The sequence below is a fragment of the Sorangiineae bacterium MSr11367 genome (genome assembly GCA_037157805.1).
Classification (GTDB): domain Bacteria; phylum Myxococcota_A; class Polyangia; order Polyangiales; family Polyangiaceae; genus Pendulispora; species Pendulispora rubella.
Genome location: CP089983.1, coordinates 5,822,778 through 5,880,448, shown reverse-complemented (window position 1 = coordinate 5,880,448; position 57,671 = coordinate 5,822,778). Strand labels below are relative to the sequence as shown.

48 protein-coding genes and 1 tRNA gene (1 of these 49 only partly in view) are annotated in these 57,671 nt (G+C 66.1%); 25 read left to right on the top strand and 24 right to left on the bottom strand.

Translation table 11 applies throughout. From position 1 onward, the window contains the following. Positions 1–1,497: the end of a chromosome partition protein MukB gene (gene mukB / locus LVJ94_22380; protein ID WXB09962.1), read on the top strand. 2,967 nt of this gene lie to the left of the window's left edge; only the last 1,497 of its 4,464 coding nucleotides appear in the window; the start codon falls outside the window, past its left edge; the stop codon is at positions 1,495–1,497. Here mukB and dmeF read toward each other — a convergent pair. Further along, positions 1,488–2,402, bottom strand: coding sequence for a CDF family Co(II)/Ni(II) efflux transporter DmeF (gene dmeF / locus LVJ94_22375; protein ID WXB09961.1), 915 nt, complete (start codon positions 2,400–2,402; stop codon positions 1,488–1,490). The two genes, mukB and dmeF, sit on opposite strands and share 10 nt — an antisense overlap. 20 nt (positions 2,403–2,422) lie before the next feature. Between dmeF and LVJ94_22370 the strand changes: the two genes are divergently transcribed. Then, a complete protein-coding gene (locus LVJ94_22370) occupies positions 2,423–2,695 on the top strand; it encodes a metal/formaldehyde-sensitive transcriptional repressor (protein ID WXB09960.1) in 273 nt (90 codons plus the stop codon). Positions 2,696–2,702: 7 nt separating this feature from the next. Beyond that, the gene (locus LVJ94_22365) at positions 2,703–3,869 is read left to right on the top strand and encodes a helix-turn-helix domain-containing protein (protein WXB09959.1); all 1,167 of its coding nucleotides are present in this window, start codon (positions 2,703–2,705) and stop codon (positions 3,867–3,869) included. Here LVJ94_22365 and LVJ94_22360 read toward each other — a convergent pair. Beyond that, positions 3,853–4,509 (bottom strand): NAD(P)-binding domain-containing protein, encoded by a 657-nt coding sequence (locus LVJ94_22360; GenBank protein ID WXB09958.1) that lies wholly within the window; start codon positions 4,507–4,509, stop codon positions 3,853–3,855. The genes LVJ94_22365 and LVJ94_22360 overlap by 17 nt on opposite strands. 181 nt (positions 4,510–4,690) lie before the next feature. On the opposite strand from LVJ94_22360, the gene LVJ94_22355 reads away from it, so the two are divergent. Beyond that, positions 4,691–4,763 (top strand) — tRNA-Lys (locus tag LVJ94_22355). Positions 4,764–4,809: 46 nt separating this feature from the next. Beyond that, positions 4,810–5,361, top strand: coding sequence for a DinB family protein (locus tag LVJ94_22350; protein WXB09957.1), 552 nt, complete (start codon positions 4,810–4,812; stop codon positions 5,359–5,361). Here LVJ94_22350 and LVJ94_22345 read toward each other — a convergent pair whose 3' ends face one another. Next, positions 5,362–7,395 carry an NADPH-dependent 2,4-dienoyl-CoA reductase gene (locus LVJ94_22345; protein ID WXB10742.1) on the bottom strand — a complete coding sequence of 678 codons (2,034 nt, stop codon included), beginning with the start codon at positions 7,393–7,395 and terminating at the stop codon, positions 5,362–5,364. Positions 7,396–7,450: 55 nt separating this feature from the next. Further along, on the bottom strand, positions 7,451–8,431 hold the full coding sequence (locus LVJ94_22340) for a D-glycerate dehydrogenase (protein WXB09956.1): 981 nt from the start codon (positions 8,429–8,431) through the stop codon (positions 7,451–7,453). A gap of 47 nt (positions 8,432–8,478) precedes the next feature. On the opposite strand from LVJ94_22340, the gene LVJ94_22335 reads away from it, so the two are divergent. Next, positions 8,479–9,843 (top strand): serine/threonine protein kinase, encoded by a 1,365-nt coding sequence (locus LVJ94_22335; protein ID WXB09955.1) that lies wholly within the window; start codon positions 8,479–8,481, stop codon positions 9,841–9,843. Between the two features lie 16 nt (positions 9,844–9,859). Here the strand turns inward: LVJ94_22335 and LVJ94_22330 are convergent, their stop codons facing one another. The 6 genes from LVJ94_22330 to LVJ94_22305 form a co-directional block, all read right to left on the bottom strand. Further along, on the bottom strand, positions 9,860–10,888 hold the full coding sequence (locus LVJ94_22330; protein WXB09954.1) for a tetratricopeptide repeat protein: 1,029 nt from the start codon (positions 10,886–10,888) through the stop codon (positions 9,860–9,862). 22 nt (positions 10,889–10,910) lie between these two features. Then, entirely contained in the window at positions 10,911–12,014 is a 1,104-nt protein-coding gene (locus LVJ94_22325) for a hypothetical protein (protein WXB09953.1), read from the bottom strand. 215 nt (positions 12,015–12,229) lie between these two features. After that, on the bottom strand, positions 12,230–14,641 hold the full coding sequence (locus LVJ94_22320) for a CehA/McbA family metallohydrolase (GenBank protein ID WXB09952.1): 2,412 nt from the start codon (positions 14,639–14,641) through the stop codon (positions 12,230–12,232). Between the two features lie 151 nt (positions 14,642–14,792). Next, the gene (locus LVJ94_22315; protein WXB09951.1) at positions 14,793–16,409 is read right to left on the bottom strand and encodes a hypothetical protein; all 1,617 of its coding nucleotides are present in this window, start codon (positions 16,407–16,409) and stop codon (positions 14,793–14,795) included. 888 nt (positions 16,410–17,297) lie between these two features. After that, positions 17,298–18,797, bottom strand: a complete 1,500-nt coding sequence (locus tag LVJ94_22310; GenBank protein WXB09950.1) for a hypothetical protein — start codon at positions 18,795–18,797, stop codon at positions 17,298–17,300. Between the two features lie 327 nt (positions 18,798–19,124). Beyond that, on the bottom strand, positions 19,125–20,510 hold the full coding sequence (locus LVJ94_22305; GenBank protein ID WXB09949.1) for an aldehyde dehydrogenase family protein: 1,386 nt from the start codon (positions 20,508–20,510) through the stop codon (positions 19,125–19,127). 64 nt (positions 20,511–20,574) lie between these two features. On the opposite strand from LVJ94_22305, the gene LVJ94_22300 reads away from it, so the two are divergent. Beyond that, positions 20,575–21,081, top strand: coding sequence for a cupin domain-containing protein (locus LVJ94_22300; GenBank protein WXB09948.1), 507 nt, complete (start codon positions 20,575–20,577; stop codon positions 21,079–21,081). Then, the gene (locus tag LVJ94_22295) at positions 21,078–23,078 is read left to right on the top strand and encodes a DUF362 domain-containing protein (protein WXB09947.1); all 2,001 of its coding nucleotides are present in this window, start codon (positions 21,078–21,080) and stop codon (positions 23,076–23,078) included. Before LVJ94_22300 ends, LVJ94_22295 begins: the two co-directional genes overlap by 4 nt. Here LVJ94_22295 and LVJ94_22290 read toward each other — a convergent pair whose 3' ends face one another. Further along, positions 23,079–23,714, bottom strand: coding sequence for a hypothetical protein (locus LVJ94_22290; GenBank protein ID WXB09946.1), 636 nt, complete (start codon positions 23,712–23,714; stop codon positions 23,079–23,081). It abuts the gene before it with no gap. 101 nt (positions 23,715–23,815) lie between these two features. Here LVJ94_22290 and LVJ94_22285 point away from each other — a divergent pair, with 101 nt between their 5' ends. Beyond that, complete coding sequence (locus tag LVJ94_22285; GenBank protein ID WXB09945.1) at positions 23,816–24,244, top strand: hypothetical protein; 429 nt, start codon at positions 23,816–23,818, stop codon at positions 24,242–24,244. A gap of 248 nt (positions 24,245–24,492) precedes the next feature. Here the strand turns inward: LVJ94_22285 and LVJ94_22280 are convergent, their stop codons facing one another. After that, positions 24,493–25,287 carry an enoyl-CoA hydratase/isomerase family protein gene (locus LVJ94_22280; GenBank protein WXB09944.1) on the bottom strand — a complete coding sequence of 265 codons (795 nt, stop codon included), beginning with the start codon at positions 25,285–25,287 and terminating at the stop codon, positions 24,493–24,495. 412 nt (positions 25,288–25,699) lie between these two features. Between LVJ94_22280 and LVJ94_22275 the strand changes: the two genes are divergently transcribed. The 7 genes from LVJ94_22275 (at position 25,700) to LVJ94_22245 (ending at position 33,293) form a co-directional block, all read left to right on the top strand. Continuing rightward, positions 25,700–26,020 (top strand): phosphopantetheine-binding protein, encoded by a 321-nt coding sequence (locus LVJ94_22275; protein ID WXB09943.1) that lies wholly within the window; start codon positions 25,700–25,702, stop codon positions 26,018–26,020. A 10-nt stretch (positions 26,021–26,030) separates the two neighbouring features. Then, on the top strand, positions 26,031–28,259 hold the full coding sequence (locus tag LVJ94_22270; GenBank protein WXB09942.1) for a beta-ketoacyl-[acyl-carrier-protein] synthase family protein: 2,229 nt from the start codon (positions 26,031–26,033) through the stop codon (positions 28,257–28,259). Continuing rightward, entirely contained in the window at positions 28,256–29,020 is a 765-nt protein-coding gene (locus tag LVJ94_22265; GenBank protein WXB09941.1) for a hypothetical protein, read from the top strand. Before LVJ94_22270 ends, LVJ94_22265 begins: the two co-directional genes overlap by 4 nt. Positions 29,021–29,031: 11 nt before the next feature. Continuing rightward, complete coding sequence (locus tag LVJ94_22260) at positions 29,032–30,954, top strand: 3-oxoacyl-ACP synthase (protein ID WXB09940.1); 1,923 nt, start codon at positions 29,032–29,034, stop codon at positions 30,952–30,954. Positions 30,955–31,021: 67 nt separating this feature from the next. Continuing rightward, positions 31,022–31,531 carry a hypothetical protein gene (locus tag LVJ94_22255; GenBank protein WXB09939.1) on the top strand — a complete coding sequence of 170 codons (510 nt, stop codon included), beginning with the start codon at positions 31,022–31,024 and terminating at the stop codon, positions 31,529–31,531. Further along, positions 31,528–32,736, top strand: a complete 1,209-nt coding sequence (locus LVJ94_22250) for a metallophosphoesterase (protein ID WXB09938.1) — start codon at positions 31,528–31,530, stop codon at positions 32,734–32,736. The genes LVJ94_22255 and LVJ94_22250 overlap by 4 nt, the downstream gene beginning before the upstream one ends. A gap of 95 nt (positions 32,737–32,831) precedes the next feature. Continuing rightward, positions 32,832–33,293 carry a hypothetical protein gene (locus tag LVJ94_22245; protein WXB09937.1) on the top strand — a complete coding sequence of 154 codons (462 nt, stop codon included), beginning with the start codon at positions 32,832–32,834 and terminating at the stop codon, positions 33,291–33,293. A gap of 6 nt (positions 33,294–33,299) precedes the next feature. On the opposite strand, the gene LVJ94_22240 is transcribed toward LVJ94_22245, so the two are convergent. Then, positions 33,300–33,731 carry a hypothetical protein gene (locus LVJ94_22240; GenBank protein WXB09936.1) on the bottom strand — a complete coding sequence of 144 codons (432 nt, stop codon included), beginning with the start codon at positions 33,729–33,731 and terminating at the stop codon, positions 33,300–33,302. A 257-nt stretch (positions 33,732–33,988) separates the two neighbouring features. Between LVJ94_22240 and LVJ94_22235 the strand changes: the two genes are divergently transcribed. The 3 genes from LVJ94_22235 to LVJ94_22225 all read left to right on the top strand — a co-directional run bounded on the left by LVJ94_22235 (position 33,989) and on the right by LVJ94_22225 (position 35,522). Continuing rightward, a complete protein-coding gene (locus LVJ94_22235) occupies positions 33,989–34,450 on the top strand; it encodes a hypothetical protein (GenBank protein WXB09935.1) in 462 nt (153 codons plus the stop codon). A 96-nt stretch (positions 34,451–34,546) separates the two neighbouring features. Continuing rightward, the gene (locus tag LVJ94_22230) at positions 34,547–35,029 is read left to right on the top strand and encodes a carboxymuconolactone decarboxylase family protein (protein WXB09934.1); all 483 of its coding nucleotides are present in this window, start codon (positions 34,547–34,549) and stop codon (positions 35,027–35,029) included. Between the two features lie 7 nt (positions 35,030–35,036). Next, on the top strand, positions 35,037–35,522 hold the full coding sequence (locus LVJ94_22225; GenBank protein ID WXB09933.1) for an Rrf2 family transcriptional regulator: 486 nt from the start codon (positions 35,037–35,039) through the stop codon (positions 35,520–35,522). 165 nt (positions 35,523–35,687) lie between these two features. Here the strand turns inward: LVJ94_22225 and LVJ94_22220 are convergent, their stop codons facing one another. From LVJ94_22220 to LVJ94_22190, 7 genes are all read right to left on the bottom strand, one after another. Further along, positions 35,688–37,070 carry an amidohydrolase gene (locus tag LVJ94_22220; GenBank protein ID WXB09932.1) on the bottom strand — a complete coding sequence of 461 codons (1,383 nt, stop codon included), beginning with the start codon at positions 37,068–37,070 and terminating at the stop codon, positions 35,688–35,690. 30 nt (positions 37,071–37,100) lie between these two features. Next, positions 37,101–38,483 (bottom strand): purine permease, encoded by a 1,383-nt coding sequence (locus LVJ94_22215; protein WXB09931.1) that lies wholly within the window; start codon positions 38,481–38,483, stop codon positions 37,101–37,103. Positions 38,484–38,512: 29 nt separating this feature from the next. Next, positions 38,513–40,792: a xanthine dehydrogenase family protein molybdopterin-binding subunit gene (locus tag LVJ94_22210; protein ID WXB09930.1), complete on the bottom strand. Its 2,280-nt coding sequence runs from the start codon at positions 40,790–40,792 to the stop codon at positions 38,513–38,515. Between the two features lie 15 nt (positions 40,793–40,807). Continuing rightward, positions 40,808–43,093, bottom strand: coding sequence for a molybdopterin-dependent oxidoreductase (locus LVJ94_22205; GenBank protein ID WXB09929.1), 2,286 nt, complete (start codon positions 43,091–43,093; stop codon positions 40,808–40,810). Continuing rightward, a complete protein-coding gene (locus tag LVJ94_22200; protein WXB09928.1) occupies positions 43,093–43,551 on the bottom strand; it encodes a (2Fe-2S)-binding protein in 459 nt (152 codons plus the stop codon). Before LVJ94_22200 ends, LVJ94_22205 begins: the two co-directional genes overlap by 1 nt. After that, positions 43,548–44,216 (bottom strand): Isoquinoline 1-oxidoreductase subunit, encoded by a 669-nt coding sequence (locus LVJ94_22195; protein ID WXB09927.1) that lies wholly within the window; start codon positions 44,214–44,216, stop codon positions 43,548–43,550. Before LVJ94_22195 ends, LVJ94_22200 begins: the two co-directional genes overlap by 4 nt. A gap of 106 nt (positions 44,217–44,322) precedes the next feature. Next, positions 44,323–45,690 carry a hypothetical protein gene (locus LVJ94_22190; protein WXB09926.1) on the bottom strand — a complete coding sequence of 456 codons (1,368 nt, stop codon included), beginning with the start codon at positions 45,688–45,690 and terminating at the stop codon, positions 44,323–44,325. A gap of 112 nt (positions 45,691–45,802) precedes the next feature. Between LVJ94_22190 and argS the strand changes: the two genes are divergently transcribed. The 4 genes from argS to LVJ94_22170 all read left to right on the top strand — a co-directional run bounded on the left by argS (position 45,803) and on the right by LVJ94_22170 (position 50,800). Further along, positions 45,803–47,635, top strand: a complete 1,833-nt coding sequence (gene argS, locus LVJ94_22185) for an arginine--tRNA ligase (GenBank protein WXB09925.1) — start codon at positions 45,803–45,805, stop codon at positions 47,633–47,635. 1 nt (position 47,636) lies between these two features. Then, positions 47,637–48,458, top strand: a complete 822-nt coding sequence (locus tag LVJ94_22180) for an SPOR domain-containing protein (GenBank protein ID WXB09924.1) — start codon at positions 47,637–47,639, stop codon at positions 48,456–48,458. Positions 48,459–49,257: 799 nt separating this feature from the next. Continuing rightward, a complete protein-coding gene (locus LVJ94_22175; GenBank protein WXB09923.1) occupies positions 49,258–50,184 on the top strand; it encodes a class II glutamine amidotransferase in 927 nt (308 codons plus the stop codon). Continuing rightward, positions 50,153–50,800, top strand: coding sequence for a hypothetical protein (locus LVJ94_22170; GenBank protein ID WXB09922.1), 648 nt, complete (start codon positions 50,153–50,155; stop codon positions 50,798–50,800). Before LVJ94_22175 ends, LVJ94_22170 begins: the two co-directional genes overlap by 32 nt. Positions 50,801–50,802: 2 nt before the next feature. Here the strand turns inward: LVJ94_22170 and LVJ94_22165 are convergent, their stop codons facing one another. From LVJ94_22165 to coaE, 3 genes are all read right to left on the bottom strand, one after another. Next, positions 50,803–51,963: a hypothetical protein gene (locus LVJ94_22165; protein WXB09921.1), complete on the bottom strand. Its 1,161-nt coding sequence runs from the start codon at positions 51,961–51,963 to the stop codon at positions 50,803–50,805. 116 nt (positions 51,964–52,079) lie between these two features. Further along, the gene (locus tag LVJ94_22160) at positions 52,080–53,519 is read right to left on the bottom strand and encodes a sigma 54-interacting transcriptional regulator (protein ID WXB09920.1); all 1,440 of its coding nucleotides are present in this window, start codon (positions 53,517–53,519) and stop codon (positions 52,080–52,082) included. A 46-nt stretch (positions 53,520–53,565) separates the two neighbouring features. Further along, complete coding sequence (coaE, locus tag LVJ94_22155) at positions 53,566–54,201, bottom strand: dephospho-CoA kinase (GenBank protein ID WXB09919.1); 636 nt, start codon at positions 54,199–54,201, stop codon at positions 53,566–53,568. A 79-nt stretch (positions 54,202–54,280) separates the two neighbouring features. Here coaE and LVJ94_22150 point away from each other — a divergent pair, with 79 nt between their 5' ends. Both LVJ94_22150 and LVJ94_22145 read left to right on the top strand, forming a co-directional pair. After that, positions 54,281–54,817 (top strand): gluconate 2-dehydrogenase subunit 3 family protein, encoded by a 537-nt coding sequence (locus tag LVJ94_22150; protein WXB09918.1) that lies wholly within the window; start codon positions 54,281–54,283, stop codon positions 54,815–54,817. After that, complete coding sequence (locus tag LVJ94_22145) at positions 54,799–56,349, top strand: GMC family oxidoreductase (protein WXB09917.1); 1,551 nt, start codon at positions 54,799–54,801, stop codon at positions 56,347–56,349. Before LVJ94_22150 ends, LVJ94_22145 begins: the two co-directional genes overlap by 19 nt. 164 nt (positions 56,350–56,513) lie before the next feature. Here the strand turns inward: LVJ94_22145 and LVJ94_22140 are convergent, their stop codons facing one another. Continuing rightward, complete coding sequence (locus LVJ94_22140; protein ID WXB09916.1) at positions 56,514–57,602, bottom strand: hypothetical protein; 1,089 nt, start codon at positions 57,600–57,602, stop codon at positions 56,514–56,516. Positions 57,603–57,671 lie beyond the last annotated feature (69 nt).

Genomic DNA, 57,671 nt, shown 5'->3' with positions numbered 1-57,671 from the left:
GCGCTGGAGGAGCAGCGCAAGAACGCCCGCGCCGCCTTGGAGGCCGAGGAGCAGGCGCTCCGCGCGGCGGAAGCCGCGTGGGAGCGGGCCGCCACCGTGCAGCAGAAGGCCGATGCCGAGCACATGGCCGTTCGTGCGCACCACGAGCGCGCGGCGGTCGAACTCGCCGCGGAAGGCCTGAGCGATCTCTCCGAGGAAGCCGCCGCCGCGACGAACCGGCGCATCGCGGAGATCGAAGCCGAGCGCAAGGTCTTCGAGCACGAGGAACGCCGGCTGGCCACGGATCTGGCCCTGCTCGACGAGCGCCGTCTGCAGGCGCAGCGCGGCGCCACGTCGGCCGCATCGCAGGCCACCGCCGTGGAAAAAGAGGTCCTGCCGGCGCGCGAGCAGTGGACCCTTCTCGAGCGCGCCGCCTCGGAAGCCGGGGTCCTCTCACACGCCGTTTCGTCGCGGGTGGCCGTCTCGTACCGCGGCCGGTCGAGCGCCGACCTCTGGCCCGAGGCGCGCGGCAAGGGCGAGCTCCTGGTCGACCGCCTCCGCGGCTCGCGCGGCAACGCCGAAAGCGCGGCGCAGGTGGGCGAGTTCCTCGATGCCAATGCCTACCTCGACGCCTGGCTCACCGTGCGCGACGTTCTCAAGCGATGCCTCCCGCCCCAAGTAGCCGAGGTGGAGGACCCGCTGGAGGCGCTCCTGCGCTTGCGCGACCACCTTTCTCTTTTGGAAGAGCGCCTCGGTCGCCAAGAGACCGATCTGCGCGGCGCCTCGGAGGACGTGGCCCGCGGCATCGACGTGCGCCTCCGCCGCGCGAAGAGCCAAGTGCGAAGGCTGAATCAAAGTCTCCACGGTATCCGCTTCGGAAACGTCAGCGCCATTCGCGTGGAGATGAAGCGCATCGACAAGATGGAACAGATCCTCCGCGCCCTGCGCGAGGGCGCCGTCCAAGAGCTGCTCTTTCAGACGACCCTGCCCATCGAAGAAGCGCTCAACGAGATCTTCCGGCGCTACGGCGGCGGCGGCCGCACCGGAGGCCAGCGCATCCTCGACTACCGCGAATACCTCGAGCTGAGCGTGGAAATCCAGCGCAACAGCGCCGGAGCGCATGCCGCCTCGGGCAATGGTGAAGGCGCGCCCGGCTGGGAATCCGCCTCGCCCACGCGCCTTTCGACCGGGGAGGCCATCGGGGTTGGCGCCGCGCTCATGATGGTGATCCTCACCGAGTGGGAGCGCGATGCGAACCTGCTCCACCAAAAGCGCGAAACGGGCTCGCTGCGGTTTCTCTTTCTCGACGAGGCCAACCGCCTCTCGCAAGACAACCTCGGCGTCCTCTTCGACCTATGCCAGAACCTGGACCTGCAGCTGCTCATCGCCGCCCCCGAGGTCGCCCGCGCCGAGGGCAACACGACCTACCGCCTCGTGCGCCGCGTCGACGAATCCGGTCGCGAAGAAGTCCTGGTGAGCGGCCGTCGGGTGAAGGCGGCCGAGGCCCCTCAAGCTTGATGCACCTCGATGGTGACGTGGGCGAGCCCTTCGCGCTGCCGCAGCAGCTCGCCGTAGTCGAGCGGTGAACGCTGCTCCTCCGAGATGACCGTGGCCAGGCACGCCTGCGCATGCGGGCCCAGCTCCCACAGGTGAAGATCCACCACGCGCGTTCCCGGCACCTCCTCCAAGTGCTTCCGCACCCGTGCCGCGAGCTCCCGCGAAGGCACCATGTCGAGCAGCTGCTTCGCCGCCCCACGGCAAAGCCCCAGGCTCCACCGTGCAATTACAACGCCGCCCACCACGCCCATCAACGGATCGAGGAACCACCAACCCAGGTACCTGCCGCCCACCAGCGCGAAAATCGCGAGCAGGCTGGTGAACGCATCCGCGAGCACGTGCAGGTAGGCCGCGCGCAAATTGTGATCGCCATGATGGTGATCGTGATCATGGTCGTCATGATGATCGTGATCGTGGCCATGATCCAAAAGCTTGACGCTGGCGAGGTTTACCAGGAGCCCGACGATCGCGACGGGAAGCGCCTCGCCGAAGGCCACGGGCACGGGCGCGCGCAAGCGCACCGCCGACTCGTACATCATCCACAGAGCGACGACCGCCAGGAGAACGGCGCTCGTGTAGCCCGCCAGTGCGTGCACCTTGCCCGTTCCAAAGCTGAACACCGCTTCGCGTGAGCGCGTGCGCGCGAACCAGTAGGCAAACGAGGCCATGCCCAGCGCCCCGGCGTGCGTGGCCATGTGCCATCCATCCGCGGTGAGGGCCAGCGAATGGCTCCAATAGCCGACGAGAAGCTCGCCCACCATCATGAGGCACGTGAGCGCAACGACCCATCGCGTGCGCGTTTCGTGCTCCGAAGCCCGGGCGCCGTGGTCGTGTTCGTGACGGAGCCTATCGACCAAAGATACCATGGGGGGTATAGTATATGGCGATGGCCCACACAGCACGCAACAAAGTGAAGCTCCTGCAGCGCGTACGTCGCATCAAAGGCCAAATCGAGGCCGTCGAACGCGCCTTGGAAGAAGAGCGCGAGTGCGGCGAGGTGATGCAGCTGCTCGCCGCGTGCCGCGGTGCCATCGGGAGCCTCACCGCCGAGGTGCTCGAGGGGCACGTCCGCTCGCACATGGTGGATCCCGACGGCAAGAACGCCAAGTCGCGCGCCGCCCGCGAGCTGATCGACGTGGTGAAGACGTACATGCGATGATGCGTGGGTGACCGACGCACCGAATTCCCCGCGCCGCACGTTGGGTGACCTTTTGCGCAAGGCGCGCGTGCGCGCCGGCGCCACCCCGGAGGCCATCGCCGAGAGGGCAGGGGTCGGAGCCTCGTGGTACGGCTGGGTGGAGGAGGGCCGCAACATCGGCCTCTCCGCCACGGCGCTGCGTTGGATCTGCGACGCCCTCGAGCTCTTGCCGGGCCCGCGGGCGCGCGTTTTCGAGCTGGCGGGCCTGGGCAAAGCGCTCGCCCTCGCCACCGTCCGCGCCGAGCCGGTGCCCGCGAGCCTGCGCCGCTTGCTCGATGGTCTCGCGCTCTACCCGGCGTACGTGACCGGCCGGCGGCTCGACGTTCTCGCCTGGAACGAGGCCTGCGAAGCGCTCTTTCGCTGCTCCACCATCGCGCCGGAGCGGCGAAACTCGTTCGTGTTCCTCTTCACGCAGCCCGACGTGCGCGAGCTCATGGACAACTGGGAGGAGCAGGCCCGTGCGGCCGTGGAGGAACTGCGCGCGGCCATCGAAGCATCGCCGGCCGACCCATGGCTTCTCGAGGTGCCGGAGCTGCTCTTGCCGCGCAGCGCCGAGTTCCAAACTTTCTGGACGCACGAACCTTTGCAGCCGCTCCTGGCCTCGGGCCGAAAGGTCTTCAACAAGGGCGCCCTCGGCAAGCTGGTCTTCCAGGCCGAAAACCTGAGCACGCGCGACGCGCCGGATCTGTGCGTGCGCATCTACGTGCCGGACGAGGCCACGCAGCCGAAGGCGCAGGCGCTCCTCGCGCAGCACCGCCGCGATGCCCTGGCGAAGAAAAAGGCCGGCCAGTACGAGGTCGTGCGCACGCTCAAGGAGCACCTCGACGCCTGCTACGCGCGGGAGGTGCCCCTCGATGAATTGGCGGCGCTGGTCGGGATGAACAAGTTCGCCATGGTACGCGCCTTCACCGGCGAAGTCGGCTTCCCGCCGCATGCCTACCAGGTGCTTCTACGCATCCACCACGCGCGCCTTCTTCTTCGAGCGGGCACCACGGCGGCGGCGACGGCCACCGCGGTGGGTTTCGCCGATCAGAGCCACTTGAATCGCCACTTCAAGCGCATCGAGGGCATGACCCCCGGAGAATACGGTCGCCGAGCGCGCCGCCTTCACGAGGAACTCAGCGCACGACCTTGATGTTGAACGCCGCCGTCCCCAGCGACTTCATGAGCCGCAGCCAGAGCGGCAAGTACGACTCCGTTCCGCGTGCCGCGGTGATATCGCCCAGATCGATGAACTCCTTCCACCCGAAGGTCGCCAAAAGTTCCCGCACCGAGGCCTTGGCCGCGGCATCGTTTCCACAGAGAAACAGCGCATGGTCGCCACCGGCAATCGCGCGCGGATTCACCATGACGTCGACGTTGATCGTGTTGAGCGTCTTGACCACCCGCGTCTCCGGAAACGCACGCTGAATCTGCTCGCCCAACGAGTCTTTGCCCGCGAGCCCGAGAATGGGAAGTCCGTGATCCGGTGCTCCGAGCGGGTTCGCCACGTCGATGAGGATCTTGCCGCGCAGCGCCTCCGGCCCCGCGGCCTGCAGCGCCTCGAGCGACACCGCCCCGCTCGTGCAATTGAGAACCACCTCGCCAAAGCTTGCAGCCTCCGCGAACGTCCCGTGCGATGCACCCTTCGCGTTGCCGCTGGCGTTCTTCACCCACGCCGCTGCCTTCTCGTTCGTCGCCGACCGCGCGCCCATCTTCACGGCGTGCCCGAGCTGGACCAACTTGGTTGCCAGCGCCTCGCCCACCATCCCCGTCCCAATGATCCCGATGTTCATTCTTCGTTCCTCCGTGCTGGACCATGGGGCCGCGGCCGCACCCGCGGCTTGCACCTTCTTGAGCGCGCCTGCCGCTCGGCCCCCGCAAGATCGTTCAAGATCTCATTTGTTCAGGGGCTGAGCGACTTTCGGGTGGTGTTTCCGACCTGATGCGGCTAATAGAGTCCGCCGGTTGCGAAAAGGGCTGATAGCTCAGTCGGTAGAGCTGCGGACTTTTAATCCGTAGGTCGAGGGTTCGAGTCCCTCTCAGCCCACCCTGTTCGTGTGCGACTAGGACTGCTGCAGAAGCAGGTGAAGACCATGAACACGCTGGCTCTGTTTCGTGGCCTTGCGGCCAACAATGCTTGGTCGAATCTCCGCTTGCACAGGGTCTGTGCGCAGCTGTCGCGGGAGGAGTACGAGGCGGCTCGGACGAGTTTCTTTCCGTCCATCCCGGAGACGTTGAACCACATTCTGACGGTGGACTGGTACTACGTCGACGCGTTGGAACGGGGCGGGAAGGGGCGCAGCCTCTTTGCCGACCGGATGCCGTTTCGCGGCTTTCCCGAGGTCGCCGGGCTCGCGGCGGCGCAGCGGGCGTCGGACCTGCGGCTCGTCGCCTTCGTCGACCGGCTCACCGAGGCGGATCTTGCCACGAAAATCGAGCTCGAGCGCGTCGATCACATCCAGCGTGAAACGGTGGCCGACACGTTGCTGCACCTGTCCACGCACCAGATCCATCACCGCGGCCAGGTGCACGCCATGCTCTCGGGAACGTCGGCGAAGCCGCCGCCACTCGATGAGTACTTCATGAGCGAAGAGCTCCCGCTCCGCGAGGCCGAGCTGCGCGAGCTCGGCCTGCCCATCCGTTAGTTACGCCGAAGCCGCCAGCTCCGTCGCCTGCAGAATCGCCCGCTTCGCGTCGAGCTCCGCGGCCACGTCGGCGCCGCCGACCACCCGCACGCGAACCCCGCGCTGTTCCAGTTGCTCCTTCAACGCGCGCAGCGGCTCTTGCCCCGCGCAGATCACCACGTTGTCGACGGCGAGCACCCGAGGCGCGCCACGTACCGTGATGTGCAGCCCCGCATCGTCCACCTTGTCGTAGCTCACGCCGGGGATCATCTCGACGCCCTTGCCCTTCAACGCCGCACGGTGCACCCACCCGCTGGTGCGGCCGAGCCCCTTGCCGAGCGACTCCTTCTTTCGCTGGAGCAAGTACACCTTGCGTGTCGGCGGAGACTCCTGCCGCGCCACACCTTCGACACCGCCCGGCGCGTGCACCTCGGGATCCACGCCCCACTCGGCGAGCCACCGCTTCGCATCCAAGGTCGACGAGTGCGCGTGCGTGGCATGCGTCAAGTATGTCGCCACATCGAAGCCGATGCCGCCCGCACCCACGATGGCCACAGTCTTTCCGACCGGCTTCTCGTGCAGCAAAACATCGACATACGACAGCACCTTGGGATGCTCGATGTTCGGAATGCGCGGCATGCGCGGCGTCACGCCCGTGGCCAGCACCACCTCGTCGAAGCCCAAAAGTTCGTCCGCCGTCGCGCGCGTGCCCAGCTTCACCGTCACGCCGGACAACTCCAGCTGCCGCCGAAAATAGCGCAGCGTCTCGACGAACTCCTCCTTGCCGGGAATCTTCTTCGCCATGTTGAACTGGCCGCCGATGTCCGGCGCCGCCTCGAACAACGTCACCGCATGTCCTCGCCGCGCGGCCTCCACCGAGAAGGCCAGCCCCGCCGGTCCCGCGCCCACCACGGCCAGCCGCCGCGAACGACGCGCGGGCACCGCTGGCAAGAAGGAGCGCTCCGTCTCGCGGCAGGCCCGCGGATTCACCAGGCACGAGGCCGTCTTCATGCTGAAGGTGTGATCGAGGCACGCCTGGTTGCACGCGATGCACGTGTTGATCTCGTCCTCGCGCCCCGACGCCGCCTTGCGCACGAACTCCGGATCGGCGAGCAGCGGTCGCGCCATCGACACCATGTCGCAGGCACCGCGCGCGAGCAGCTCCTCGGCCACCTCGGGCCGATTGATCCGGTTCGTCGCCACCACCGGGATCCGGACCTCCTTGCGCAGCCGCTCGGTCACGAACGTGAAGGCCGCCCGCGGCACCGACGTGACAATCGTCGGCACCCGCGCCTCGTGCCAGCCGATGCCCGTATTGATGATCGTGGCCCCTGCCTTCTCGATGGCCTTCGCTTGGTAGACGACCTCGTCCCACGTGTTGCCGCCGTCGACCAGATCGAGCATCGACAGCCGATAAATCACGATGAAATCCCGCCCCACGGCCTTGCGCACCCGCTCGACGATCTCCACCGGCAACCGCGTGCGGTTCTCCACCGAGCCACCCCACGCGTCCGTGCGCCGGTTGGTGCGCCGGCAGGTGAACTGGTTGATGAAGTAGCCCTCCGAGCCCATGATCTCGACGCCGTCGTAGCCGGCGTCCCGCGCGAGCGCCGCCGCGTTGGCAAAGTCGTCGATCTGGCGGCGGATGCCCCGCTCCGACAGCGCCCGCGGTTTGAACGGGTTGATCGGCGACTTGATCGCGCTCGCCGACACCGACAGCGGGTGGTAGCTGTATCGGCCCGCGTGGAGCAGCTGCAGGCAGATTTTCCCGCCCTCCGCGTGCACGGCCAGGGTGATGGCCCGGTGCGGCGCCACCTCGCCAGGCGATGAGAGCTTGGACGCGAAGGGGTAAAGCCACCCTTCGCGGTTGGGCGAAAAGCCGCCCGTCACCATGATGCCGACCCCACCGCGTGCCCTCGCCGCGAAGTACGCCGCCAACTTATCGAAGCGCGCGCTCCGATCCTCGAAGCCGACGTGCATCGATCCCATGAGCACGCGATTTCGGATGGTGGTGAACCCCAGATCGAGAGGTTCCAGAAGGCGCGGGTACTTCACGGTGTCGGTCATGGCACCCTCCATGGTAGCTGCGGCGGCGGTTATTGTCTTTAAGTCAGTAGCGCACCACATTCGGTGGATTTCCGTCCTGGAAGAACGCCACCAGGTTCTTCGCCGCCGTTTCGGCCATGGCCACGCGGGTGGCGAGGTCTGCGCTGGCGATGTGGGGCGTGAACACCACGTTTTTGCAGGCCAATAATTCTGTGTCGATCGACACAGAAGTGGTGCTCTCGCGGGCGAACACATCCAGCCCGGCCGCCCCCAGCGGTCCCTCGCGCAGGGCCGCGGCCAGCGCCGCCTCGTCGACGCAGGCCCCCCGTGCCGTGTTAATCAGAATGGATCCGGGCCGCATCGTTGAAAGAAGCTTCGCGGACACCAGGTTTTTCGTCTCTTCGGTGAGCGGGCAATGCAGGGAGACGATGTCGGACTGCGCGAACAGCTCCTCCATCGACACGTACGTTGCGCCCAGCGCTTGCTCCAGGTTCGGATTCAAGCGCGACCTCTGCGTGTAGAGTACATGCATCCCGAAGCCGCGCGCGCGCCGGGCCATGGCCTGGCCGATCCGCCCGAACCCCACGATGCCCAACGTCGAGCCATGCACCGGGGCGCCGACCAACGTATCGAAGCGAAACCCCTGAAAACCGCCCGAACGAACCATGCGATCGCCCTCGGCAATGCGGCGCGAGGCGGCAAGCAAAAGCCCGAAGGCCAAATCGGCCGTGGCCTCCGTGAGCACGCCCGGGGTGTTCGTCACCACGACGTTGCGTGCGGCGCAAGCGGCGAGGTCGATATTGTCCGTTCCAACGGCCACATTGGCGACGAGGCGCAGGGCGGGGAGGCGCTCGAGCAGGGCCGCGTCGACCCGATCCGTCAGCAGCGTCATGATGGCCGCGAACGAGGCCCCTTCCGCGAGGAATTCTTCGTCGCGCACACCGACGCCTGTCTTCCCCAAAACGACGATTCCAGCCTCTTGGACCTGCTCGACGGCGCGGCCGGGGAGGGGGCCGCTGATGAAAATGCGCGGGTCGGATCTCATGCGGCCCACAGTACGGTATGATTCACGCTGGGACGAAAGATCCAAGCATGGCCATGCAACTGCCGAATGAAACGTTTCCCGCGGGAACCGTCCTCCTCGGGAAGTACCGAGTCGAGCGGTTGCTCGGTCACGGCGGCATGGGCATGGTGGTCGCAGCGCTCAATCTAGATCTGGGGCAGCACGTTGCGCTGAAGTTCATTCGTGCCGAGCAGGTGCACCGCCCCGCCCTCGTCGAGCGCTTCATGCAGGAGGCGCGCGCGGCGAGCCGATTGCGCAGTGAGCACGTGGCCCGGGTGATCGACGTGGGCAAGCTCGAAACGGGCTCGCCGTACATGGTCATGGAGCTCCTCGAGGGGCGCGACCTGAAGATGGTGCTGGCCGAGGACGGTCCTCTGCCGCCGGCGGTGGCCATCGACTACGTGCTCCAGGCCATCGATGCGGTGGCCGAGGCGCACCAACTCGGCATCGTGCACCGCGATCTCAAGCCGGCGAATCTCTTTTTGGCCAACCGCGCCGACGGCGAGCGTGTGGTCAAGCTGCTCGATTTCGGCATTTCCAAGGCGCAGAACGCGCTCGACGAGTCGGGCGATCGCCTGGCCATGACCGGCACGACGGCGTTCTTGGGCTCACCGGCTTACGCATCGCCGGAGCAATGCCGCTCGCCGAAGGACGTCGACGGGCGCACGGACATTTGGTCGCTCGGGGCCATTCTGTACGAGCTCATGACCGGCCAACGGCCCTTTCAGGCGCAGTCCGAGGCGGAAATGGTTGCCGCGGTGCTGCTGCAGCAGCACGTGCCGCTGCGCGCGTGGATGCCGCACGTGCCGCCGGTGCTCGACGAGGCGATTTCGCGGTGCTTGCGCAAAAATCCGGACGAGCGCTTTGCGACGGTGGCCGAACTCGCGGTGGCCATTGCGCCATTTGGGACGGGGCACGCCAACCGCAGCGTGGAACGTGCCGTGCGCCTCACGGGTTACAAGCTGCCGCCCAATGCGACGTCGTTCACGCAGACGCCGTTGACGGTGGGGATGCAGACCCACTCCGCCGTTTCGGCGGTCACGGCATCGGGCCAAAAGAAGCGTTTTCCATGGCCGGTGGCCGTGGCCATCCTCGTCGGCGTCGTGGTGGCGCTCTCGGTGGTCGGTGCGGTGGTGGCCGTGTTCGCGAAGAAGCACGAGCCGGCACCCGCGACGCATGCAGCGCCCTCGGCGTCGTCGCCCGCGTCGGTCATCACCGTGGAGCCTCCCGCACCACCGCCGCCGCCGGCATCGGCATCGGCGCAGCAAGCCCCGGAGCCTCCGCCCGCCGCGTCGGTGGCGAAGGAGAAGACGGAGAAGCCGGCCACGCCGCGCCCGCGTCCGACGCAGGAGACGAAGGACCTCAAGGAAAGCGTCCTCAAGTCGCGTCAGTAAACGCGACAGACGCGACTCAGAAACGGCCGTGCGCCATCAGGCCGGCGGTGCCGCTGCGCGCATCCCCCATCGGGACGATGCCCACGCCCGCGCCACGCTCCGACGAGGGCGCGGTAAACCAGAGAACCCCCGCGCCAGCCAGCGCCACACCCCCCACGATGAAGGCCGCGGTGGCCACGTTGGCTTGGCTTCGCGCGTCGTTGCCCTTGTCGACGCTGTCGCGCGGGCAGCCATTGGGCTGGCATTGATCCTTTGCGTCGGACCACTTCGAATTCGCGCTGAGCGCAAAGAAGGTGCCCGCACCGAGCCCCACCACGCCCACGCCGGCCGCCACCACGGCGAGCGTCCGTTGTGTCGACCACGTCTTGGCCGGGGGCGGGGGAGATACGGGTTCGTTCGTCGCCGCGGGCGCCGGTCGCTCGGCGTCCTTGGTCGGCGCCGGTGGTGGCGCTGCGGCGGCCGCGGTCGCCCAGAGCGGATCGTTCTTGTCGGGAACCTGCACCTCGGCGCTCGTGGACGGTGCAACCTTCACGCTGGTCGACCACACCGGCCTTCCGCCGATTTCGACATCCACGGTGTGCTCGCCCGCATCGACGGGCACCGCGCTCCCCAGCATGGCCATGTCGAGCACGACCCCGTCGCGCTTGACCACCGCACCGGACGGCAGCCCATTCGACTTGACCGAAAGCTTGGCCAGCTTCGGCAAAAGCGCCTTCGCGTGGTCGCGTGCATACCGTTCGCGCTCGCGTTGGTTCTCGCGTGCCGCCATCTCCGAGGCCTCCACGTAGCGCGCCCACGCACTCGCCGTCTGCCCGTTGGCCTCGTAGCAGTCGGCCAGGTTGAGCGCCGTGCCCGGCCTGGGCTCGAGGCGATGGCTGCTCTGAAACTTCGCGCACGCCTCGGCAAAGCGGCGCTGCTTCATCAGCGCCTGCCCCTCGTCGAACAGCGCCTGCGCCGAAGCCGCATCCCCCGTTTGCGCCCAGGCCATGGAAGCCACCGAGCTGGTGCCCAACGTCACGGCACACACCGCAAGCACCAACCTCATGCGCGTCTGCATGCGCGAATGTTCAACGGTAGACGGCGACATTGTCAATGCGCCAGCCGCTCCCCGCAGCCGTGCCGCTGCCATCGTTTCCCCAGCGCCATCGCAGGGTCACCTTCTTTCCCGCCAATTTTGGCGGAAGATTGGCGACCGTGGTGACGTAGCCCCCGGAGTTTCCGGTCCACGCATTTCGGCCGGCGAGGGGGGGCCGGACGCCGAACCCACTGGTGATCATGCCCGTGTAGCCGGCCGACGAAAAGCTCCCGCCCGCGGCCTCGATGTCCACCCAGGCCCCGTCCTCGACTTGAATCTCCAGTACGGCGCCGTCGTACCCGGCCTCCGCCATGTAGGCGTGACGAAACTTCACCTGCGGGTTTTCACCCACGATCGCAATCGCAGGGCTCACCAGCGCCATGTCGAGCGTGGTCGCCGCTCCGGAGACGCGCGCACAGTTCGGTGCCGAGTCGGCGCCGTCGTTGGACACGTGCCAGAGGGTGCTGCCGGAGGCCGTGATGAGGGCCACCTTCCAGCCCGACGGAAGCACCGGCGAGGCGTCGAATCCCTCGACGAACGAATCGATGCAGCGAATGGGCACGACCACGTCCGCTTCGTCCATCACGCCGCTTCCACCCGTCACGGTGCATTGCTGGTTGCTCGGCTGCGACGCGATCGTCACCGCGTAGCTCTGTCCTTTTCGCAGTGGCGGGAAGGCCTGCACGCCGTCGCGTTGCACCACCAAGGTGTCGACGCCGTTCGACAGGGCCAAAGATCCCATCAAGTCGCGCACCTCGGCATTCACGGTGAAGCCGAGGGTGGTGCACACCACGACGACGTTGGTCACGTCTTGCCCGTCGCCCGTGCCCACGGAGTTGGCCACCACGCAATTTTGGACCGGCGAACGGGGCGGTGATTTCACCGTCACCGCGTAGCTCTGGCCTTTGCGGATCGGAAACTCGAACGATGTGGCACCGGGCTCGGGGTACACCTCGTCACCGGATGCGTTCGTCAGCACCAAACCCGAGCCGGCGAGGCCCGAGATCGTCCCCAGGATCTTCCGGTCCGCATCGAGCCCCGCCTGAGACGACGACGTGTCCCACGACAGCATGCACGCGCTTGTGCATGCAAGCATCAGCGCTCCCCCGCTACGAAAGAAAGCCCTGCACAATGGGAGTACTGCACCCATGTCTACGTTCCCCCTTCGACGCGTACGCGAGCATCCAAACCCTCATGCCTCACGTACCCTTTTCCACCAACCTAGCTCCATGGATGAATCGTTCCAAGCTCGAGATCGCGTGAGCTTCGCGCTTCTGTAGGCAAAGAAGCGTCATTCGGGGTGCGCTGTGCTCAGTGTTTCGAGGGGACGTTCACGCGACCATCGCCGTCGGCATCGACGTAGACGAGCCCAGAAAAACCGATGGCGCGTGCATTGGGGTTCGGCAGCACGTCGCCGAGTGGCGTGCGTGCTTCGGCCCACGCGAGGATCGTTGCATCGGTGTCCACTCCTTTCACGATCGTCTCGCGCTCGAAGCGCAGACCATCGCGCGCAGGGCCCGCGGGGAAGTGCTGCACGGGCTCGTCGTCGCGCCACACCTCGATCGTCTCGACGGGCACCCAGGCCGGTGCAAAGACGCGCACCTTGACGCGAAGCTCGTTCTTCGCGTTCGGCCGAACGACGGAACCGGGCGATTTTCCCTCTACGGTGAGCACCACCAAGGGCCCAGAGCTCACCGTCGTGTCGCCCGTGAGCATCGCATCGATGGTGCGCACCGCGCGATCGGCGGCCGCGCCGGAAGGCGTGTGCACGTACGTTCGCGGGTAGCCCGCCTCTTCGTACAGCAGCCGATGCGAGTCGCTGTTTCCCGTGGCGATGGGCCGCCGGCCGCGCCGCGCGAGTGCGACCAAGTCACGTGCCCCCTCGCGCACGCGATCGGGGCTCTCGATCCAAAAGCCGTTGTACGCTTCCAGCGCGTCGAAGTCGTCGGCGAAGTCCGCATCGGCGCGCCCCGTCGCCGCATCGAGGTGCGCGAGATCGAAGTACCCGATGTTCGGCGGCATGCGCGCATGGTTCACTTGCACCACGCGCGCACCTGCGGCCCGCGCCTTGGCGAAGAGCTCCCTCGGGAGGATCTCGTAATACGGCGGCGTTGCTTCTTCGGGGGCCGCGTCGCCCGCCGCCGGCAATGGAAAAGCGTTGAAATGCCCCCACACCCGCGCGCCCGCCGAGGTGATCTCCGCCCCGGGCACGGTGGCGAGCCGCGAGGTCAGGTTCAATTCGCGCGCCACCGGCTCGTAGTCGGTCACATGGTTGTGATCCGTGGCAACCGCCAGGTCGACGCCTTCGCACGTGAGGCTTGCGAGCCTCGCGTGCAGCGAGACCGACGAATCGTGGCTCGGCTCCGAGTGCAAGTGGAAGTCCGCCGCCGTCCACTCGTGCGTGTCGACCACCGCCGTCAGGCGATCGGCCACGGTTTGCTCACCGCCGGGTGCGACGTCGATCTCTTTGCTCGAGAGCGAATACGTCGGACCGTGCGTCGCCGTCACCTTGTACCTGCCCGGCGCGAGGTGCACCGTCCCCGATCCATCGAGCAAGTACACGGAGCGTCCGCCGGCGTACGCCCGCCCCGTCACCTCGGGCGTGGGATCCGGCGTGCCCTCCAGGCCGCGGAAGATCACGTGAACCGGCACGGGCGCGTCGCGCCCATCGATGAAACGCAACGCCACGCGCCCCGATGGGATGGAGAGCAGCGCGGGCGATGCCGCCTCTGCGATGGGCACGGCGCGAGATGCTGGCACGCCATCGGCGTCCCGCACGGTGAGCGTCTCTCCGAGCCCCTCGGTCAGCTTGAGGGTGCGCGGCCCACCCGCGGGAAGTACACCACTGGCGAGGACCCGATCGGCGTTGTCGCGCACGGCGAGAAATCCCGGGCGCCCATCGGCGAGCCCGATGCGGGCCGTGCGCGTCGCGAAGGGAAGGGTACCCAACGCGTCGAGCGCGTCACCGTGCACCACATGGAGGATCCGTGTCGCCTCCGCACCTTCATGGAGCAAGGTGATGGGCGCTGGCGAGATCGTCCCCGTGGCGCGGACGCGCCGGCTTCGCGCACGCATTCCGGTCGCTTGCAGCGCGACACCGATGCCATACCCCGCGAGCACCACGAAGCGCGTGGTCTCGTCTCCCTGCCACTCGGCGCCCACCCGATCGATCACCGCGTCGGCAGGGCCCGGGTTCAAATCGTCCGCGAGGGTCGCGCCCGCCGGCAATCCCGTGGCGGACGTCGTCACGCGGTAGCCCCCGTCCGCGAGCGCGCAAAGATCCGTCGCGAGATGAACCGCGTCCACGTCGCCCTCGATGTGCACCCCATCGCTGCCCTCGGGGCACTTCCGCGGGCTCACCTCGGTCGCGATCAGCGGGTGCAGCTTCTGCCCGGAATCGACCCATGCGGCGCGCCACCACAAGAGAGGATCCGACGGTCCCGCGCCGGCGAGCCCCACGTCGAGGATCGAACCGCGCAGCGGGCGATGGTTGGGAAGGTCCGCCACCGCGGCCACCGTGATCGACGTGTCGCGGGTGCCGTGAAGAACGAGGTCCCCCCGACGTCCGTACACGCGGGGCGCGGTTCCTGGCCTATCGAGCGGCTCCACCCGCGCCTCGACGTGTTCGAGCGGCGTCGCCTTCGTCCCCCGGCAGCCGCCGCAGCCTGGAAGTCCCGCACCAAGCACGAAAAGCGCAGCCAGCAAGGGAAGGCGCGTGCTCATGGCCCGCGAGGCTACCGCCGAAGCCCTTCACCGTCATGAACTCCGTGCAACTCGAGCGTGACGGATATCCAAATACAAAAAGAGGATAGAACGAATCCCAGCGGGGGGATTCGTTCTTCCTCGATGTTCGATTCGTTCTTCTACGCCGGAACTACTTCCCGCCGTTCAGCGGCAGCACGCCGCGGAGCGTGCCTTGCGTAATCGTGAGAAGATCCGTAATCGCCTTGGCGAGATCCGGGGTCACGCCCGTGATCTTCGTCAGGTCCGGCACCTTCAGGTCGAGCGTCTTCGACAGGTCACCGAACAGCTTGATCACGCCGGAAAGTGCGGCATCGAGGTTGCCCGACACCGATCCGCTGGCGTCGAGGTTCACGTCGGCCACCGCCTTGAGGGCAGCTTCCAGGCTCGCATCGAGTGTTCCGCTCAATTTGCCCTCGACGGTGCCGGTGGCGTCGAAGCTGGCCTTGATGACGCCGTCGATGGTTGCCTTTGCGGTTCCCGCGAGGGTGCCGAGCAGCGAGGTGACGAGACCACCCGTGCCGGACGCCGAGCCCTTGATGCTTCCCGTGATTTCACCCACGAAGTCCGCGCGGGCTTGCGCAATGCCTGCCGCATCGACCGCGCCCGAGATGGATCCCTCGAGCTTCGCCGTGGCCTCGAGCGCTGCGCTCAAGGTGGCGTTGAGCGAACCTTCGGCGCTGCCACTCGCCTTGATGACGGCTTCGATGGCCTTCGCCGTGAGGTTGGCCTCGAGGCTGGCCGCCGCCTTGAGCGAGGCGAAAATCGCCCCTTCGAGCGAGGCTTTGAGCTCCGCCGACGCATTGACCGCCGCGTCCAGCGAAGCCTTGAGGGAGGTCTGCAACGACGCGTGGAACGTCAGGTTCGCCGCGGCGTGCGCTTGCGCAGAGAGTTCCGCCACGGCCGATCCGGAGATCGAGCCCGTTGCCTTGAGGGCAGCGTCCAAGCTCGCGGAGATCTGTGCCGACGCTTTGGCCGCCGCGTCGATCGAGCCTTTGGCCTCCAGAACCGCATTGAGCGCCTGCGCCGCACTGGCCTCCAGCTCGCCCAGCGCATTCACGTCCAGGCTCACGCCCTGGCTCGAGATGGTGAGGGCTTGGGCATGCGACGCCACCACCGCGGCTTTGGCCACCGCGTGAATGATCGCTTTGGCGTCGGCGCCCGCAGAAATCGCCGCCGAGAGCGACGCTGCGAGATCGGCGCTGACGAGCGCGCGCACCTCGGCTGCAAGGCTTGCACTGAGCGAAGCCGAGCCAGAGAGTGCCGCGGAAAGCGAGCCAGAAATATCGATGAGCGTTTGCGCTTCAATCGATGATTCGGTCGATATCGGCGCCGCCAGGACCACTTGTCCTGCAGCTTTTCCTGCTGCTTCGAGAATGGACGACCCTACGATTTTGCCGGATGCGTCGAGTGCTTGCACGATGAGCACTTTCGCATCCAGCGGAAGTTTTGCGGTAAATCCACCACTGGCGTCGAGCGTAGCGGTGACCACACTGGTCAACTCACCCGCGGCACCGAGTTTGGAAATGTTGATGGTTTTGGCTACGTCCAATGTTTTCGATCCGGCCAAACCCAGATCGACGCTTCCCGAACCATCGGCCGTGATGTGGCCATTCACGATCGAGAGAGCGGAATCTCCCGTTTTCGTGTCTTTTCCTGTATCCGAATCGTCCGACCCTGAAGAGCAACCGGCCACGGAAACTCCGAGAACCAATGCCAGCATGCTCCACGCCGAAGAAATCTTCTTCATGAGTTCGCTCCTTAATTGGGCGTTAAGTTGAATCTCAGGGGTTAAAACTGCCTATCACCAGCGATGTCCCGCCGCGCCATTCCAGCGAACTGCTTGCGAATGATCCGGCGATCATGGTCCGCGCCTCGAGCGGCCCATTCGCTGATTCAATTGTCTGCGTAATGCGTAGTTATCCGACTTCGTGAATTCGTCGTGGTGTTGTGAATTGCACGCTGCGTGCCTCGCCGCTCGGGCCAATCCAATCGGTAAACTGGGATTGTCGAGCAGCCGCAACGTGACATTCGGATGATCACGAATGACGGACAATTGCTGTCAGCCGTTACAAAATTATCAATGACCAACATGTCGACCAATGACCGACATGTACTGCTCTCGCTCTGCAGCCGATGGCACGTATGCGCCATTCCGGTGGGCCATCCCGTAGGAAGGTGACTCCACCTCGAGCGGCGCTCGGATGTGCCTTCAGCATGCCGAACGACTGTCCACCCAACCTAGCTCGGTGCGGCAGAAACGCAACCGCAACACGACACTATGAGTGCGAAAATATTTTTACACTTCCTACCGGTGGAAGCCTGATCGCGCTGTCACGCACGGCTCTTCCTCCATCGATAGCAATCTTCATCATCATCGGATCCAAGCTCCCGTCGTCCGTCGGAACGGAGCGAACGTCTTTTGTAACGAACAGCGTGAGCTTGGATGCCGGTTCCAAACGGATCATTCATGCGTGAAACATCCGCCCAAAGGATGCTTGCACGTACATGAACGATGGAAAAACAATCGGCCGGACCTTTCGGGTGAGGCGCCCGAAGATCCGGCCGATTTTACTGAGACAACCGGATTGGCAACTACCTAACTACATATGCTGCTTCAGGGGTGCTGCGAGTCCACTCACTTGGTGCCGCCACCGCCACCGCCGTGACCACCGTCTTTGCACTCGAGGCTGACGTTCGCTTCGACCTTGAGGAGGCCCTTGAGCGCCGCGTCGATTTCGGCCTTCACGTCGACCTGGATGCCCTGATCGAGCTTCAGGCTGATGTCCGCGATGGCGTCGACGACGAGGTCGAGGTCGGCTTTGACGCCGAGGTTCGCGGAGAGGCAGATCTTCAGCTTGGCTTCGAGGTTCGCATTCAGGTGACCGACGATGTCGAGGACCGCCGTGAGGATGTCGCCGAGGATCGGGAGGCCTTTCAGCTCGGCGCGGACGGCCGCGTCGATCTGGGCGCCGAATTGAGCTTGTGCCTCGATGACCGCGTTGATGTCGACGCTGGCTTCGATGCTCGCGTCAACCGCTGCGCAGGCCTGCAGAACCGCCGTGACGAGGTTCCCCTGACCCTTGTCGGTCAGAATCTTGACGAGGGCATCGGCCGCCGCCTTGATCTCGAGGTGGGCATTGGCTTTGACGTCCGCCGTGAGCTTCGCGTCCGCCTTGAGAGACAGGTCGACCTTGGCATCGATCGAAGCCTTGAGGGCCGCGTCGAGGGCCGCATTCAGGACGAGGTTCGCGTGGGCCTTCGCGTCGGCGAGGACCTTCGCGTCGAGATTCAGGTTCGCCTTGAGGGAGGCGTCGAGCTTGGCCGTCGCGTCGAGGCTGGCCTGGAGGTTCGCCTTGACCACTGCGTCAGCCTTGACGCTCGCGTCAGCCTTCACGTTCGCGTCGAGCTGCGCGTTGAGCGATGCGCACGCGTCGATCTGCGCTTTGACCAGCGCGTCGATGTCGAGGTTCGCGTGGGCCTGGAGCTCGGCGGTCAGCGCGGCGTTCGCAATGACGGCAGCCTTCGCGAGGGCGTGGGCAACGATGTCGATGTTCGCGCCGGCGTTGATGGCCGCGGCGAGCTTGGCCGAGAGGTTCGCGTCGATCGCGGCGTGGAGCTGCGCGGCAACCTGCACCGCGAGGTTCGCGTCGATCTTGGCGTGGACGAGGAGGTCGAGGAGAGCCTTCGCCTCGAGCGACGTCTCCGTCGAGATCGGGGCGGCGAAGGAGATGTTGCCCGCCACGTTGGCGTCAGCCTTGAGCTCGAGGATCGAGGAGCCGATCGCGTTGCCGTTGATATCGAGCGCCGTAACGATCACGATCTTCGCATTGAGATCGGCCGGGAGCTTGAGGGTGAATTCACCACCCGCGTCCACCTTCGCCGTCGCAACGACCTTGATGACGCCGTCGACGACTGTCGAGATATTCACGCTTGCTGCTGCGTTGACCGTCGCGGCACCCGCGAGGCCCAACGAAATCTGGCCGTTACCGTTCGCGGTTACATGCCCCTTCACCAGCGCCGAGGTATCTTTTCCGGTGTTGTCGCCGGACGAATCGTCGCTGGAAGAGCAACCCATCGCGAGGGACGAGCCAAGAATCAACGCCACCAACCCCAACTTCGCTGACATCTTCCTCATGGGAGGTCTCCTTGTGTAGTAATGGGCCGCACGACGCGCGGATGTTGGTAAAGAACCTAACATCGTATTATCGCGGTGCGCCTTGTGGTGCTTCAGAATGAAGCGGTGCTTCTAATGAGTCGGCACAATGCCAATTACGCGTCGTGCTGTCTAGCAGGATTCGTCGTCGGCCTTCAAACATGTGAATGGCCACCCAGCGAGACCTTCACAAAGAAAACGACCGAAGCACGGAAGTTCTCTCGAGGCTGAAACATTTCGCTGACCGCGCGCATCGGACGCGCACGCGCGGCACGTGCTTACTTACGTGCCGCGCGGACGAGAAAACCGCTAGAATTTCAGGCGAAAATGAATCGATTTCGGTCGCGTCAGTTGATCGAAACCGAGCGCACTCAAGCTGTGTCCACGTCCCGATTGCTTTACACCGATCCACGGCAGCGCTGGATCGAGCGCGTCGCATCGGTTCATGTAGACCGTCCCGTAATCGAGCTTTCGTGACAAACGTGCGGCGCGTTCGCGGTCGCTCGTCCACACGCTCGCCGTGAGGCCCAATTGCGAATCGTTCATGCGCTCGAGGGCTTCTTCGTCGGAATCCACTGCGCAAATGGGGAGAATCGGACCGAAGGATTCCGCCGTCATCAACTTTGCAGTGCGCGGAACGTCGGTGACCAACGTAGCCTGGAAAAATCGGCCTTTGCCGTTGACGCGGGTGGTGCGTCCACCGCGCACGACCTTCGCGCCCGACGCGCGGGCGTCTTCGACCAGTGCTTCGAGTTCCGCCGCGTGATTGGGCTGCGCAATCGGCCCCAGGGTGGTCTCGGGCGCCATCGGATCGCCGAGCACGTAGGCGCTTACCAGTGCGTCACACGCTTCCACGAATCGGGGATACAGCGAACGATGCACGAAAACGCGCTCGACGGCGCAGCAGCTCTGACCTGCATTGTAGATGGCGCCATCGACCACCGATTCCACCGTCTTTTCAAAATCGCAATCGGCAGCGACGTACGCCGGATCATTGCCCCCCAATTCGAAGCCCACGTGCATGAATTTGCCAGCAGCAGCCTGAGCGATTCGATGCCCGCCGTAAATCGAGCCAGTGAACACGACGTGGTCCACCCTCGGGTCGCCGACGACGCGCTCGCTCGTGGGATGATCGCAATCGAGCGCCTGCACCAGGTAAGGAGGCGCGCCCGCCTCTTCGAACGCGCGCGCAAAATGGCCGCCCGAAAGCGGTGTCCGTGGCGAGTGCTTCACGATGACCGAATTTCCCGCGAGCACGGCGGGCACGACGACGTTGACGGCGGTGAGAAGTGGATAATTCCACGCAGGCAAATCGAGCACGACCCCGAGCGCCTCTTTAACGATGCGTCGCTCGAATCCTTCTTTCGGTGGCAGCACGATGTCGGAAAGCGAGCTCTCCGCAATCGAGAGCATGAAGCGTGCGCGATCCGCCATGCCGCGCAGCTCGCCTTGGGCCTGCGAGAGGGGCTTGCCCATCATGCGCGAGATGTCCTGGGGGATGGTGTCCGCCGCCTTTTCCATGGCGGCAATGGCCTTTTCCGCGAGGTTCTTGCGCTCGGCCAGGGAGGTGTCCCTCCAAGCGCGCGCGGCTCCACGCGCCCGGTCCAGCGTTTCGTTGACGCGCTTTTCATCTGCAAGCGGTACCGTGCAGGCGGATTCGAGGGTGTACGGGTTGTCGACGTCGAGGGTGGTCATGGCGCGCAGCGTACGAGAAAAATTTCCACGCGAGAACGACGACAAACAACGGGAGCGAGAAGCAATGAGACACACGGCGGACTACTGGATTCGGCATTTGCAGCTCGAGCCTCACCCGGAGGGTGGTGCCTTTCGGCAGACCTATCGTGCGGCGCTGACCGTACGAAAGGACGCCCTGCCCCCGGGGTTCGCCGGCGACTGCAGTGCGGCAACACAGATTTATTTTTTAATTCGTAATGGTGAATATTCCGCATTTCACCGAATTCAATCCGACGAAATCTGGCACTTCTATGCGGGCGATACCTTGTTGGTGCACGAGATTGGCGAGGATGGAACGCTGCACACCCACACGCTCGGTGCGGAGCCCGAACGGGGCGAGTCGTTTCAATCCGTGGTTGGCGCCCGGAGTTGGTTTGCCTCCGAATTGAAGGACGGCGGCGAATACGCGCTGGTGGGTTGCACCGTCGCACCCGGCTTCGATTTCGCCGATTTCGAGCTGGCCAAGAAGGACACGCTGGCGCGCGCATTTCCCGCCCACATCGGGCTCATTTCCAGGTTGTCGCACGATTGAGCGCGCATCCTCTTTGCGTGTTCGCGCTGGGGACGGCGCTCGCCTCGAGTGGCTGCGCGCGTTGCGGGGCGAGCGGCTCGAGTGCAACGGCTGAGGCGCACGATGCCGCCGTCGGCGTGGACGCGGCCCCCGATCTGGTGTCGGCGGCGTCCGTGCACGAGCGCGACAGCCTCCCCTTGGGGGACGACGGTGGCGGCGCGAAGGTGGCCGGGGCCGAGACGATCGACGTGGCGCGGTGGCGTGCGCGCAACCGCGAGCGCCTTCACGCGCCGGCGCCGGTCACCGTGCTCGAAGGCGGGAGCCCGCGCGAGCTCGGAGAGCGGATCTGCCAGGCCTCCGTGCCGGTCCGCTCCCCGGATACGCCGGTGCTTCTCAAGCCGAACTTGGGCGGCTTCGATTGGTTCAAGGATCCCAAGAAGAGCGGCGGTGACGACGGCCTGCGCGGGCGCATCACCGATCCGGAGTTCGTGCGCGGGGTCATTCGTTGCCTGCGCGGGCGCGGCCACGTGAACATCACCGTGGCGGAAGGGTGGGGGGCCACCCATGCGGATTGGGAGCGCCTGATCGATGTCTCCGGCTACAAGAAGATGACCGACGAAGAGCACGTGCCGCTCGTGGCCATGGATGACGACGGCGTCTTCGATGTGCAGGGCACGCAGCCGGGAAAGGCCATCGGGCTCTCCGGGATGGAGAAGACCAGCGTCCCGACCTTGATGATTCCGAAGCTCCTCGCCGAGCACCTCGACCACGGGCTTTTCCTGTCGCTCCCCAAGGCGAAGGCGCATCGATTCGCCGTGTTTTCGCTGGGCATCAAAGGCATGCAGGGCACGGTGATGCTTTCCGACAAGGCGCCGGCGTTTCGCCAGAAGTGGCGCATGCACCGCGAGCTCAATCCGTGGCTCGACGCGAAAAAGCGCGGCACGGAGACGCGGGAGGCGTACGTGGCGGCGCTGGAAGCCTTCGCGGAGCGCATCGCCGACGTTCTCGAGGTCGAGGCGCCGGATGCCGTGCTGGCGGAAGGGGCACCGGCGATGGCGGGCGACGGCTTTCAGAAGCTCGTGCCGAGCGCCAAGAACTTCGCCGTCGGGGGCGTGAATCCCATTTTGGTCGATCGCGTGGGCGCGCAGCTGCTCGGCTACTGGGACCGCTCCGATCTGGCCCGGGAGCTCGGTGGGCATCGCACGTCGCCGTTGCTGGAGGCGGCCGCGAAGAAGTTCGGCGTGGACCTCGCATCGCCCGAGGTGAAGGGCGACGGTGCGGCACTCCTCGGGGTGGCCCGGAAGGCGCCGTTCTACGCGATGGCCGGATTCACGCTCGAGGAAGGCGTGGACGACGCCGACACCGCGAAGCCCGATGCGGGGGAAACGAAGCCGGAGGCCCACGCCGTCAGGGGCACACCGACGATCGACGGAAAGCTCGACGACGCCATCTGGAAGCGGGCGCCGGAGATCGCCTTCGACACGGATTACTCGGGCGCGTCGACCGGGGTGACCACGCATGTTCGCTTCGCCTGGTCGAACGAGGCGTTGTATGCCGCCTATCGCCTCGAGTCGCTGGAACCGAACACCGACATGTCGCGCCCCATCGAGGTGGAGCGGGAAGGGCTGCACCAAGAAAACTGCGTGGAGCTTTTTCTGGCACCCGATCCCAAGAACCCACGCCGCTATGCCGAAATCGAATTAGGACCTCATGGCCACTACTTCGATATTCTGATCTGGGCCGAAGGCGAAAGGAGAAAATGGGATACGAAATGGTCGGGCAACCTGCGCATGGGGACGAGTCGAGATCCGGCCACCAAGAGCGCGATCATCGAAGTGGCCATCGCCGCGCCGGAAATCGTGGCCGCGCTTTCGGCGGGCGCACGGCTGCCACTCGGGCTCTTTCGCATGGAGGGCAAAGAAAAGCCGCGCCGCTACTTGGCGTTCAGCCCCGCGCGCACGAAGTCGCCGAATTTCCACGTGCCGGAGGCCTTTGGCACCTTGGTGATCGATCCGTGACTACTTGAAGCCGGTGAAGTGCACGACGTACCACTGGCCTCGCCAGGAGATCATCGAGCTGATGCGGAATGCGTGCTCCTTGCCATCGCGGGAGGCCCAGAAGATCTGGGTGCCATACACGCGGTAGTAGCCGATGCGGTTGTACTCCTCGTCGGGCTCCACCCAGCGCGCCTGACGAGGGACCTCCACCCGCACGAAGCGCGCGTCGGGGCCCAGCTCTTTGGCAAGGGCGTGGATGTCCCGCGTGTAGAGGGCCACGAGGCGCCGCTTCCAGTCGCGTTCGGGCTGGGCGATGGCCTTGACCTGTTGGTAGGCGGGCAAAGGAAAAAAGAAGGGCATGGCCCGATCGGGGTCGTCGTTCACGATCCCGTCGAAGAGCGCGCGCACCCGCGCGTCGAACGCCGCGTCGGTATTGGGGCGGTCGTGCGTCTGCGGAAGGCTTGGATCATCGGACACCGCCGCATCCAGGGCAGAGGATGGAGCCCCTGCATCGCGCGGCGCAGATGCGTCCCTGTCGTTGCGCGGCGGAGGTGTTGCCAGTGCGAGCGGCGCAGCGCTCGAGATGCCTGCCGTTGGCGGATCACCTTGCCGGCATGCAACGAGGAACGCCAAGGTCGCAACGAAAGCAAGCTGCACGGGGGTGCCGACGCAACCGTGAGGGAGCGGACCTTTGTAACGAAGATTGACCGATGGCCGTCGCAACGATTACCTAGTGCCTCACTTTGCGGAGGACTTTCATGAAGGCTTTGGGAACTCTCGGCGCCGTCGCCATGGGCATCGTCATCATCGCTGCGTGCAAGAAGGAAGAGGACTCTCCTCAGCCGGTTGCGCCGCAAGGTCAGTACCAGCAGTACCCGCAGGGTCAATACCCGCAAGGGCAATACCCGCCGGGCCAGCAGCCGCAAGGCCAGTATCCGCAGCAGCAGTACCCGCAGCCGGCCCCCACGGGCGCGAGCCCCACGCCGCCGTCGCAGTCGCAGCCGGGACAGATGGCCGTCCCCGGCGCGCTCGCGTTCCCGTGTCAGAATGACTCGGCCTGCGGCCTCGCACGCTGCAACACGCAGTACCAAAAGTGCGCGTTCCCCTGCCAGCAGAGCGCCGTGGACTGCATCCAGGGCGCGCAGTGCAATCCGCAGACGGGCTTCTGCCTGCCCGGCGGCCAGTAACGTTACTGCGGGAGGCTACGTTCCTGGTTGAAACTCTCGTTGAAGGTCGAACCGCGGCAGCGCGACAAGGCCGCCGCCATGCCCGCTTTTCAGAGGAGAGTCGCCATGACATTTGGCGATCCTCGTATCAGATGGCGGGCGAAGGCGCCGGCCTCGCCGGGATTATTTCGCTGCCGCGGTTGGACTGAAGCGAGGATCTTAATTCGAAACGCAGCTTCCCGCCGCAAGGTCATTTCGTCGTGCAGTAGTCATTTCGCCTTGAAGGAGGGCTTCCGCTTGGCTGTGTACGCGGTGAGCCCTTCTTTGGCGTCGGAGCTCGCGAAAAGCTCGGCCTGAAGCTCGCGTTCGAAGGCGAGGCCCTCGAGCAGGCTCATTTCCAGGCCGCTCTGAACGCTGCGCTTGATGCGCCCCACGGCGAACGCCGCCTTGTGCGGTGGCGTGAATTCGTGGGCGTACTCGTCGACCTTGCGGCGGAAGTCGTCGATCTTGGGGCACTCCCAGTATTTGTTGATGATGCCCAGGCGCACGCCTTCCTCGAAGGGCACGTTCTGGCCCTCGGCCATCATCTCGATGGCCTTGGAGCGGCCAATGAGGCGTGCGAGGCGCTGGGTGCCGCCGGTGCCGGGGAGCACGCCGAGGTTCACTTCGGGAAGGCCCACGAGGAAGGGGCCCGTGCGCGCGACGCGCAGGTCGCAGGCGAGGGCAACTTCGAGCCCTCCGCCGACCGCGTGACCGTTGAGCGCGGCGATGACCAGCTTGGGTGTCTGCTCGAGCCTGCACAACGTCTCGTTGGCGTGCAGGCAGAAATAGTATTTGAAGCTCTCGTCGGATTCGCGAAGCATGTTGATGTTCGCGCCGGCGCAGAAGTACTTCTCGCCGTGGCCGGTGAGCACGATGACGTGCACGTCGTCGTCGAAGCGCGCTTCCAAAATAGCGGCGTCGAGCTCCTTGAACATTTCGAAGGTGTAGGCGTTCACCGGTGGATCGGTGAGCGTCAGGAATGCGACGCCTTTGTCGGTAGCGTAGTGGACGAGTGTGCCCATGCATGGAAGCTAACCCGGTACGCCAGCGCCACGCACGCGAGAAAATGCAACGGGAGCCGCGCCAACGGGACAGGCGGTCACAAAAGATCCGAGAAAGTAGACTCCGCCGAGGGGGGCGGGGTAGCGCACGGGGGGATCACCTCCTATGATCGGAATATGCACCTGGCCAAGCGCGTCGCGTTGGTGCTCGTTCCGTGGGCTCTGGCGGGCGCATTCGTGGTTTTCACGATTGACGGCGTCGCCTTCAAGCGGCCCGGCGGTTCGGGAAATGAGCTAGGGCCCCGTGCGCCATCGGCTCCAGCAGAGCGCGCTCCGGCGCCGAAATCCCAGGAGCGCACGATCGACCCATCCGAGCGGGTTCCGGTTTAGGAGGTCCCCGTTTCGGGGAAGACGCGCTATGCTGCGCGTCTTCATGGCAGAGTCGACTATCCGAGCCCAGATTAAACAGCTTATCGTTCGCGAGCTCAACCTAGAGGGGAAAGATCCCGCAAGCATCCAGGACGAGGCTCCACTCTTCGGTGAAGGCTTGGGGCTGGACTCGCTGGACGCGTTGCAGCTCGCCATGAGCATCGAGGAGACCTTTGGCGTGCGCATCCCGGAAGGGGACGAGGCGCGGCCCATCTTCCGCTCCGTCGCGTCGCTCGCCGAGTACATCCTGCGCAACCAAGGCGCGCAGGACGGGGTCCCGTTGGCTGGCGGCCCCAGCGCCTCTTTCCCATCCAGCGCGACATAGCGAGGATTCCGTGAGCGAGCCGCTTCGGATTTCGGTGACCGGCGTCGGTCTGGTCACCTCCGTGGGCGAGACGCGGGAGGCCACGTGGGCCGCGCTCCGACGGGGCGAGCGCGGAATTTTTCCGATCGACCTCTTCGATACGACGGGCCAGCGCGCCTCGCTGGGTGGTGCTGTTCGCGGCCTGACGTTGGAGACCGCCCCCAAAGAGTACCGAGGCGGCGCCTGGTCGCGCTCCACGCTGCTCGCGCTCCATGCGGCGCGCGAAGCCATGGCGCAGGCGCGACTCGATCCGCGGCGCGTGCGTGTCGGGCTCGTGGTGGGGGCGACGACCGGCGGCATGTTCGAGACGGAAGCGCGCCTTGCCGAGCTTCACGTGCGCCCCGACTCGCAGCAGGCGCAGCTCGAGATGCTCGCGCATCCGCTGACGTCCACGGGCGATTGCCTCGACGAAGCCATCGGGCCCTTCTGGCAGATCCGCACCGTGGCCAGCGCCTGCTCGAGCGGAGCGAATGCGCTGTTGGTCGCGGCCAATTGGCTCTTGTCGGGCCGGGTCGATGCCGTGGTGGCGGGTGGCACCGATGGCCTTTGCCGGCTGACATTGAGCGGCTTCAATGCGCTCGCGGCGATCGATCCGGAGCCGTGCCGCCCGTTCGATCGGCGACGCCGCGGTTTGAACTTGGGCGAAGGCTCGGGCTTTCTCGTGCTCGAGCGCTCCACGCGTGCACTCGCGCGCGGGGCGGAGCCGCTGGCGGAGCTCGCGGGCTGGGCCCTCGGCGCGGAGGCGCACCACATCACGAACCCCGAGCCCACGGGCGTGGCCGCGGGCCGCATCATCCGAGCGGCCATGGACGAAGCGGGGCTCGATGCGAGCCTCGTCGACTACGTGAATGCGCACGGCACCGGCACGCCGCTGAACGATTCGATGGAGACGGCGGCGCTGCGTTTGGCGCTGGGCCACGAGATCGCGCGCATTCCGGTGTCGAGCTCCAAGGGCCAAATTGGCCATACGCTGGCCGCGGCCGGTGCCATCGAAGCGGGCATCGCGGCGCTGACGGTGCACAAGCAATCCCTCGTGCCCACGGCGGGGCTCGAGGAGCCGGATCCGAATTGTTCCTTGGTGCACGTCCCCGGTGTCGGGCGCGATGCTCGGGTGCGGGCCGTGCTCACGAATTCGTTCGGCTTCGGCGGGATGGACAGTGCCCTGGTCTTCACCGAGCCAGGGCTCGTCCCGGCGCGCGATCGCCGCGGGCGCAAGGTGGTGGTGACCGGCGCCGCCGCACTCACGCCGCGCGGCCTCTACGGGACGACCGATTGCGGTGAGCTTTTGCAGCGCGACGCCGGGGAGCGGGCGCGCGAAGTGACCTTGGATCTCGGGGCGCACCTCGACCTGGGGCGCGCGCGCCGGCTGGATCGCTCCTCGCGCATGGCCGCGTTGGTGGTGGAGCGCGCGTACCACGAGTCGGGCGCCCTGGCGCATGGCCCGGGCGAGGACCTCGGCGTCATTCTGGGCAGCTCCTTCGGGACCATTTCCGCATCCGCGGCGTTCATGCACCGCCTGTTCGAGAAGGGACCGCGTTTGGCGAGCCCCGCGGACTTTCCCAATCTGGTGCCGAGCTCCCCGGTGGGCCACGTTTCGATTTACTTGGGCCTCGGCGGCCCGGCGTTGGCCACGTCCGATCTGGCGGCGAGCGGCGAGAGCGCATGGGCGCAGGCCATCGAGTTGGTGGAGGGCGGGGAAGCCGACGTCATCGCGGCGGGTGGCTACGAGGAGGCGAGCGACATCGTCGAGCGGAGCATCGCGATCCTGTTCGAGCGCTCCGCCGAGCGCAATTCGGAGCATCAGCTGCGCGCCGAGGGCGCGGCGGCCGTCATCCTCGAAGAGAAGGGGCACGCGCGGGCGCGCGGGGCCGAGGTTCTCGCCGAGGTGGCGCAGGTACTCACCTGGCGCGACCACGATGCCTCGCCGCTCCTGCCGCTGGAGCCCCCCCGCGGGCCGGCCGGTGGTGCATCCGTCATTCTTCCGCGCCGGGATCGCGGTCTCGAGGACATGCTCACGCGCTCCGCCTGGCGTGGCGTGCCCGTGCGCGTGTGCGAGGGCGCTTGCGGCGAGCACGATGCGCTGGGCGCCGCCGCGGTGGCCGCCGCAGTTTCGGAATTCGCGCACCGTCGCATCACCGATGCGCTGGTTCTCGGTGTGGCCCCAGGGCGCGGGTATGCGCTGCGCCTGGTCGCGCCGTGAGCCGATTTTTCGTGGGGATCGTGCTCGCTGCGGCAGGAGTCATGGGCGGCTGTGCGAAAGAACCGGCGCCTCGGTCCCCCGTGGTCTCCCAGGCCGATTGGACGCGCGCGCGCGATGACCTGAAGAAGATGCGCGGCCAAGTGCCGAACGAGCCGTACGTCGAGTTGATCCGGGTCGCACTGCGCGAGCCGCGCACCGGCAAGGTCATCGAGGGTCGCGGCGCCGTGGCCGTCGACCCACGGCGCGCGGTGCGGCTGGTCCTCCTCGGTCCGGGCGGCCGCACGGCCCTCGACGTGTGGGTCACGCACGATGCATGGCGCTTCGCCGTTCCCGCGCTCGATCTGATCCGTCGCGGTGAGTCGGACAAACCGACGTACGACGTGCCCGTGGGCTTCTTCCGCTGGTGGTTCCTCGAGCCGCTCGATGGGCGGCTGCTCTCCATCGTGCTGCCGGAAAACCGCAGCGACGAGCGCGTGTTCGTCCTGCGCGATGGTCGCGCCACGGTGACCTTGCAGCACCTGCCGCGGCGCCATTACGTGGCCGTGCGGCGCGAGGTGTTCTCCGCCGAGCCCTCGCGCGAGATGGAGGTCGATCGGCTCGAGTGGGTCGCGCGGCGCGTGCAGCCCGGGCCGGGAGATCGTGCCGTCTACACGCAGCGCAGCACGGGCCTGCAGATCGAAATCGAAGTCGAGGCGCTCTCGCAAGAGAGCCCCGATCCGGCGGCCTTCATCGATCCCGATGCGCGAGGCGTTGCACTATGAGTGAGCGCAACGTGGCCCCGGTGAGAGGCGCGGCCATCGTCGCCTACGGTGCCATCTCGGCCCTCGGTGAGGGGCCCGACGCGTCGTGCATGGGCACCCCCGGTGAACCGGCGCGGACGGGGATCGCCGTCGACGACGAACTGACGCGTGCCTCGTTCGCGCGTCCCTTCGCTGCCCGGGCCCAGGGTGGGCCCGACGCGGGGGCGCTGCTTCGACGCGCGCTTCTCGCCTGCGTGGCCGACTTGGATCGCGCGCTTCCCGAGTGGCGTTCGCTCCGTGTGGGGCTTTCGCTGGCCACGTCGGCCGGCGGAATGCGCGGAGCCGAGAAGCTCTTCGCCACGCTGCGCGCGGGCCACGTACCCTCGCGGCAAGAAGCCGTCGACGCGACCTACTTCGCGCCCATGGTTTCCGTGTTCTCCGAGGATGCGCCTGTGCCGGTCTTGTCGCCGGCCACCCTGGTCCTCACGGCCTGTTCCGCCTCGACGTTGGCCATCGGGCTCGGCCTGCGCTGGCTCGAACACGACGCGTGCGATCTCGTCCTCGCCGGTGGCTTCGACAGCGTGAGCACCTTCGTCGCCTCGGGTTTCGAGGCCCTGCGCGCCACCACCGCGCAGCCGCCGCCGCGTCCCTTTTGCGTGGGCCGCGACGGCATGGCCCTCGGCGAAGGAGCCGCCTTGCTGGCGCTGGTGCACGCCTCGTCTCCGTCCGCCCGCGCGCGGGCGCCTCTGGCCTTCGTCTCGGGCTTCGGCGCCTCCGCCGATGCGGTTCACATCACGGCCCCGGATCGCACGGGCCAGGGCCTCGCGCGCGCCGCGTCGGCTGCGCTCGCGGACGCGGGCGTCGATCCCGCCTCCGTCGATCTCGTGAGCGCCCACGCCACCGCCACGCCCTTCAACGACGCGGCGGAGTGGCACGCGATGAAGCGCGCCATGCCGGAGGCGACCCCCGTCGTTCACCCGGCCAAGGCGCAGATCGGCCATACGTTGGGCGCCGCCGGCGCGCTGGAAACGCTCACCTGCGTCGAGGCCATCCGTCGCAGCGTGCTTCCGGCGACCGCCCACGCCGAGGGCATCGACCCCGGCTTCTCGGTGCGCTTGCTCGCGCGCGCCGAAACCGCACCCGTCGCCACCGCCTTGAAGCTCTCGGCCGCGTTCGGCGGTGCGAACGCCTCCCTCGTCGTGACCCGAGCCGCCGTGCCCGGATCCCGGCGCCGCCCTCGGGACGCGTACCTCTCGCGCGCCGTTCACGTCGACGCGCTGCCCGACCTGGCCGTCCTGGCCGAGCTCACGCAGGTTCCACCTGACAAACTGTCACGCACCGATGCTCTCTGCCGGTTTGCCCTGGCGGCCGTCGCCGCGTTGCAGGCCAAGGTGGGGCCCCTCGCCGGAGCGGGCGTCGTCGTGGGCCATTTTCTCGCCACCCTCGAGACGAACGCCACCTACGACGCCCGCGTTCGCGAGCGCGGCGTCAGCGCGGAGCCGCGGCGGTTCCCCTACACATCGCCCAACGCCGTCGCCGGCGAATGCGGCGTCGTTTTCGGCCTCTCCGGCCCCGGTCTGGCCGTTTCCAGCGGTCTTCACGGCGCCGTCGAAGCGCTGGCCGCGGCGGCGGAGCTCGTACGCGCGGGCGACGCGGATCGCATGGTCGTCGTGGCCGTGGACGAGGTGGCCGCCACGTCCGCGGCCCTGGCGGCAGCGGCAGGCTATCCCGCCCCGCAGCCCGGGGCCATCGCGCTCGTGGTGTCCTCCGAGCCGGCGGGTTATGCGCAGATTGACCGCATCCAAAGCGCCTTTATCGGCGCTCGCACCTCCAGCATGGGACCGCCGGGCCACCTCGCCCTACGCCCCCTCGTGTCACCCGAGCCGCCTGCCGAGGTCCAAAGCGCTTCACCTTGGGGTTTTGCGAAGTTGACCCTGATCCAACAGCCGGGTTAGCTCTAAGGTTAGCTTCAAGGAAGTCCCAAGGAATCTGCTGCGCCTGTCAAAGGTTTCGTCTTTCGTCATGTCACTCATGCCATTCGCCCCTCTTCGCTCCAAAGCCTTCGCCTTCCTGCTGACGGTCGCGCCCCTTTCAATGGGTGCCTTCGGTTGCTCGAAGTCGTACATCCCCAACACTGACGTCGAAGACACCGGCGACAACCGCAAGATCATCAAATTTTGCGAAGACTACCGCCACGCCGTCGAGGAGCGGAACGTGGGCCGCCTCCTCTCGATGGTGAGCCCGCAGTACCACGAGGATGGCGGCAACTCCGCCGGCGACGACGATCTGGATTACGACGGCTACAAAGAGTTCATGACGTCGATGTTCCAGCAGACGACGAACATCCGCTACGAAATCCGCTACCGCCGGGTCACCGTCACCGAGACCAACAAGGTTTTCGTCGACTACACGTACGCGGCGAGCTTCCGCATCCCCGGCGTCAAGGCGCAGGAATGGAAGCATACCGTCGCCGACAATCGCTTGGAGCTCGTGCCCGAAGGGGAAAGCTTCAAAATCCTCGCCGGCATGTGAATCGCTCCTCCTTCGTCCTCGCCCACGTCTCCGATCTGCACGTGTCCACCTTCGGGGACACGTTTCACGACCGGGCCCGCATCGTCAAACGCAGCGTTCACCTCGCCGACGCGGATTCGTCGCGTTACGAGGAAAAATGGTCCGAGGCGGGATGGCGCGTGCTCCATCAAAAGGGCGCCCGTCCCGCGCGCCTCGCGCTGATCGACCCGGAGGGCTACGCCCACGCGGTGCCGTCGACGCGCGAGTCCGGCGGCATCATCGACCCCGTGGAGCGCGCCGCGGCCAAGGCGTGCCGCCTGGAAGCTCGCCGCGCGAACACGCTCGCCCAGGCCGTGCCGAGCGACGGGGCCCTGCGCACGTTGCAACAGGCCACGCCGAAGAACTCCAACGTGCGGCTGCTCCGCGCGGTGCGCTACGTGGAGGAGAGTGACGCTGACGCCGTGATCGTCACCGGTGACATCACCGACGATGGGGACGGATACGAGCTGGTGGAGGCCGCATTCCAGCGTTGGAAGGACAAGGGCCGGCTATTTGCCATTCCGGGCAACCACGATCTTTACCTGTTTCCACTCGCAGGCAGCGGCCGCCCGCGGCCCTCGTCGGAGAGCAAACGGGCCGCGTGGAAGGCCTTTGCCGCGCGCATTGGCCTCGATATCGAACCATGCGGTGCGTGGTTCAACGTGATAGCGGATGGGGAAGTGGCCTTCATCGGGCTGGATTCGTGCGCTCGCCCGCAACGTCGGTTTTTTCGTCACAACGGCGGAATCGGCCCCGAACAAATCGAGTACATGCGTGCGGTGGCCGAGACTCCCGAGTGGAAGGGAGCGCGACATCGCTTGGTCGCACTGCATCATCATGTCGTGCCATTGCCACACGGCGTCGGACGGCGCGCGCCATCGGAAATCGGGATGCGTCTGGACGATGCTCGCACCGTCGCCGAGGTTTTCAACGAAATTGGCGCGACCTTGGTGATGCATGGCCATCGCCACATCAGCGAGGAGCGCCAACCCGCCGGGTGCAATTTCCGGCTTTTGGCATCGCCTTCGCTCACGCTCGGATGCCGCAGCGGTGACGCGCCTTCGTTTTGGCGCGTCGAATTGGGCAAGAACGTGCATGCCGAACGGGTTCGCCTACCGATCGAAGCGGTCGAGCAAGAAAACGATCCAGGCACGGAAGACATGCCCGGCGGCCCGGCCGACGAGTGATGTGATCTTGCCAGCGAAGCGGAGCGGGGTAACAATTCCTTCATTGGGAGAGGGAACTCGTCTGCGCATGCGCAGGCGCGAAAGAGAAAGCCAACATGTATCTTTCGCGCTGCAAATGGGAGTTCGGCATCGCCGTTTGGTGGGTTTCCGGATTCCAAACGGACGAAGACTGGGAACACGAATTTGCCGATATGCGCGAGTTGATGGCGCATAGTCCCAAGTTGCCATTCCGCCCCGCGGTGCTCCTCTATTTGGACTGCAATCGTCCGAACGCCATGCGGCGAAAACAACTCGCGGAGATGTCGGCGCTTCCCGCGTACAATCCTTATTTGGCGATCGTCACGACCGATCCCGAGTTGCGCGGCGCGCAGGTGGCCATGCGCTGGGTTGGCCCCCCTCCGCAGTGCGAAAAAATGGTGTTCGACACCACCGACGTGGCCATTGCCTGGCTCGAAGAAAAGCGCGGCCGCCCCCTCAGCGCCTTGCGCATCATGGCCATGACGGTGGAACGCACGGTCTCACGCACGCAGGCCAAGCCGCAGAATCTTGGGCGATGACGGCGCCTAACCGCCCGAATCGGCCGCGTCGCTGGCATCCCCTGCATCGCCTGCGTCCAACGAGGGGCGGCGGTCCGGCGGGACGATCCAGAGGCAGGCAGGGCTCTGCTCGGGGTGGGCGACGACGTTGCAATCGCCGGCCTTGATCGCCTCGATGCACACTTCCACCGAGCGATTGTCCGGCTCGGAGTTCATGAGGCCGTGCAGGCAGGCGTCGTGGTACCAGAGGATGCAGCCTTCGACTTTGTCGCCGACGGAATCGCCATTGTGCTTTGGCACGTCGAGGTCGATGTTGCCGCACGCCGCGGCCGCTCGGCAGCGCTCTTCTTCGATGCGGCGGCATGTTTCGACGCCGGTGGGCTCGGTCCCGCATGCGCCAACGGCGACGGCCACCAGGCCGGCGAGGGCGGCACCTAACGGGATTCCACGGAAGATCATGCTCTTCCGTCTACTATGCCTGGGGCTCCGCCCGCAAAGATTCCATATTGCGGTGCGAATGGACACTTCGAATGTCCACGGATTCTCGCGAGAAAGGAGCGATTTTCGTCGAGCTCGGCCGCAATCTACTCTAAAGCGCAGGGTGCTCCGATGGCCGACCCTAACGACCTTTCACTCCGTACCCGCGCACCCTGGCGTGCGGGGCCATGCTGTTGTGCGAACAACGTTTCGCCCGTAACCTAACTGGACCCGAGCGTATGTACCTTTCGCGTGCAGACTGGGACTTGGGGGTCGCCGTCTGGTGGTCCTGGGGCGTCGTGAGCGACGACGATTGGGAGCTTGCGTTCTCCGACATGCGCCAGGTCGCGATCCATGGCCCGCGCCTTCCGGTGCGCGTGGCCGTGCTTTTGTTCCTCGACACGGATCGCCCCGACGCGATTCGCCGCAAGCAGCTCGCCGAGCTGGCCGACGATCCGAACTACAACCCGTACATCGCGTGCGTCACCCGGGATCCGCAATTGCGCGGCGTGCAGCTGGCCATGCGCTGGGCCGGGGTTCACCCGATTTACGAGAAGAACCTGTTCGACACGGTGGAGCAGGGGCTCGCGTGGCTCGAGCAGAAACGTGGCACCTCGCTGCCGGCCCTGCGGCTGATGACCACCAACGTGCGCCGTGCGGCCGCCCAGATGGGGCCCAATAGCGTGCGCAAGCGCGGGTAGCGCCGGAGAAACCACGCGAGCGGGGCAGGGGCCTTGTCGGTTCGTATTACGGACACATATTATCCGTAATTGACTCGCCGGAAAGGAAACCGCACCATGTCGAGCCGTTTGCCGTACTTCGAGCTGTCCAGCACCCCCGTTCGCAAGCTGTACGAGTTGTCTCAGACCGCCCACAAAGAGTCCATCGAGGCGGGGCTGCGGCACCTCGTGGACATCCGTGCTTCGCAGATCAACGGCTGCGCGTTTTGCGTCGACATGCACGTCAAGCAAGCGACCATTGCGGGCGAGCGGCCTTTGCGCCTGCATCACGTGGCCATATGGCGGGAGTCGCCGCTGTTCTCCGAGCGCGAGAGAATGGCCCTAGAGTGGACCGAGGCCGTGACGCACATCTCCACCCCAGGCGGCATCCCCGATGCGCTCTACGAGAAGGCCCGCACCGTGTTCTCCGACAAAGAACTCTCCGATCTCACCGTGCTCGTCGGCATCATCAACACGTGGAACCGTCTCGCGGTCGCCTTCCGTGCCGTACCCGGCTCGAACGACCAACAGCTCGGCATTGCGAACAGCGGTTTGGTATGATGCGCATGTGAACCTCGGTAACCAGGTCGAGTGGGCGCTCCACTGCTTGAGCGTTCTCGCCTCGGCACCTGAAGGAAAATTCGTTCCCGCCCAAGTGCTCTCCGAGTTTCACCGCATCCCCAAAGAGTACCTGTCCAAGGCGCTGCAGGAGCTGGCCAAGGCCGGCATCGTCGAGGGCAAGCTCGGACCGAAGGGGGGGTATCGTCTTGCGCGGCCCGCCGACCGCATCACGTTTCTCGACGTGGTGGAGGCCGTGGAGGGAGACGCGCGCTCCTTTCACTGCACGGAGATCCGTCGCAACATCCCCGCGACGCCGAAGACCCTACCCGAGGGGCCGTGCGTGATCGCCTCCGTCATGTACCGCGCCGAAAGCGCCTGGCGCGCGGTGCTGCGCGAGACCACCATCGCGGACATCCACGCCCAGCTCAATGAAACCGTTTCACCCAAGGTGCTGGAGAAGAGCACGGCGTGGCTGTTGAAGCAGTTGGGGTAGACGCTCGACGCAGTCTCCGAAGAAGAGATTTTACAGGAAGACGGGAAGACAGGAAGGGTTTTGGGATTTTCAATTCGCTCACTAAGCGAATTGGAAACCCTCAAGAAGCGTTCCGCGCCGTCCCTGCCGTAAGCCCTTCCCGTCTTCCCGTCTTCCTGTGATCTCCTAAATGACCGGCCAGCGCGGGCCTGCGGGGATATTCGCACGCCGGTATACGTCCGCCGCGTGCTTCTTCGCTTCCTCGATGACCTCGCCCTCATTCATCGACAGCAGTTTCCCTCCCGCTACGAGGATGCGCCCATCCACGACGACCGTGTCGACGTCGCCGCCCGTGGCCGCGTAAACCAGGGCGGAAACAGGATTGAACGCGGGCGCTGTGTGCGGCCGGTCGAGGTCGACCACGGCGAAGTCGGCCTTCTTGCCGACCTCGATGGAGCCAATTTCGTGCTCCAATCCGAGCGCCCGTGCGCCGCGAATGGTGGCCATCTCGAGCATCGTTTCCGCGGAAAGTACCTTCGGATCGCGCGTGACGGCTTTTTGGATGAGCGCACCGAACTTCATCTCGCGGATCAAGTCGTAGGCGTTGTTCGCGGGCGCGCCGTCGCAACCCAGCGACACGTTGACACCGCGTGCGAGCAGCCGTGGGACGTCGCAGATGCCCGAGGCCAGCTTTGCGTTGGACGACGGATTGTACGAGACGTGGGTGCCCGTTTTGGCGAGCAGCGCCATGTCGTCGTCGTCGAGCCAGACCATGTGCACCATCACGGACTTCTTCCCGAGCAGTCCCACGCTTTCGGCGTAGTGCACCGGCGAGAGTCCGTACTCCGCCAAAAGGAACTCCCGATCGGCCTTCACCTCGGCGAGATGCATGGTGATGCCCATGTCGCGCTCGCGTGCGTGGTGACTCATCTCCCGGTAAAGCTCGGGGGTGACACCTCCGGGCGTGCGCGGGCCGAACCACACGTGGAGCCGGTCGTTCAAACGGCCGTGCCATTTTTCGTGCATCTTCAGCACGCCGAGCAGGCTCGTCTCGCGCGACTCGATCATGCCCGGGTGCATCGCGGCCGTCTGCGTGGCGTACGTCCCGACGTCCATCACGATGCCGCCGAGGCAGGCGCGAATTCCGCTTTCCTCCACCGCCTGCGCGATGCCGTCGAACCCGTAGCGATGCGCGAGCATGGCCTCGAGAAACGTGGTGGTGCCCGACTTGAGCATCTCCGCCATGCACAATCGCGCGCTCGCGTAGCCGTCGTGCTCCGTGTAATTGCCCTGCAGGACCCAGATGCGGTCGCACAACCAGGGAATGAGCTCGAATTCGTCCGCGCAGCCGCGCAGCATGGCCTGGGCGAGGTGGACGTGCGTATCGATCAACCCTGGGATGAGCAGCTTCCCACCCAGGTCGACCCGTTTTTGCCCGGGGTGCGCCAGGGCGAGCTCGTTCGCTTTACCGATATGGGTAATGCGATTTCCTTCGATGACGACACCACCGTCGGTGATGATGTCGCGCCGTGGGTTCATCGTGAGGATGGTCGCATTCGCAAAGAGCATTCCCCCCAATCGGTTTTCCGCGCGCGAAAGTCAAGGCGCGCGAACGTTGCTCCCGTGCGCGTGAAACTCCTCGGCCTTGGCGCCCCCGTCGACCGGGCCGCGTCGGACGCCATTCAAAAACAGATTCAACGTAACGGCGGAAATGCTCCCCGCGGTGATGCCGCTATGAAGGATCATTTGCAGCCACGAGGGAAATCGATCGTAGAAATGCGGATTCCCAAGGGGAATGAGCCCGAATCCCAGGCTCAGTGCGATCACCATCAGATTGTGCCCCGAGTCGAAGTCCACTTTGGCGAGCATGCGGATGCCGCTGGCGCCCACCATCCCGAAAAGCGCAAGGCCCGCCCCACCGAGCACCGGCTGCGGGATGGCCGCCACGATGGCGGCGAGCTTGGGAAAGAGTCCCAAGATCATCAGGATGACGCCGGCGGCCGACACGGCGAAGCGGCTCTTTACCCCGGTCAAACTGAGCAACCCGATGTTCTGGGAGAAGGCGGTATACGGAAATGCATTGAGCACGCCGCCGATGACTGTGGAAAATCCGTCCGCGCGAAGCCCCTTGGTCAAATCGTCTTTGCTCACCGGCTTTCCCACGATTTCGCCCGCGGCCAGCATGGATCCGGTGGTTTCGGTCATCGTGATGAGCATGACCAAGGTCATCGAAGCGATGGCCGTGCCGTCGAAGGTGGGCCACCCGTATTTGAAGGGCGTGGTGATGCCGAGCCAACCGGCGTCGGCCACCGCGGAAAAATTGGTGAAACCGAGTGGAATCGACACCAGCGTGCCGAGCACAAGGCCCAACATGACCGCAATGTTGGAAATGAATCCGCTGGAAAATCGATAGATGAGCAAAATGAAGACGAGCACCACGAAGGCGAGGGCCGCATAACGCGGATCGCCGTAGTCGGGCGCGTGCGGATTGCCCCCCGCCGCCCAATTCACTGCGACGGGCAGGAGCGAAATACCCACGATGGTGATGATGGTGCCTGCGACCACCGGTGGGAAAAATGCCAGGAGCTTGCCCATGTAGGGGCTGAGGATCACCGTGATGGTCCCGGCGACGAGGATGGATCCATAAATCGCGGGCAGGCCGTGCGTCTTGCCGATGAGGATCATCGGGGTGACGGCGACGAAGGTGCAGCCTTGAATGAGCGGGATTTTCATCCCGATGGGCAGCTTCCACAGGCCCAAGGTTTGAATCAGCGTGGCCAGACCACAGGTGAAAAGGTCGGCATTGATCAGATAAATGGTCTGCTCGTGCGTGAGTCCGATCGCGTTGGATAGAATGAGCGGCACCGCGATGGCGCCGGCGTACATCGCCAAGACGTGTTGCAGCCCGTACAAGAAAAGCGCGCCGAACGGCAACATCTCGTCGACCGGATGTACGGCGCTTCTCGTCCCATCACGCATCATGCCCTCCCAAGCCTAGGGCTACGACGCTATCAAACCAGCCCGCTGCGCGACAGAGGGAGTTCGCGAATGCGTTTTCCGGTCAGCGCGAAGACCGCGTTGGCGATGGCCGGGGCCACCGGGGGCACGCCGGGCTCGCCCACGCCACCCGGGCGGCCTTCGCTCGGAAGAATGTCGACGTGAATGTTTCGCGGAACTTCACCGATGCGGGCCAGGCGATAATCGCGGAAATTCGACTGCTGCACGGCGCCGTCCCGCATCGTGATCGCACCATGAAGTGTCAGGCTCATGGCAAAGACAATCGCGCCTTCCATTTGCGCCTTCACACGATCGAGGTGGATCACCGTGCCCGCGTCGGCCACGATCCAGGCCTCGTCGACGCGGATCTTGCCGTCGGGGCTTTTGACGACGGCGGCCACCACGGCGATGTAGCTCACGAAGCTGCGGTGTGCGGCAAGGCCCAGGGCGCGCGTCTTCGAACCGGATTGGGCGTCTTTCTGATAGGCCGACCAATGGGCCAATTCGGTGACGCGCTCGACCACGCGGCGCAATCGGCTGGCGTCCACCGGGTGCTGCTCGAGCGACGAACCGTAGTTGCTCAGGCTTGGGACACCGAGCTCCGACAGGCCCAGCGGGCGCGCGGGACCGATCATGTCGAGCAGGTTGGCCCGCGGATCCACGCCGCGGGCGTGGGCGATTTCGTCGATGAAGCTGTTGATCGCAAAGGCGTGGTTGATGTTGTGCACCGAACGAAGCCACCCAATGCGCACATGACCCTTGGCCTCGCACACTTCGGCGCGGAGGTTGGGCACGGCCAGCGGCCAATCGAGGACGCCCTGATTGAGCTCGCGCGCCTGGCCGAAGGTGATGTTGGCATCCTGGACGGTGGAGAGGATGCTCGGAAACGCGGTGCGGTGAAGCCAGCCGGTGACCTTACCTTGCGCGTCGAGCCCCGCCTCCAGGTGCTGGGTGCACGTGGAGTGGTAGTAGTCGTGCTGAATGTCGTCCTCGCGCGTCCACTGAAGGCGAACGGGGGCGCCCACCGCACGCGATACCAGGGCTGCTTCGACGATGAAGTCGGGCTTCGATTTGCGTCCGAATCCACCGCCGAGAAGGGTCACGTGGATCGTTACCTTGGCGAGGTCGAGGCCCAGCGCTTTCGCCACGTCGTCGCGCGCGGTCTGCGGATCTTGCGTGCACGCCCAGACCTCGCAGCCTTTTTCATCGACGCGGGCGACGGCGGCAGGCGGCTCCATCGAGGCGTGCGCCAGGTGCGGCACGTGGTACTCAGCCTCGATTTTGCGCGCGGCCTTGGCGAGTGCACCCTCGACATCGCCGACGTTGCGCATCGTTTTGCCGGGCTTGCGCACGGATGCGAGCAAGGTTTCGCGGTACTTCGCCGAGTCGTACGAGGCGTTGTCGCCGGGGGCCCAGGTGATGTCGAGCAGGCTGCGCGCCCTGAGCGCGGTCCACGTGTTGTCCGCGACGACCGCGATGCCGCCCAGCGGTTGGAAACGGAAAGGCCGCTTGGGAACGGGAAGCTCGAACACGCGCTTCACGCCAGGCAGGGCGCGTGCGCGCGCCGCGTCGTAGCGGTCCACCTTGCCGCCGACCACGGGCGGGCGTGCCACGACGGCGGTGAGCATGCCAGGCAGGCGAACATCGGCCGCGTAGATGGCGCGGCCGGTGACGATGTCCGGGCCATCGAGCAAGGGTAGGGCGGTGCCCACGTGCCGCAGCTCCGACTTGGGGCGAAGCACGACGTCTGCCTCTTTGGGGACCGGCAACTTGGCCGCGAGCGGTGCGAGTTCACCGAAGCCGAGACGCCGTTTGCTCGCCGTGTGAAAGACGGCATGGTCGTGCGCCTCGCACTGCGCCGCGGGCACCTTCCACTGCTTCGCGGCGGCGGCGATGAGCATCATGCGCGCGGTGGCGCCCACGCGCCGCGTGTTGTCGAAGCCGTTGCGCACGCTGGTCGAGCCGTCGGTGTTCTGGTCGCCGTATTTCTTGTCGCCGTCGGCCTGGACGAGTTTCACCTTGGCCATGTCGGCGCCGAGTTCGTCGGCGACGAGCACGGGGATGGAGCTGCGAATGCCTTGCCCCATCTCCGAGCGATGGCAACACACGGTCACCGTGCCGTCGGGTGCGATGTGCACGAAGACATTGGGCGTGAATCCCCCGTCGGGTGGGCTGACGGCGGCGGCGTGGGCATCGCTTGGGGGACGGCCGAGGCCGACGGCCAACGTGCCCACGCTCAGTCCGAGCGCGGCCAGGAACGAACGACGGGGAATGACGATGCTTGGCGACGACATGGTTCTTCTCGTCTCTCAGGCGACCACACCTGCGCGTGTCAGTGGAAGCTCGCGGACGCGTTTGCCCGTGAGGGCGAAGATCGCATTGGCGATGGCTGGCGCCACCGGAGGAACGCCGGGTTCGCCGACGCCGCCATGCGGTGCATCGTCGTTGGTGACGATGTCGACGTGGATGTTGCGCGGCACCTCGCCGATGCGCGTCAGCTGGTAGTCGCGGAAGTTCGACTGCTCCACGGCGCCGTTGCGCATGGTGATGGCGCCATGCAGCGCATGGCTCATGGAGAAGATGACCGCGCCTTCCATTTGCGCGCGCACCCGGTCCATGTTGATGACCGTGCCGGGGTCGGCCACGATCCATGCCTCATCGACCCGGATTTTCCCCGCGTCCTGCACGACCGACGCCACGACCGCGACGTACGTGAGAAAGCTGTAGTGCGCGGCGAGGCCGAGGGCGCGCTTCTTCGAGCCGGATTGGCGCGAGCGCGACCAATTGGCCAGCTCGGTGACGCGCTCCACCACCCGGCGCAGGCGCCCGGCGTCGACGGGGCGCTTGTCCAGCGTATCGTCGTAGTTCCACACTTTGTCGACGCCGAGCTCCGGTTTGCGCAAAAGGCGCGGCGGTCCGATGACGTCGAGCAGGGTCGTACGCGGGTCTTCCTTGCGGGCATGCGCGATCTCGTCGATGAAGCTGCTCATCGCGAAGGCGTGGTTGATGTTGTGCACCGAGCGAAGCCACCCGACGCGCGTGTGGGATTTCGCTTCGCACGACTCGGCGCGAATGTTCGGCACCGCGAGGGGCCAATCGAGCACCCCCATGGATAGCTCGAGCGTGTCGCCGAAGGTCTTCGTCCGGTCGAAGGTCGCCGGGATGCAGGGAAAGGCCGTGCGATGATGCCACGCGGTGACCTTGCCGCCCTCGTCCAGGCCGGCGACGAGGCGCTGCGTGCACGTGGAGTGGTAATAATCGTGACGGACGTCGTCCTCTCGAGTCCACACGAGCCGGACGGGGACGCCCATCGCGCGGGCCACGAGCGCGGCTTCGACGATGAAATCGGGCTTCGACTTTCGGCCGAAACCACCGCCGAGGAAGGTCACGTGCATCTTCACCTTGGACTCGTCGAGGCCGAGGGCGGAGGCCACTTCCTTGCGTGCTTTTTGCGGATCCTGCGTGCAGGCCCACACCTCGCAGCCCTTTTCATCGACGCGGGCGACGGCGGCGGGCGGCTCCATCGAGGCGTGGGCCAGGTGCGGTACGTGGTACTCGGCTTCGACTTTGCGCGTGGCCTTGGCGAGGGCCGCGTCGACGTCGCCGAGCTTGCGCACCGTTTGGCCGGGGGCGCGCACCGAGGCGAGGAGCGTCTCGCGGTACGTCGTCGAGTCGTACGAGCCATTTTCGCCCGCGGACCAGGTGATGTCGAGTAAGGCGCGCGCCTTGAGCGCGGTCCACGTGTTGTCCGCGACGACAGCCACGCCGCCCAGAGGCTGAAATGCCGGCGCGCCCTTCGGTACGGGCATCTCGACGAGCCGTTTGACGCCGGCCACCGCCTTGGCCCGCGTGCCGTCGTAGCGCTCCATCTTGCCGCCGACCACGGGCGGGCGCGCGACGACGGCGGTGAGCATGCCGGGCAGGCGTACGTCGGCCGCATAGATGGCGCGGCCGGTGACGATGTCCGGGCCGTCGACCAAGGGCAGGGCCGTGCCGACGCGCCGCAGCTCGGACCTCGGGCGAAGCACCACGTCCTTGGTCTTGGGGATCGGCAATTTCGCAGCGAGGGCGGCCAACTCGCCGAAGCCGAGACGGCGGTTGCTTGCCGTGTGGACGATCGCGTGGTCCTTCGCTTCGCACTGCGCCGCGGGCACCTTCCACTGCTTCGCGGCGGCGGCGATGAGCATCATGCGCGCGGTAGCCCCCACCTTGCGCATGTCGTCGAAGCCACCGTTTCGAACGCTCTTCGAGCCGTCGGTGTTCTGATCGCCGTAGATCGCATCGCCGTCGCCCTGGAGGATCTTCACCTTGGCCATGTTGGCGCCCAGCTCGTCGGCCACGACGACCGGAAGCGAGCTGCGGATGCCTTGGCCCATCTCCGAGCGGTGGCAGATCACGCTTACCGTGCCGTCGGGCGCGATGTGCAGGAACGCGTTGGGCGTCAGGCCGCCATCGCGCGTGGGGAGGACCGACGCCAGCCCGGGCGTCGGCGGCAGGGCGGCGCGTGCCTCGCGCGGGGCGAAGCCCAGGGCCAAGGTGCCGGCGGTGAGGCCGAATGCCGCGAGAAAGGAACGACGCGGGATCTGGATCTCCATCAAGGTGTCCCCGAGGCCTTTTTCACGGCGGCGCGAATGCGCGTGTACGTTCCGCAGCGGCACAAATTGCCCGCGAGCGACTCGTCGATCTCCGCGTCCGTCGGATGCGGCTTCTTCGACAGCAGCGCCGCCGCCGACATGATCTGGCCCGACTGGCAGAAGCCACATTGGGGCACGCCGAGCTCCACCCACGCCTTCTGCAGGGGATGATTCCCATCGGGAGAGAGCCCCTCGATGGTGAGGACCGCGCCTCCCGCCGCGCGGCTGATGGGCGTCACGCACGAGCGCACCGGCTCGCCGTTCAAGTGCACCACGCAGGCACCGCACAGAGCCTGGCCGCATCCGTACTTCGTGCCCGTGAGGCCAATGACATCACGCAGGGCCCAGAGCAGGGGCATGTCGGGGTCGACATCGAGTTTTTGCTCGGTGCCATTGACCCGTACCGTGAACGTCGTCATCGCTTGGCCTCCTTCTCGGACTTGTCGGACGGGCATGCCGCTCCGGTCGCAACCCATGCGGCGACCAACGCTCCAAACTTCGCTTGCGAACCCGGCGCCGGTGCGCGATCGGCACCCGGCGACCAGGCCCAGCCCACCAGCGGATCGTGGCCCGAGTGTTCCACGATCTCTTGCAGGCTCTTGCCTCCATTGCGCGCGGGATCTTTCACCTGTGCGCAGATGGCTGCGGCCGAGCGACCTTCCCAGGCCATCACCTTTGGGGCGAGGTGCCACTTCGGTGCGCCGGGTACGCGCGCCAAAACGGGGTTTCGCTCCTGGTGGCACGACGTGCACTCCATGCCGACCACGCCCTTGTCCTCGGGACCGCGCACGACCGGCGGATCGTGCAAGGCCATATCGTCACGCTGGTGCGGCGAGTCCCCCGCGGGATGGCAATTCACACAGCGCGGATGAAGCATCACGCGGCTCGCCTCGGCGAACAGCGCGCGCGATCGCTCGGCGGTGTCGGAAATGCTCGCGAACGACTCCGGCGCGCGAAGCTCGTTGGTCGCAATGGGAGGAGGTGGCACTGCTGCCGTCGTCGACGGCTCGGGGGCAGGCGTTCCCCCGCAGCCAAATAGAAGCAAACCCAGGGTGCAGAACGCACCTCGGACGGTCGGGATCATCCCACGGATATGAGCATGAACCTTGCGGGTGCATAGGCATTTTCTTTCGAAAAAAGTCGCACCGTTAGAGACAACTCCAAGATTCGTCCCGAACGCAATGCACCGGCTACGGCGTAAAGGATTCCACCGTTGGGTCGCCGCCCACGAAGGTGATCGCAGGCGGATTCACCCGTATTCCACGTGCGCCGCGGCGCGGTATTTTGAATGGGATTTCGCTCGCGCTCCCGCCATTGGCGGTCGAAACGCGAAATGCGTGGCTAAGTCCGGCCGCATCGTCTCCAACGAACAACGCCGAGTCCGGATCGAGATCGAATCCCTGCGTGGTCAGCAACGCCATCGGGACCTTGCTGGCGTCGAACGTCGTGGCCGTGCACGCCGAGGTTGGGCAGGCGAGGTCAATCGAACGTGTGGCGGCAGGTTGTCCGGCCGCGTCCACCCCGCCGCCGAGAAGAACGTGCGTCGCGTTGAGTGCGGCGGCGCCCGCCCCCGTGGTGGCATCGGACGCGTAGCCCAATGGCGTCGCCGACGTGCCGCCGGGGGCCAACACTTCGACGCCCGGCCCCGTGTCGCTTCCACCGGCGACCACCAGGCCGCGACCTTCGACCCACACCGCCGCGGCGCCGCGACGCGCGGTCGTGAGCGAGGCAAACGATGCCACGCCGTCCTTGTTGACCTTGAGGATGCGCACCGTGGGCCCGCTCGCGCGCGTGGCACCGACGACGTAGAGCGTGGCATCCGGCGCACGCACGGTGATGCCGCCCGCCACCTCGGCGAAGGTCCCGCCGTCGGGCGGGGTCACATTCACCGGTGCCAACGCGGCATTCGAGAGGGAGAACGACGAGGCTCCCGCATCGTCGATCAAAAGCACCGCGGTGTCGTAAACCGCCATGCTCCGCGGCGTGCGCGGCATCGCCGTTGGACCGTTCGACGCGGCGAGCGTTCCCAAGTCGTAAAGCTGGCTCGCCTTGTCGTTCGCCGGCGAGCTTCCCCCGGCCACGAACACGAACCGACCCGTCACGTTCGCGAGCACCGGCGCCTCGCGCCCGACGCTCAAGGGCGCGGGCATCCGTGCGAACTCCGACGTGCGCTGGACGAAGATGGGAAGCGAGGAATCCTGGAGCGCACCCAGTTGGAGCGCCACAGAGGTGCCGGTGACGAGCACGAGCCCGTTCGCATCGACGCCGTTCGCGCGGATGCGCACCGCGTTCGACGAGCTTTGATCCCCCAAGTCGATGTTCGACGCCGGAAGGGGCGCGCGCGCCAGATTCTTCGACACCGCGCCCGAGGTCACGTCGAGGGCGTCGACGACCAAGGTGGTGGGGGCTGGGGCCCGGGTAAAGGCATCGGCCTCGCCGCCAACCGAAAGCGCCAGGGTCGCCTGCGGGGTCGAGCTGCACGCGGCCAATGGAAGGACCGCCAACGCCGCGACGGAGAGTTTGCGCGGCGAAGCAAGCGAGAGAAGCGGAATAAGCACAGCGACTCCCTACCGCAAACGTCGATGGATTGTTCCCGATTCGTGGCCGTTTCCACTGGAACCGCAGAAAAATTGCCCATTTTGCGCGACGGCGCTACCGAAAGAGTCGAGAATGAGCTTGATCGATCGAGTCCGCGAATCGTTGCACCACGCGTTGAGCCGGCTTGCGCAAGAAGGAGCCTTCGCCGTCGGGACGGCGGATGGGCTCGGCGCCGAGGCCACGTGGACCGTGGAGCGCCCGAAGCGCCCCGAGCACGGTGACTTCGCGACCAACATCGCCCTCGTGCTGAACAAGCGCGTCAAGCTCGCGCCCCGCGCGCTGGCCGAAGCCCTCGTGCGCGCACTCGCATCCGATCCCATCATCGCGTCGGCGGAGATCGCCGGTCCCGGTTTCATCAACCTGCGGCTGCACCCGCGCGCCTTCCACGCGGAGCTCGATGCGGTCCTCCGCGCCGGTTCCGCCTTCGGGCGCGCGCCCGCCGGCCCGCAGCGCGTGAACCTCGAGTTCGTGAGCGCGAACCCCACCGGTCCCATCAACGTCGCCTCCGGCCGCAACGCCATCTACGGCGACTCGGTCGGTCGCCTGCTCGAGGCGACCGGCTGGCGGGTCACGCGCGAGTACTACATCAACGATCGCGGCAATCAGATCCGACTCTTCGCCGAAAGCGTGAAGGCCATCCATGCCGGCCGCGACGTGCCGGAGGACGGCTACCAAGGCGAGTACGTCAAAGAGCTCGCGCAGCACCTTGCCCAGGTCGACCCCGCCGCGCTCTCCGGCGACACCGAAGCCCTCGGCCGCACCTGCGTGACGTGGATGCTGCGGGGCATCCACGGTTCCAAGGTTCTTCCCGGTATTTCCACGTCGCTGGCCAGCCTCGGCGTTTACTTCGACGTGTGGTTCAGCGAAGAGTCGCTCCACCGCTGGGGGGCCGTGCCCATGGCGCTGGCCCAGCTCGAACGCGATGGTCACCTCGTCCGCAAAGACGGCGCTCTCTTCTTCGTCGCCAAAGGCGATCAGGAGGACAAAGATCGCGTCGTGCAAAAATCCAATGGCGACTATTCCTATTTCGCCAGCGATATCGGCTACGCAAAGGACAAGATCGGTCGCGGCTACGACCAAATGATCATCGTGCTGGGGGCCGATCACCACGGCTACAAGCCGCGCATGCGCAATGCCGTCGAGGCCTTGGGCTTCTCAGCCGACCGGCTCGAGTGCCTGTTCTATCAATTGGTATTCATTTACCGGAATGGTGAAATGGTTCGCTCGTCCAAGCGGGCGGGGAATTTCGTCACTATCGAGGAGGTGGCGGACGAAATCGACGAGGCGGCGGGGCGAAAAGGCGCCGGCAGCGATGCGATCCGCTTTTTCTTCCTATCGCGCAATGCGAATTCCAACGTCGACTTCGATATCGACTTGGCGAAGAAAAAGAGCCTCGACAATCCGGTGTTCTACGTTCAATACGGCCACGCGCGCCTGTGCTCGATTCTGCGCAAGGCCGAGAGCCTGGGCATCCAAGTGCGCACCCACCTTTCGCCGGACGAGTGGGCCTCGTTGGTTCACCCGGACGAATTGGCCATTGCGTCGCGCCTGGCGGAGTTTCCCGATCTGGTGCGCACGGCTGCCGCGTTGCGTGAGCCGCATCGGGTGGTCTTTTTCGTGCAGGAGCTGGCGCGCGATTTTCAGAGCTATTTCACACGCCTCAAGACGGATCCCATCCTGCCGCAGGCCTCGCAGCGCGCGGCCGAGGGATGGGAGGCGCAGTGGGACCACGATAAGACGGCCGCCCGCCTCGCATGGGTGGAGGCGATGCGCGTCGCCTACCGTGCCGCGCTCGAGCTTCTCGGCGTGAGCGCACCGGAGCGCATGGAACGTCCAGCGGAGGACGACGGCGGCGATGCCGCCGAAGGCCCCCACGCCGCAGGCGACAAAGACGACGTGGCGTGACATGGACCAAGATCCGACCCCCGAGACGCCGGCCGAGCAGGCGGAGGTGGAGAAGACTCCCCTCGGTGTAACGTTGGCGTTCATCGCCATCGGCGGCGCTTGCGTCGTGTTCGCGATCTCGGCGCTTTCGGGCCGGAGGTCGAGCGCGCCCGCGTACGTCGATCCCTTGAGCGATCTCGTGGCGCAGCGCGCGCCGGCCGGCGCCGCCTTTCGCCCGACGGATCTCGCCTCGCACGAAGTGACGTTTCCCGGGATCCTCAGCGACAAAGATCGACCGACCACAGCGCTCGCCGCGGTCCGAGGCAACAGCGCCAAGCTTGCCGCATCGAATGCGCTCGCCGATGCAGGCGCAGCACCGCCGGTGCCTGTCGCGCCTTTTCCATCGGCGTCGTCGGCCGCGCCGAGTGCGTCGTCGTCCTCCGCGCCCTCGACCAGTGTGCCGCTGCCGGCGCAGGCGGTGCTCGAGCCATCGCCGGTGGTGACGCGCCCGCGTGACGCATTGACGCGAGCCGCAAGCGAATCAGGACAGATCGGTCAGGCGGCCGCGCCGTCGGCGCCGGTGGGGCACGAGGGCGGTTATCAGTTGCAGATCAGCTCTTTCCGCTCTGCGCAAGAGGCAACGAAGTTTGCAGACCAACTGCGTGCACGGGGTCACAAGGCGTATGTCCGCGAAGCGCATGTTTCGGGTCGTGGTACCTGGTACCGCGTGCGCGTCGGGCCGTTCTCCAGCCAGCAAGCCGCGGCGGCCTACCGCGGCCGTTTCGAGGCGAAAGAACACGTCGTACCGTTCCTGTTGCAACCCAAGGAAGCGAGCGACGAGTAGTTCCCATCGCTCAAAGGTCGTGCACGCCTGGTCGGCTTGCTCGCGGGGACGAGGCGCAACTTCTGCGCGTCACGGCCGATGGGGCTGCGCAAGAATGACCGCTGCATGACGATGTCGTCCTTCTCCGTCTTCTCGGCCATCCCCGCTATCCCGCTATGGGCTGTCGGGCTTGTGCTGGCTGCGGTTTCGCCCTGGTGTGTGCGCGCGCTGGCGCGGGAACTCGAACGACGGGCCGAGCGCCGCACAATCGACACGCTGTCACGCGTGTCGCGCACGGTGCCTCGCAACGTTGATGCCGCCGAGGGCACCCATCTTCCACACGCGGCTGAAAGCTCTCGTGACGTTGCAAGCACACGCTCCCCGATTCATCCAACGGGAAAGGAAGCGCCGAATCACGAGAGCGACTCTTGAGCAAACTTGACCAAACTTGAAAGCGCGACATGCTTAATCGTGACCGGTGGCTTGGTACGGAGAGTGCACTCCTCTATGTGGCGTCGCCTCTCGCGAAACCCAGCGAGGTCAAACTTGCACCTTCGCAGAGCCGGCGTTGTCACAGACAAACATCCAAGCGTTCGAGTTTGCGAGGTAACCTCGCGCGACGCGCCGACATTTATCTTGGTCCACCACCCACGTCTTGGTGGTAGTTCCTTAGGATGACGGACGTCGCCTCATGTCCCACCTTTGTTGCATTTCGGTGCCAGTTTTTCGTCATGAAGAAGTGGCGCGGGCGTGGGGGCACTACGTAAGGTCTACGTAGGGGGAACCGGTTCACTTACTGGCAGGAGAAAGAGAGACCCCCATGGCAAGGCTGTTCGGACTCATCGGCAATCGCGCGGATCTCGCCGCACGTGTTCTCGCCTCCGAGGCGGACGCGTTGTGCGTGCACGCGCGCGCGCCTGGTCTCGGTGCCAGCGGCGGCGTCGCGAAGAGCGGCGGCGGCGGGCCTCTGGGCTGGGGCATGGGCTTCTACCAAGGCGGAGAGGTGCTGATCCGCCGCCGCCCCATCGACGACCGCCCGGAGATCGATGTCGCCAAGAACGCACATGACGTTCGGGCCGACATCCTCATCGGCCACGTGCGGCAGGCGACCGTGGGGTCGCTTCGCACCGAGAACACGCATCCATTTCGGTACCGTCAGTGGCTCTTTGCCCAGACCGGCACCGTGTCGGGCTTCGAGGGCATCAAAGAGCGGCTCGCGGCGAGCGTGCCCGAGTTTCTCCGCGGAGGCATCCGCGGCGAGACGGACGCGGAGATCGTCTTCCACGTGTTCCTGTCGTTCCTTCATGACGCAGGCCGCCTGGAGGACATGAGCATCGAAGAAGGCGTGGTGCGCGACGCGCTGCGTTCGACTCTTTCCGTCGTCGACGGCATGACGGCCGAGATAGGTGCGGAGCCGGGGGCGCTCAATACGCTGGTCACCAACGGCGACGTCATCGTGGCGCTGCACCGCAACGACGCGATGGCCTACCGCCAGTTCTCGGGCAAGGCCGACGCGGACGCGCTCATCGGTGACGACCTGCAACTCCGTCGCCGCGCTCCCGAGCTGGCCCATATGCATTTCGTCCTGCTCGCGAGCGATCTGGAAGACGCATCCAACGGGGTGGCAGGTGAAGGCGGGGCGGGCTCCGCATCATCGAAGGCCAACCTGGCACGGTGGAAGAAGATTCCTGATCGTGCCATCGTGACGCTTACGCGTGGGGACGATCCAAAAATCGAAGTTCTTTAGTCTGGCGCTGGCCGTGCTGCTTCCCGCCTTGGCGGGTTGCCGTTCGGCGCCCGTCACGGCGGTGACGGCGCCGGAGGCTCCGCCCGAGCCGCGGCGCCCCGATGGGGTCGTGCTCGACCCACCGCCGGCCATCCCGCTGGCGACGGATCGCGCCGGTGCGCGCGGGGTGGTCGCGTTGCGCGAGCCCTTGGGCGACGACGCGATGTTCGACGTCGTGCGCGCCTTCGTGTCCGCCTTCCAGCGCGAGGACGCGGACGCGCTCATCGGCCTCCTCACGTTCGACGCCGTGCTGCTCGATGCCAAGGGCACCAAGTCGCGTTCCGCCATCGTCGACGGGTGGCGCGCGCGCTTTCGGAATCTCGACTATTCCAAATTGGTCGGCACCGAGGTGGTCGATCTCGACTCCATCGAGCGCTACACCGCGCAGAACGCGGCCGGCGCCAACGTGCCCGCGCGCCCGGCCGAAATGAGGGAAGGGGACGTGCTCCTGCGCATCCCCGTCGCCGCCGCACGCGTTGCCGGCGAGCGATACTTCGGCGATGTCATCACGATGATGCTGCGCCGCGAGGGCGAGCGATACAGGATCGCCGCCCTCGGCGAAGAAGACGCGCCCTAGCCTCAGTGCGTCGCGACGGTCCCAATGGATGGACCGGGGCTGAATACGGCCCCCGCGATGTCGGGCTGCGTGCCCGCGAGCACGTTGAGTCGGATGCGGCCCACCGCTCCGCCACCGCCACCCGGTCCTGCGGGGCGGGACAAGTCGCACTGGGACGGGGAGCCCGCGGCCGGAGGACTCGTGCCCGTTCCACCTTGCCCGCCGCCGCCGCCGCCGGCGGGAGAACCGCCGCTTGCAGGGGACGTGGTGACCGTTCCCCGCGTGCCGGGGCCGCCGCTGTCGCAGATCCCCGTGGGCGGAGACGAGCTACCACCTCCGCCACCACCCCCACCGCCGTTGGCGCCTAGAGCGCCCTTGATGTTCATCCGTGCAGCCTCGAGCAGGATCGTTCCGCCGCTGCCGCCCCCACCTCCGGCCCCTCCGCTGAGTTCCGGGGGCGTGCCGAATCCCCCGGCTTGCCCGCCGCCGCCGCCGGCGTCGATGGTGGCGTTGGCGGTGACGGTGAGCCGATGACAGGCCACCAGTTGCACCGCGCCGCCGCCGCCGCCGCCCGTGCCACCCGGCACTCCGATATAGGTCGAGCCGCCGCGGGAGCCGCCGACGAGGGGAATCGCCGTGTCGCTGCCATACGCGGGGCCACCGTTGGAGCCACCTCCCGCGGTGACGTGTCCGCCGCCGCCCGCGGAGCCTCCCGCGCCGCGCGGATCGGGCGCGCCTGGCCCGCTCTCGTCGTAAAACATCGACCCGTCATTGGACTCGAACGCGGCGACGCTGACGGGGCCGTCCACGGTCATGTCGTTGGTTGCGACCACGGCGATCGCCCGCGCTTGGTATGGGCCGCCCGGGGAGAGCGGTATGAACCGCTGGATGTTCACGTTTCGACCGATGCGCACGCAGATCTCGGGGGCGCCCGCGCCTTGGCCGACGACCGCGTCGCACTTGGTCGTGTCCAGCCATTCTTCGAGCGTGAGGTCGTTGGCGGCCGGTGTGTCGCAAAGGTTGGCCGGAAGATTGGACGGCACCACCGTCTTGCTGCAGGCAAGCTCCGTTTCGGATGTTGCGTCCCCGGACACCGCGGCATGGTCGGAGTCGGGGCTGCTGTTGGAGGCGCACGCGGCGAGGGTGAAAGCAGACAAGGCAAAGACGGCAGGGATGAATCGCATGGGACCTCTCCGGAAGAACGGTGTGTGTCGTGTTCTCCTGGATTTGGTCCGGCCCCGCCCGATCCGTCACGCGACCGTGGGACAGGTTGCGCCAATCGCTTGGCGCGATTCAGCGCCTAGCGGTACTTCTCCAGATCGATCCCATACTTCTTCAACCAGCGGTGCACCTGCATGCGCTCCTTGCCCAATTCCCGCCCGACGGCCGCAATGTTTCCGCGGTGGCGGGTGAGCAGCTCGCGCAATTCCTCTTCGGTGGGGGCGCCGCGGCGGCTGGGTTGCGCTTGGCTAATTGGTTGCCCTGGCAACGAAGGTATCGGGGCGAGGGAAGAGGGGCCGAGGCCGTCGGGGGGCGGGCGCACGCCGTAGCCTTTCATGAACTCGGCGATGGCGTCGGGGAGGTGCGGGGCATCGAGGATGCTGCCGCCGGCGGGGCCCGACAAAGCAACGCCGCGCTTGATGCAGCTCTCGAGCTCTCGCACGTTGAAAGGCCAGTTGTAGTGCATCAGCGCCACGAGCACGCTGAAGGTGAAGGACATGCGCGGCGCGCCGTAGCGTGCGGCGAAACTGCGCGCGAGCAGCATCACGTCTTCTTTGCGCTCGCGCAGTGGGGGCAGGCGCACCACGTGCTCGTTGAGGCGCGCAAAGAGGTCGCCACGAAAGCGGCCATCGCGAACCTGGGTGTAGAGATCCCGGTGGGTGGCGCACACGACGCGGATGTCGACTTTGTCGGCCGTGGTGCCGCCCAGCGGAAAGACCTCCCGCATCTGCAGCACGCGCAGCAGCTTGGCCTGCGCTTCGAGCGGCATGTCGCCAATCTCGTCGAGGAAGAGCGTGCCGCCGTCGGCGAGTTTGATGAGCCCGGGCTTGTCGCGATCGGCACCGGAGAAGGCGCCCCGCCGGTAGCCGAAAAGCTCGCTCTCGAGCAGGTTGTGCGGGATGGCCGCGCAGTTGATCGCCTGGAACGAGCCCCGCCGCCCCGAGACGCGATGGATGCCGCGCGCCACCACCTCTTTGCCGGTGCCCGTCTCGCCAAGCACCAGGCACGAGAGCTCCGTCGGCGCGATGCGCTCGACGTCGGCGGCGATGGCGTCCATCTGACAGCCGCCCACGAGCTCGTTCAATTGCCGCGCGCGCTTCTCGCCGAAGATGGCACCGTCGATGCGGTAGCGCACGTATTGCTCGGCGCCCGCGGCGACGAACTTGAAAATGGCATCGCCGATGCGAATCTCGTCGAGGTTTTCCAGCGCGTGCTCGCCGATGAAGCGTCCCGCCACCATGGTGCCATTGCGGCTTCCCATGTCCGACAGCATCCACCGGCCCTCCACGTAGGAGATGCGCGCGTGTTGGCGGCTCACGGCCTGCTCCGGCACACAGATCGGATTGGTTGCGTCGCGTCCGATGATGAGCTCGGGCACGGTGAAGACGTAGGCCGGGTGGAATTGCTCGAAGTTCGGCGCGTAGAGCAGCACCAGCCCCGGGTGGGTCGAGCCGGAGTTTTCTCCGGGCGTTCGCTCCGCCGCTCCCTCTCCATGGTACGAAGAGGAAACGCCGGTCATGTGTTTGTTCACAGGACCGCCGCCGCTCATTTCCAAACGAAGCCTATCACCTCGACCACCTCCCGTATCGTGCGGCGTCGACCCCCACGCGGGCGCAGATGCTCGAAAGCACTCGGTCGGTTTCGCGTTCGAGGTCCTCGAGCGGCCCGTCGTTCTGGATGACGTAATCGGCCACTGCCACTTTGGCCTCGAGCGGCATTTGCGCGGCGAGCCGGCCTTTTACTTGCTCTTCGGCTTCACCATCTCGCGCCATTGCGCGGGCGAGCTGCACCGAAGGGGATGCAGCCACCACAACGAGAGGGCGAAAGGCGTCGGCAAGTCCGTTCTCGACCAGCAAGGCCGCCTCGTAGCATGCGAGCGGCTCGCCTTGCTCAGCCAATACGCGGGCCCGCTCTTGCGTGAGCGCACCGATGCGTGGATGCACGATGCCATTGAGCAGCCTGCGTTTGTCCGCGTCGGCGAACACGAGCTTGGCCATTTTTGGCCGGTCGAGCACACCATCGGGGGTGAGCACGTCTTCGCCGAATGCAGCCACCACGGCGCTTAGGCCCTCCGTGCCTTTGGCCACCACGTCTCGTGCGAGCTGGTCGGCATCGAGCACAGGCAGACCGGACGACCGAAGTCGCGCTGCCACTGCGCTCTTGCCCGACGCGAGCCCGCCAGTCAGACCGAACAAGATCACGTATTGGGGTATCGCAGGGTGTGCGGAGAAGCGCAAGAGGAGTGACTTTATCCAGTGCACATGTAGCCTCGCAGGCGTCGTGATTGTTTCGCGCCGGCGGTTCATGCGGCTTGGCATCGTGGGCGGTCTCCTCGTGGGAACGGGCTCGGTCGTCGCGTTCGTTCGCACGCGCGGGTACGTTCTCGACCCGGTGCGGGCTGGGCGACTCGTCGCGCTTTCGCCCTGGCACGTCGTCGTGGTGGAGCACGCCGCGCGGCGCATCGCGGCGGCGGACGCACCCGAAGATGCCAACATTCCCTCCGCGGACGACACCGACGTGGCGGGTTTCGTCGATGGCTACGTCGCCAAGCTGCCGGCGGACATGCGAAGAGATCTCCTGCGCTTTCTCGCGGTGCTCGAGCATGTGGCGCCCCTCGCCCTGGGATTGGGCGCCCGCTTTTCGCGCTTGCCCGCGGCCGATCAAGATCGCGTCCTGACATCGCTCGAGCAGTCGTCGACGCTGCTCTTGCGCGCCGGCTTCGAAGGACTCAAATCGCTGGTCTTCATGGGGTACTACCGCGATCCGCGCACGTGGACGATCCTCGGCTACCCGGGGCCATGGGTGAATCGCCCGTGACCGAGCTCGCGGTTCGCGGACGCCAGCTGCACGCGGATCTCGTGCTGGACACCGAGGCCGTCGTCGTGGGCACGGGGGCGGGCGGATCCATCGCCTTGCGCGAACTCGCGCGCGCCGGGATCGATGCCGTGGCCCTCGAGGAGGGTGGTTACCACACCACGGCCGATTTCAATCAACGCGAGGAACGGATGCTCGCCCTCCTTTTCCAGGAGCAAGGCGGGCGCACCACCGAAGATCTGGCCATTCGCATTTTGCAGGGCCGTGGCGTGGGCGGCAGCACGATCCACAATACGAATTTGTGCAAGCGCATTCCCGACGCCATCTTGTCGGCGTGGGCGGACGACTTCGGGCTCGGCGATGTGCGCCCCGAGGTGCTCGCCCCGAGCTTCGCGCGCATCGAGGCCGATCTCTCCGTCTCCGAGATCCCCGCGGCCGATCGGAACGCGAACAACGAGGTGTTGCGCCTCGGCGCCGAGCGACTCGGGTGGCGCGGTGGGCCACTGAAGCACAATCGGGTCGGCTGCCAGAGGAGCGGCTTCTGCGAGCTCGGATGCAGCTACGACGCCAAACAGAACGCGCTCAAGATCGTGCTCCCGCAGGCGGCGGCCGCCGGCGCACGCATCTACGCCGACGTGCGCGCCACGCGCATTCACGTCGAAGGCGGGCGGGTCACCGGCCTCGAAGGCGTGGTGCTCGGCGAGAATGGTGAGCACATCGCCAATGCGCGCATCCGCGCCAAGGTCGTCGTGCTCGCAGCCAGCGCCACCGGCTCCGCCGCGTTGGCGCTCGCGAGCGGCGTGCCCGATCCGCACGATCAAATCGGTCGCGGCCTTCACGTGCATCCCGGGGCCGCCGTCGCGGGCATCTTCGATCGCACGTTGGCAAGCTACGACGGCATCCCGCAGTCGTACGAGTGCACCGAGTTTCTCTCCTTCGAACGGGGCAGCGATCGGCGCGTGTGGATCGTCCCCGCCTTTGCGCACCCCATCGGCGCAGCGTCCGCGCTGCCCGGTTTCGGTGCGTCGCACATGCGGGCCATGCGCGACTACGGCAAGCTCGCCGTGCTCACCGCGCTCGTGCACGACGAAACGGAGGGCCGCGTGGTGCTCGGGGCAGGGGACCGCCCCAAGATCCGCTACGTCATGAACGACGCCGATCGCGCGCAACTGGGCAAGGGCCTCGTGGCCTGCGCCCGCATCCTCTTTGCGGCCGGCGCACGCGACGTGGTCATCCCCGCCGTCTTTCCGCATCGCATGCGTGAGCCCGGCGAGCTCGATCGCCTCGACACGGGCTTCGTTCGACCGCACGAGTTACCCCTCACCGCCGTCCACCCCATGGGCACGATGCGCATGGGCACCGATCCCAAGCGCAGCGTCGTCGGCCCCACCGGCGAACACCACCACGTCCGCGGTCTCTTCGTGGCCGACGGCTCCTTGTTCCCCACGAGCATCGGAGGCCCGCCGCAAATCGGCATCTACACCTTGGCCTTGCACCTCGCCCACCACATCATCGCCCGGGCGCGGTCGAGCTAGCACCATTGTTCGAAGAAGAGGATTCACAGGAAGACGGGAAGGTTTTTTGGATTTCAATCGGCCAGGTGGGCCGACGGAAAAACCAAAAATTCTCTCTTCCTTCCCGTCTTCCCGTCTTCCCGTCTTCCGGTGAATTCTCTCTCTGTAGAAGCGACGCGAGTGGGTTACGGGCAGGTTTTCGTTTCGCCGGGCGGCAGCTTGGCGGCGACTTTTTGGGGCGGCGCAATCTGCTTGGCGGTGAAGCCGAGGCCGATGGAGATGCCGTTGCATGCTTTGCCGGGAGCGTTCGTCCCGTCGGACATGATGTCCGAGGCCTGCTTGATCAACCCGGACGCCTGCGCCACCACCGCGCACTGGTTGAGGCCCGCGGCCAAAGGTTTGAGCGCGTCGATGAACTCGTTCGTGTCGAGCACGCCCGCGATGGTTCCATTGACGGCTCCGCCGGTGCCGTTGTGCTCGAACGTGATGATCGTCTTTCGGATCGTCAGATTCACGGTTCCCGTCTGCAGGTCCAGCGAGAGCGGCACGTCACCCGCGTTGTTGTTCACCCACACGCCGCCAGAGACGTAGGCATCGGGGAAGCGAATTTTCGCGCTTCGCGCATCGCCCGGATCGGTCACCGATTCGAAGAGCACCGGCCAGTTGTCCGAAGGGGCGAAGCTCGGCGTCCCGTCGAACTTGGACCCGCCGAGAAGGAACCCGCTCGTTCCCGAGGCCGTCTGCTTCGTGTCGCTGCTCAGCCCCTTCACGTCGAGCAACATGGTGAACGAGCCCTTCGTGATCGCCGCATTGATGTCCTCTTGCGGCGTCTGCGTCAGGTACGGAAGAAGGCGCAGAATGTTGGCCCCGAAGGAGTTGTCGATGCCTCGGACGCCGTCTTCTTGTGCGGCCTTGCTCATCGGCGTGCACACGTCGGTCGAGGTCTTCGTCGTCGCCTTGCCGTCCAGATCGTAGCCGTAGTTCTTCCAGGCATCGTCGCTCGCGGCACCATTTCGGTCGGTCGTGCCAATGAAAATCTTGTCAACGGCGAAGTTGCGCTCTTCTGTCGATCCGGTCGCAGGTCCACTCGGAGGCGCCGGCGGATGCTGCAGTTGCGCACCCCCGCCGCCGCCCCCGCTGTCGGGATTTCCCGCGCCGCCGCCACCACCCCCACCGCCGCCGCTGTCACTCGAGCAACCTTGCAAGAGTAAGGGGAGAAGCGCGCCGGACGCGGCCGCGGCCAGCCCGAGGAGTACTGCACGTACATTTTTCATGAGAATTCCTCCTTGCTGAGCTCTTGGCTGACTCTTACCTCGGGTCGTGCTACGCGTCGGCTCTCCCAG

Coding starts and splice junctions, on each gene's coding strand:
- LVJ94_22280 (WXB09944.1), bottom strand. CDS start 25,287: ATGGGCACACTCGTCCACTACGCTACCGACAAAGGCGTCGCATTCCTG.
- LVJ94_22220 (WXB09932.1), bottom strand. CDS start 37,070: ATGCTCTTTGCGAATGCGACCATCCTCACGATGAACCCACGGCGCGAC.
- LVJ94_22335 (WXB09955.1), top strand. CDS start 8,479: ATGGCCATGCAACTGCCGAATGAAACGTTTCCCGCGGGAACCGTCCTC.
- LVJ94_22200 (WXB09928.1), bottom strand. CDS start 43,551: ATGACGACGTTCACGGTACGGGTCAATGGCACCGAGCAAAAACTCGAT.
- LVJ94_22310 (WXB09950.1), bottom strand. CDS start 18,797: ATGAGGAAGATGTCAGCGAAGTTGGGGTTGGTGGCGTTGATTCTTGGC.
- dmeF (WXB09961.1), bottom strand. CDS start 2,402: ATGGTATCTTTGGTCGATAGGCTCCGTCACGAACACGACCACGGCGCC.
- LVJ94_22285 (WXB09945.1), top strand. CDS start 23,816: ATGAAGGCTTTGGGAACTCTCGGCGCCGTCGCCATGGGCATCGTCATC.
- LVJ94_22300 (WXB09948.1), top strand. CDS start 20,575: ATGAGACACACGGCGGACTACTGGATTCGGCATTTGCAGCTCGAGCCT.
- LVJ94_22305 (WXB09949.1), bottom strand. CDS start 20,510: ATGACCACCCTCGACGTCGACAACCCGTACACCCTCGAATCCGCCTGC.
- LVJ94_22160 (WXB09920.1), bottom strand. CDS start 53,519: ATGACCGGCGTTTCCTCTTCGTACCATGGAGAGGGAGCGGCGGAGCGA.
- LVJ94_22240 (WXB09936.1), bottom strand. CDS start 33,731: ATGATCTTCCGTGGAATCCCGTTAGGTGCCGCCCTCGCCGGCCTGGTG.
- LVJ94_22315 (WXB09951.1), bottom strand. CDS start 16,409: ATGAAGAAGATTTCTTCGGCGTGGAGCATGCTGGCATTGGTTCTCGGA.
- LVJ94_22215 (WXB09931.1), bottom strand. CDS start 38,483: ATGATGCGTGATGGGACGAGAAGCGCCGTACATCCGGTCGACGAGATG.
- LVJ94_22195 (WXB09927.1), bottom strand. CDS start 44,216: ATGATCCCGACCGTCCGAGGTGCGTTCTGCACCCTGGGTTTGCTTCTA.
- LVJ94_22245 (WXB09937.1), top strand. CDS start 32,832: ATGTATCTTTCGCGCTGCAAATGGGAGTTCGGCATCGCCGTTTGGTGG.
- LVJ94_22330 (WXB09954.1), bottom strand. CDS start 10,888: ATGAGGTTGGTGCTTGCGGTGTGTGCCGTGACGTTGGGCACCAGCTCG.
- LVJ94_22320 (WXB09952.1), bottom strand. CDS start 14,641: ATGAGCACGCGCCTTCCCTTGCTGGCTGCGCTTTTCGTGCTTGGTGCG.
- LVJ94_22350 (WXB09957.1), top strand. CDS start 4,810: ATGAACACGCTGGCTCTGTTTCGTGGCCTTGCGGCCAACAATGCTTGG.
- LVJ94_22235 (WXB09935.1), top strand. CDS start 33,989: ATGTACCTTTCGCGTGCAGACTGGGACTTGGGGGTCGCCGTCTGGTGG.
- LVJ94_22165 (WXB09921.1), bottom strand. CDS start 51,963: ATGCGATTCATCCCTGCCGTCTTTGCCTTGTCTGCTTTCACCCTCGCC.
- LVJ94_22340 (WXB09956.1), bottom strand. CDS start 8,431: ATGAGATCCGACCCGCGCATTTTCATCAGCGGCCCCCTCCCCGGCCGC.
- LVJ94_22255 (WXB09939.1), top strand. CDS start 31,022: ATGTCACTCATGCCATTCGCCCCTCTTCGCTCCAAAGCCTTCGCCTTC.
- LVJ94_22145 (WXB09917.1), top strand. CDS start 54,799: ATGGGTGAATCGCCCGTGACCGAGCTCGCGGTTCGCGGACGCCAGCTG.
- LVJ94_22210 (WXB09930.1), bottom strand. CDS start 40,792: ATGTCGTCGCCAAGCATCGTCATTCCCCGTCGTTCGTTCCTGGCCGCG.
- LVJ94_22325 (WXB09953.1), bottom strand. CDS start 12,014: ATGCTTGCATGCACAAGCGCGTGCATGCTGTCGTGGGACACGTCGTCG.
- LVJ94_22180 (WXB09924.1), top strand. CDS start 47,637: ATGGACCAAGATCCGACCCCCGAGACGCCGGCCGAGCAGGCGGAGGTG.
- LVJ94_22230 (WXB09934.1), top strand. CDS start 34,547: ATGTCGAGCCGTTTGCCGTACTTCGAGCTGTCCAGCACCCCCGTTCGC.
- LVJ94_22370 (WXB09960.1), top strand. CDS start 2,423: ATGGCCCACACAGCACGCAACAAAGTGAAGCTCCTGCAGCGCGTACGT.
- LVJ94_22360 (WXB09958.1), bottom strand. CDS start 4,509: ATGAACATCGGGATCATTGGGACGGGGATGGTGGGCGAGGCGCTGGCA.
- argS (WXB09925.1), top strand. CDS start 45,803: ATGAGCTTGATCGATCGAGTCCGCGAATCGTTGCACCACGCGTTGAGC.
- LVJ94_22175 (WXB09923.1), top strand. CDS start 49,258: ATGGCAAGGCTGTTCGGACTCATCGGCAATCGCGCGGATCTCGCCGCA.
- LVJ94_22205 (WXB09929.1), bottom strand. CDS start 43,093: ATGGAGATCCAGATCCCGCGTCGTTCCTTTCTCGCGGCATTCGGCCTC.
- LVJ94_22140 (WXB09916.1), bottom strand. CDS start 57,602: ATGAAAAATGTACGTGCAGTACTCCTCGGGCTGGCCGCGGCCGCGTCC.
- LVJ94_22275 (WXB09943.1), top strand. CDS start 25,700: ATGGCAGAGTCGACTATCCGAGCCCAGATTAAACAGCTTATCGTTCGC.